Raw genomic sequence first — 57,122 nt, 5'->3', positions numbered from 1 at the left:
GCACGAGGCCAAGTCCGACGAGAACGTAGATCGCACCGCTGGCAATCCCGTCCATCCCAAGGATTAGGGCGATATCGCTTGTCATATTGCTCCCGAAGACGTGTCAGTCATTCCGGAATCCGGCATCGTGGCGCATGGCGTGAAGCCGTGACCACACTCAATGCACCGGCTTCAACCGCTCTTGGTTCGATAGAGAAACATCCTGAGAAATTTATTTCAAGCCTAAAATGTTTTTGCCTAAAATGTTTTCAACGTTCATTATGGCTTCTCAGGCAAAGCAAATCGCGGCGTCTGCGCCGGCATCCAGCAGGGAGGTTCCTCGTGGATAGGCTTGTGTATCCCTTGCGCGGGGAGTCATTGGAGCAATGATGGTTGTGCCCGCCAAAGTGGTCAACGTCGCGGTTGGTCTCCCCTTCATGACAGGTTCCATCTCTTCGACGGGCGCCTTTACTGCGAGGGTCATCATGGCGGAGCAAGCGTATGAGGCCGAGGTGATTGGCACCAAGACCTCTACTGTTCAGCTCTATTGTGACTCTGGTCCCCAGACGGCCACCGCAATGCTCGTAAGCTCATCAAGGAGGAGAAGGTTGATGTGAAAGCACTGGAAGGGCTGGCTGACCCTGGTTGTGCACCGATCGTGCCATCACCTCCGATATTCAGCTTGGAACATCGAAATCTTGCAAGGCGCGATCGTCTCAACTTTAGAGCAGGCGACCGGCCAGACAATCTGGTGCGGCTTGCAAAAGCCGAGTGGCGCAGTTGTCCTAAGCTCGCTCTGGCGACAGTTCGCTTGACCTCTCGCGTTCATCTCTGGCCCATATATCAATCGTCAACACATCTGAAAGGTAGCCCATGAAGCGAATTCTTGGCTTGGCTTTTGCAAGCGTCTTGTCATGTGCGGCCGCTGCCGCAGCGCGGGCGGAGATCGTCGTCGGCTTTGTCACCGGTCTCAGCGGGCCTGTGTCATCCATTGGCATTCCAAACGCGAAGGGAATTCAGGCCGGCTACGCCTATCAAAGCGACGTTGACGGGGAGAAGATCCGCCTCATTCAGCTCGATGACGCATCCGATCCCTCCGCGGCGACCCGCAATGCCCGTAAGCTGATCGAGGAAGAGAAGGTTGATATACTGCTCGGCACATCCGGCGCCCCGGGGACCCTTGCCATGGCCACGGTGGCCGTGGAGATGAAGGTTCCTATGATCGCCCTCTCGCCTATCGCGCCGGTTGCGGCCGGTGAAGGCGGTCCTTGGGTCGTTCAGGTGCCGCAGCCGGCACCGCTCCTTGTACAGGGCATCGTCGAACACATGAAGGCGAAAGGCGTGCGGACGGTTGGCTTCCTTGGCTTCAGCGATGCATTTGGAGACCTCATGTACGACTCGCTGGTGCAGAGCGCCACGGCGTCGGGAATCAAGGTGCTCACCAACGAGCGATATGCCCGCTCTGACAACTCAGTCACCGCGCAGGTGCTACGAGTGATTGCAGCACGCCCTGAAGCCGTCATGATTGGCGGCACCGGTACGCCGGGCGCGCTGCCCTTCCTCTCCCTCGCTGAGCGAGGTTTCAAAGGACAAGTTTATGGTAATCATGGCCTCATCAGTCCGGACTTTCTGCGAGTAGTCGGCAAGGCCGCCGAGGGGGTAATCTGCCCGACAGGTCCAGTCACCGTAGCCGAGCAGTTGCCGGAAACGAACCCGATCCGAAAGGTCGCGCTGGCGTTTCGAGAAGCCTACGTGAAGGCGAACGGTGAGCCTGTTAATGACGCATTCGCACCGTATTCTTTCGACGGCTGGCTCATATTTCTCGATGCTGCCAAGCGTGCGAAGGCCGCGGCAAAGCCAGGCACGCCGGAATTCCGCAATGCCCTGCGGGAGGCGATCTTTACCTCCAGGGAGGTGGTTGGAACTCACGGAGTGTACAGCTACACGCCGGCTGACAGGCACGGTGTTGATGAACGATCCCGCGTGATGGTGCAGCTGGTCAACGGCAAATGGCAGTTGCTTCCCTGATCGTGGCCACGGGCGGCCACACTCGGCCGCCCGCAGCAGATTACGTTACAGACCCTTGGGATGGGCCATGAACTCCTCGATGATTTCAGGCGGGGGTTTCACGAAATCCGACACACGGCTCACGCCAAGACCGGTCAAACGCTTCAGTTTGACCGCGAGCTCTGCCATCTTAACGACGATCGGGATGCCGTTAATCACCGGTGCGTGATCGACGACATGCCCTTGAATGGCAGAGAACAGCAGCATTGGAATTCCGCCACCCGGGACCAGGACGTCACAGCCTGCAGCTACGAGTGGTCGCGCCTGCTCGGCGAAGAGCTCCAGCACTTCCTCAGCGAGGGCCTCCGATTCATAGGCTTTCAGGATCTGCCCAGGCTCAAATGTCATGGCATGCACGCCGGTGACCCGCCGCTCAAGGGCATACTTTGTAATCTGGTGGTGAAACCAGGGGATGTAGCGGGTGTTGATGGTAATGATGCCGCTGCGCTGCCCCAGTTGACAGGCATGCAACATTGAGGTCTCGCCGAGCGCTAGGACCGGAATATCAACGACGGAACGCGCCTCATAGAGGCCCGCATCCTGAAAATGGCCGATAACAAAGGCATCATATCCCTCACGCTCAGCTCTCACCGCATTGCAAATCACCTCGCGAGCGCAGCGGAACTCGACAATAGGATGAGCATAACTGTCGTACGGCGTGATGCCCTTGATGTCGACTGTTGTCCCTGGGTCAACGACGGAATCGAGATGATTGCGCAACCGGTCCCAATAGATCTTGCCGTTCTCATAATCGACGTAACTTTGATACCAGATCCGGATAGGCTTCATCTCTCGTCCTCCTTGAGGCGAACCCAATGGCGGCCACTGACTGCTCGGCCAGATGGCGAGAGCCATTCCTCATCTGAATCGGCGAGAATGGCTTTCATCTGTACGATCCAAAATATGTTGCAAATCTAAAAATTTAAAGCCTAAAATATATTGGTGATCGAGCAATAACCTTTGCCGTACAGCCAGGAGGACCGACAATGAAAGCATTCATAGGTTGGCTTGGGGGAGCAGTGCTATCTGTCATGGCGGCCGGAGCAGCCCATGCAGAGATCAAGGTTGGCTTCGTGACTTCTCTTAGCGGCCCTGGAGCATCGATCGGGATCCCCTACAGTAAGGGGATGGCGGCTGCACTTGCCTATGCAAGCGAGGTGGCTGGCGAGAAGATCCGGCTGATCGAGCTTGATGATGCTTCCGATCCTTCGGCTGCCGCGCGCAACGCTCGCAAGCTCATTGACGAGGAGAAAGTGGATGTGCTGCTTGGCACATCAGGCGCCCCGAGTGCCTTGGCTATGGCCACGGTTGCTGTGGAGCAGAAGGTACCGATGATCGCCCTGTCGCCAATCGCGCCGGTTGCCCCGGGTGAAGGGGGCCCTTGGGTCATCTCGGTCCCTCAGCCCGCACAGTTAATGGTGGCCGCTGTCGTTGAGCGGATGAAGGCACAGGGCATCAAGTCAGTTGCTTATATCGGCTTCAGTGATGCCTGGGGCGACCTCGTTTATGACGGCCTAACTGCAGCAGCTGCGCCCGCAGGAATTAAGGTTCTGACCAATGAGCGTTATGCTCGAGCAGACACCTCGGTTACTGCTCAGATCCTGAAAATCATCGCGACGCGTCCGGATGCGGTCATGACCGGCGGTGCCGGAACGCCGGGTGCGCTGCCTTTTCTTGCGCTTGCCGAGCGCGGCTACAAGGGTCCAGTGTTCGGCAGCCACGCCCTCATCAACGCGGACTTTGTCCGAGTAGGTGGTCAGGCTGTAGAGGGCGTCATTGCCCCTACGGGCCCCGTCGTCGTGGCCGAGCAGCTTCCCGAGGCGAGCCCAACCAAGAAGGCCGCCCTGGACTTCCGGGCAGCGTATGAAAAGGCAAACAATTCCACTACCACGGACGCGTTCTCAGCCTATTCATTCGACGGCTGGATACTGTTTCTCGATGCAGCCAAGCGCAGCTTGCCCACCACGAAGCCTGGAACGCCAGAATTCCGCAATACTCTGCGCCAGGCATTGGTCAATGCGAAAGACGTCGTAGGCTCGCACGCGGTTTTCAACTTCACCCCTGCTAGCCAGTACGGCGTCGATGAGCGAGCGCGTGTGCTTGTGCAACTCGTCAAAGGCAAGTGGAAGCTTCTTCCTTGACCTATGCAGGGCTTGATCATGGTCGCTCCTGCGTCACCGGCGAGCTGTCATAGGTTCGGTTTGGTGCTAAGACGCTTCAGCTCTCGCTGTGGTGAATGACTGGAGCCTCACCGATGTCTCCGTTGGCGCAAAACCAGTGCGCCCATCTGAGGAGTTCCCACTGCGAGCGCTTGAGCTTGCCTATGATGTTGTCTTTGGTGGGTAGGGCACACGAGGGCTGCGCGTTCGGATGCTCCGCAATCTCCAAAGGGCCCGTCTTGAGGTTCCAGCAGGGGCATTCCACGTGCGGTCTCTGCCCTGACACCGGCGAGACGCACGGCTTCGTCCTGGAATCCTTGCGACACGGGTCGTCTGCGGCATACAGAGTCTCCCGCTCCAGATAGAAGCTCGACTTTTCCGATCCTGCTGGCGAATCCGCTTCAGGGCTGCTGAGGCGGCTGCCAAGCTTCTGGAGCTGACAGCCGGCGTTTTGCGCCCGAGCGCTGCAGGTTAGCCCTCCGCCTGCGAATGAAATGGCAATATCGCATTCGCCGGCAGTACCTTATCCGCGGCAAGTCCAATCAGATCCTATGTTGACCTGGAGATAGGCCGCCGCATCTCGCTGCACGCGCGATCCAAGTCCATTGGCTGCTTGCAACGCTGCAATGGCGCGCCTTGGTATCATCAGTTCATTCACGCCACAACGTTGCGCAGATCGCCTCCACTTGGCGAATGAAGGCGAGAACGGTTGGCCTGACGACGCTTTGGCGCCGGAAGACGGCGCAGGTCTTGCGGGTCCAGGTTGGAAACGACAGGCGCAGAGGCACGATAATCTGTTCGCAGGCCCTGGCATGCAGAGTCGTTTGCGCCTGCAGACTCGATCGCGTGACATAGCTGAGATGATTTGTGTCCATCAACACAGCGCTCAGAAACACAACGGACGTGGTCTCAATCGCTGTATGCGGCCTTGGTAGGTCGGCCCCGATGAATAATCCGTCAAGCTTAAGGCGATCTGGCTCGGGCCGCGGTGGCACTAGCCAAGAGAATGGAACGAGTTCAGCGAGTCCAACGCTCGTTCGGTCGGCGAGCGGATGATGAGGGCCGGCGATGAACTCAATCGGTTCCTCCAGCAAGATCCTGAAATCCAGGTCAGGGTCGCCAGAGCCTTCCGGGCGCGCCATGATGGCCACGTCGAGGCGACCGCTACGCAGGGCATCGATAAGGGTGTCGTTGAGACCCTCACTGACGATGATGTCCACATCTGGATAACGCTCTCTCAATCCCGCAACGGCTTGGGGAACGAGTGACCGCAACACGGCAGCGACGCAGCCGATCCGCAGGCTCCCACGCCGCGCCCCACGCAATGCGTCAAGCTCCTCAAGAGCTTCGTCCGACAGTGCGAGCACCATATCGGCATAGGCTTTGAGCCTCTCGCCGAAAAGGGTCATGCGTACTCCGGTGGGACCGCGATCAAGGAGCCGAACGCCAAGGCTCCGTTCCAGCATCCGGATGCTCTTGCTAAGCGCCGGCTGGGTCAGTCCGAGTGCCTCGGCAGCGGCACTCATGCTTGCCAATCGGACCACAGCCACAAAATGACGCAACTGGCGCAGTTCCATCGGTGAACCCTCCACTAGGCGTCATAACCGAAAGTTATGAGCACGGCAAAGCAAGTTGATTGCGCCGTGGAGACGCTGGTGAGAAACTATTTTATGCTTAAAGTAATCTGATGGCCGAACGTCGACCCGGCGCGGCCTATCTGAGAACGGAGCGAGGGACCATGGCCAATTCCGCCGCGCACTTACAATCCGCGGGCAGCTTTGCAGCATCGCTGCTCGCGCAATTCAAACCGCAGGATCGCAGTTTACCCGTACTCCTGCGTCGTCAAGCGGAACGTTATGGGTCACGCCGCCTCTTCGTGGCAGGTGACGTGATCTTGACTTATGAGGGCGCATGCGAACTCGCCGCTCGTACCGCGGCCGCCCTGTCCGCCGCGGGTATCCGACCTGGGGATCGAGTCGCGCTCATGTGTGGCAACCGAGCCGAGTTCATGGCGGCCTATCTCGGGAGCGCTTGGCTCGGTGCCATTACGGTTCCGATCAACACAGCGTCTCGCGGAGCCCAGCTCGAGCATATCCTGCGAAATTGTGGCGCACGACTGATTGTGGTTGAGGCCGAGCTGACTCCGGCTCTTGTACCACTCGCGGGGCTTGGTCTGCCCCTCACCGAGGCTTGGCTTATCGGCGGGGGAGCTCCTGTCGATCTACCCCACCTGGCGGTGCGGCCGATGCCGTCTGGCAACGAACAATGTGAGCCGCACGACACGCGGCCTGGCGACACTGTGGCCATCCTCTATACCTCGGGCACCACCGGTCCCTCAAAGGGCGTTTGTTGCCCGCAGGCGCAATATTTCTGGTGGGGGGTCCATACGGCCATGCTGCTTGGTGTCCGCGAGGGCGACGTGTTGATGACCTGCCTTCCACTGTTCCACACCAACGCTCTCAATAGTTTCTATCAAGCGCTGCTGACAGGATCGACGCTCGTCGTTGAGAAGCGCTTTTCGGCGTCCGGGTTTGTGGCAGCCCTCAAACGTCACCAAGCGACGGTCACCTATCTGCTCGGAGCGATGGTACCGATCCTGCTTTCCCGGGAACCAAGCCCGGACGACAGTGACCACCAAACGCGGATCGCACTCGCGCCGGGAGTCCCTGCCCAGTTTCACCGCCCTTTCACCGAGCGCTTCGGGTTCGGGTTAATTGATGGATACGGCTCGACAGAGACGAACTTCACGATCGGCACAACACTCGACCGGCAGCGTCCCGGGCACATGGGCTGGGTACGACCTGGATTCGCTGCCCGGGTCGTGGACGACGAGGACAATGAGGTGTTGGACGGTCAGCCCGGTGAGCTGATTCTGCGTGCCGATGAGCCGTTCGCCTTTGCCACTGGCTACTTCGAGATGCCGGATAAGACGGTCGAGGCATGGCGGAACTTGTGGTTCCACACAGGTGATCGTGTGGTGCGCGAGCCCGATGGCTCCTTCCGCTTCCTCGATCGCCTCAAGGACGCCATTCGCCGACGCGGCGAGAACATCTCTTCCTTTGAGGTCGAGCAGGTGGTGGTGAGCCACCCTGCCGTCGCCAATGCGGCGGTGTTCCCAGTGCGGTCCGAGCTCGCTGAGGATGAAGTGATGGTCGCTGTCGTGCTCCGAGAGGACGTAACACTTGGGCCAGAGGCGCTGCTGGATTACTGCGCGCCGCGCATGCCCTACTTCGCAGTGCCGCGTTTCGTGGAATTCGTACCCGAGCTCCCGGCGACGGAAAACGGCAAGATCCAGAAATTCAAGCTGCGCGAGCGCGGCATCACGGCGGCAACCTGGGACCGCGAGGCCGCCGGATACAAGGTCGCGCGCTGACGCGGCTCATCAGACCGGCCGGAACAATTCACGGACGAACTGTAGCCGGACCAACAAAGAAGGGAACGGAGAATACCATGACGATGAAGGTTATATCGCCGCCCTCAAGGCGGCCCACGGACACACAGCTGCACCGGATCGTAATCGCTTCGCTGGCCGGCAACGCCTTGGAATGGTACGATTTCTTCCTTTACGGAACGGCTGCAGCATTGATCTTCGGCCCGCTGTTCTTCCCGGTTGGAACGGATCCGCTGACCGGCACGCTGGCGGCTTTCGCCGGCTTCGCTGTCGGCTTCGCGGCGCGCCCGTTCGGCGGGATCGTGTTCGGTCACATCGGCGACCGTTTAGGACGTAAGACAGCGCTGGTCTTAACCCTGTCAATCATGGGCGCGGCGACATTCCTAATCGGTCTTCTGCCGACCTACACCCAGATCGGCATCTGGGCACCCATCCTGCTCGTTCTTTTGCGCATTGCTCAGGGAATCGCAGCCGGCGGAGAATGGGGCGGCGGGGTCCTGATGATCAGTGAGAACGCTCCGCCCGAGCGTCGCGGCTTCTACTCGGCCTGGAGCCAAGTCGGCGTGGCCGGCGGATTTGTGCTCTCAGCTGGAGGCTTTTATCTCGTCCAGCTTCTGCCGCAGGAGGCGTTCATGAGCTGGGGATGGCGCATTCCCTTCCTCGTGAGTGTGATCATCTTCGGCCTCGGCATCTACATCCGTGCGCACCTACCTGAAAGCGCCGAATTCGAGGAGGTTCGTAAGAAGGGTGAACGCAAGCACCTGCCTGTGGTCGAGGCGATCCGTCGGCACCCGCGGGAAATCCTTCTTGCCATGGGGCTGCGTGTTGCCGAGAACGGTGGATCTTACGTCTTCCTCGCCTTCGCACTCGCATACGGCAAGTTCGTCGGCGTGCCTCAAGGCTTGATGCTGCTCGGCGTCATGGTGTCGATGACGCTCGCGCTGGCTACGATGGTGATGTTCGGGGCTCTTTCTGATCGGATCGGCCGCCGGCCCGTTTACCTATTCGGTGCGGCTGGCCTGATGGCTGCCGCCTTTCCCTTCTTTTGGCTGATCGACACCAAACTGCCCGTTTTGGTCATCTTTGCCTTTATGATCGGCAACTCCATATGCCATGCCGCCATGATCGGTACGCAGCCGAGCTTCTTCAGCGAATTGTTTAGCCCTGATGTGCGCTATTCCGGCGTGGCGCTCGGTCACGAGATCGCCTCCGTCTTTGCCGGAGGTCTGTCGCCACTGATCGCGACAGCGCTCCTCGCGACATACCAAGCCGCGTGGCCGGTGGCGCTCTATCTCGCATTCCTAGGGGGGATCTCGGTGGTCGCGGTCCTGTTCGCGCGCGAGCCCGCGCCCAAGGCGAAAGCGGGGGCACTGGTCGAGATCGCCCCACTGCGGGACCGAGGCGCTGGATAGTCGGCGCAAGATCAACTTCAACTCGGGTCGCGTACGACGGCATCTTGGCCGCTGTGCCAGTCACGATGCCGTACAAGCGCCACCCAATCCGCCGAGCACGTTGGTGGATTGCTGACGCTCTTAGGAGGGAGCCTGAAGCTCTCGCTTGACGACAGGAGCGAGACTTCTAGCTCTTACGTGATCAGCGAAGGTTGGACCATCTCATGCCGAGCGAAGCACGCGGACTCTACCGCACCCAGGTACCTGAGCATGAGGCTCGCTACGCCTGGGTTTCCTATGGAGATAGCGGAGGGGAAGACGTACCGGAGGAGGAGTACCGAGCCCGAGGGATTGAGCCGAACTTTGATGCCCTGCCCACCAAGGATGAGTACTACTCTACTGGGGATCCTGCTCTTGACCATCCAGGGGCTAATCGCGCCTAAGGATTCCAAGCGCCGGGACCGGCCACTGCAGCCGGAGGCGGATCTCCTGGCAGCCATTAACGACCATCGGCAGCCTGCCAACCTACGGCTACCGACGCGGGCATGCTCTTTTGATGCGCCCGGTGCGCGAGCAAGGCCAGGCGCCGCCCAACCACGAACGAGTCGACCGCGTCATGAGGGCCCACGGCCACACGTTGCAGCGGCGTGCCGTCGGGGCCGAGGCGTGCCGACACGACGGGCGCATGGCCGTGAAGCACTCCAATCTGCGTTGATGCACGGACGGGTTAGAGCTCGGCTGTAAGAAGACTTGATGTCGCGAGCACCGGCCCTCGGACCCCGGAGGAACGCGCTGGCCTACAGGTAGCTGCGAGTGGGCGGTTCGGTAAACGAAAGAAGTTCCTAAAGATCGTTCGATGAAATGAGTTCACGTGACGCTGTCATGGCAGCTTCGAAAAGAGCCAGGCTTTCTCGGACGCTTGCAGTATCCGCAAGGGTGTGTGCAATCTCTGCTACTCTTTCGAATCCTTTTTCCTTTCCAAGCCAGTGGCAGCAGTCGCAAAACTTGATTTCCATCTCCGATGAAGAATGTGGGTTTTCCGGCGACCCTTTTACGCGGGAGACAACCACCTCGTGAACGTCGCTGTCCTTCAGGATGAGACGCGTCGTATCTGGAAAGTTGGCGCCCTCCCTCATCAAGGAACCGTTATATGAATTCAGCATAATCTTTGGGATCTATGTCTGGATCTCCGGGCTTTCGACTTTCGCGCGTGTCATGTGGTGCAGCGAAAGAGTTCCGGAAGCGAGAACTCGTGCAGTGCAGTATGTGCCGCTGAAGCGAGCCTCCATCTCATTTGTAGGATGATCAAATCTCAAGTTCCGTCGCGCCGTCCCGGGCAGGCGTGTCTCAGCGCGGTCGACTGCCGCAAGCGAAAACCCTTCCTGCTGCCGAAGAAGCTCGATTCCGTCCAACGTGCGGTGAACTGCGCCACAACACGCGAAGCGTTTGGCCAAGAGGCCGTCGTTGTCTATAGCGAGGACGTCGCCCAACCCCTCCAGAGCGCGGATGCATCAAGTGTTTTCATCGCCATTGGAGAAGAGATCGAAAAGACGTCAGCAAGGGAACGCCATGTCCCATGTCGGTGCTTCCGGATCGATCCCGCGGCAAGCCGTTGTTCTCTCGATCCTCGTCCAGTCAATGGCCTGCTGTGGCGCTCGCGCCCAGGAGATGGTCGTTCAGCAGGAACCGATCCCTGACAATGTATGGAGCGATATGCAGGGCAAGTCCTGGCACGAGGACATTGGATGCCCGGCACGGGCCGAACTCGTGCTGCTGACGGTGCCGTATCACGATTTCCAGGGAGAATCCCAACTCGGGCAGTTGATCGTGGCCGCGAAGGTGGCTGCGGACGTGGCCGCCGCCTTCCAGGAGATCTACGACAGCCATTCCTTCCGCATCGAGCGCATGGAACTCATCGACAGGTACGGGGGCGATGACGACCAGTCGATGGCCGCCAACAACACGAGTGCCTTCAACTGCCGCCCTGTGAGTGCCGGTTTGAAACCGATCGCTCACATGCAGGGGATCGCGGTCGACATCAACCCCGTGCAGAACCCATATTTCACTGGGCACCCGACGAGCCCGATGAGCGTGGTCAAACCGGAGGCGGGCAGACCGTATATCGCCGAGATCAACCGCTCGGCTGATGTCATCGGGCTCATCACACCAAGGAGTGTCGTGACCGAAGCATTCGGTAAGCGCCAATGGCGCTGGGCCACCAGCGGGTACATCACTGACTACAAGCACTTCTCGCAGAATGGCAAATGATCGGCACCGGGCGAAATGCTGAATCATACCTCGCGCCCGCGTAAGTCAGCATTGGGTCAACCCGGGAAATCTGCTGCCTGTCAGGAACGTCCGGTGTTCCCTGCCAGAACTGGCATTCGGGTTGCTTCCGGGAAGTGCTATAAGAAGCCTTTTTAAGCTCATCCCAGCCTTCCTGCCGAACCCTCGCCGCGATGTCGCCAAAGACGGTCCACAATCACAACCTCGTCAAGGTCAGCCCGCCGGGGCACGTGCGGGCCCTCAGCCTCCTTCCGTCCATGGCATGAGCATCCATCAGGCTAACCCACGCAAGGGCCAGTCACGGATGTTGGACGCGGGTTACTTACGCGTCGCTAGGGCTGCGGTGATCCCAAGGCCGATGAACGAGGTGCCGGCGAACCAGCGCTGAAAACGCAGGAAGCGCCCATTGCGGCGCAGGAAGTCACCGGCTGTTCCGGCCACAAGCGCAAACATCCCATCGCTCATGATGCCCAGTCCCATAAAGGTCAGGCCAAGTAGGAGAATTTGCCAATGCACCGCGCCACGTGACGGATCAACGAATTGCGGCAGGAAGGCCAGAAAGAAGATGGCTGTCTTCGGGTTGAAGAGGTTGACCACGAAGCCGTCGCGGAAGACGCGGCGCAGCGGCTTAGCTGGCACTTCAGGGCGCTCCGGATCGGGATCCTTCGCCATCAGGGTACGAAGGCCGATCCAGACAAGGTAGGCTGCACCGAGATACTTGACGATCGCGAAGGCCAGTGACGATGAGACAAGGAGAGCCGAGAGCCCGACCGCCGCCGCGGTAACGTGAACAATAGTGCCGAGATGGATGCCGAGCACTGAGACCAGCCCTGCTGCCCTGCCCTGCTCGACCGAGCGGGCGACAATAAAGAGTACCGCCGGTCCGGGCGTCAGCAGCAGCACGACGGACGCAACGATGAACAATCCCCACAAGGTCAGATCGGGCATGAGCTTTCGTCCTCACTTGGCGTCGCGACATGGCAGCCAGGGCGTTACAAGAACTAACGGCGCTCTGGAAGTCGGTGGCCCGGTAAGATCTACGGAGGTGCTACTTACGACAGGTAGTGCCCGGTAACAAGTTTGATCGAGCACGCTCGACCGTGATGAGTTCCGATCCGTTCCCAGATCGAGAGACAGTGAGCGCCATCGACTACATGACCTTACGGCCGACCGATCCCGATGGCGACGATCATTGAGGCTGCAAGTCTATTCTCATGGCTCGGCGGGCCTCTGGGACTTTCGACGCGATGAGGGTGCCCCGGTTGAACCGCGGATTTCCAGCTTCGTCTGGAGCCGAACGACCTGGGGCGTCGTATCACCGGCGATGGCGGCGAGCGCCAACTCGCAGGCAACCTTCCCCATATCCCGGAGCGGATGGGAAACTGTCGTAAGGGCGGGGCTAAGGAAGCGTCCGATAGTGGCATCGAATCCCACGATGGAAATGTCGTCCGGAACCCTCAAGCCTGCCTCGTACGCGACCTGAAGTGCGCCAGCCGCAAGGACATCGGATGTGATGAGAACCGCAGTCGGCTGCTCGCTGGCTTGCAGCAGGTGCCGCATGCCCATCTGTCCCCATGCGGTGATCGGATCCTCGCCCGCCGCGACGTAGCGGCCCAGGAAAACGATGTCATCCACGTAGCCAATTCCGGCGGCCTGGAGCCCCTGCCGATAGCCTGCAAGGCGCTCTTCCTCGACCGCGCTGGGCACACCCAGAGTGCGGTACAGGGCTGGGTCGCCCCCGATGAACCCAATCCTCCGATGCCCAATCTTTACCAGATGCTCGACTGCCTGGACGGATCCGGCGGCATTGTCGACGACGACAGCGGACGTCGGCCGATCCAGCACGCGCTCGACCTGCACAGTAGGAATGCCTGCCGCCGCCGCGATGTCGAGGCTCTCGACGTCGAGGGCGTACGTGAAGATCATCGCGTCCACCCGGCGCTCGATCAACCGCTCGACCCCCAGGCGCTCGCGCTCGCGGCTTGCCTCCATGTTGAGGAGGATGACGGTGTAATCGTTGCGAAGGGCCTCATCCTCGATCCCCCGGGCGATCTCGGCGAAGAACGGATTGTGGGTCGTTGACCGCAGGAAGTTGCCAATGGTCATGCTTCGGTTCGTCCGGAGGCCGCGTGCGACCCCGTTGAGACGATATCCCGTCTGCCGGAGTGCCTCCTCGACCCTCCTCCGGGTCTCCTCCTTCACGTAACCGTTCTTCTTGAGAACGCGCGCGACCGTCGCAGTCGAAACCCCGGCTTGCTCGGCCACGCCTATCAGGGTCGCGGACTTGGACATAGTTTCGATTCCCCTACCCTCCAGGATGCCTAGTCGAGATCACGGCCCGGTGCGACGGTCCAGGTTCGCGCCGGGGCGGGCAATCCACAGTCCTGAACCCCAGGCTCCAGTAGTTCCGCCACGACAACTAGCCATTACGTCCACTTGTCATATAAAACAGAATATGTCATCGATGACATAGACAATAAAGTCGGGCCATTCGCAAGGAATGAGACCACGGCTTCAACGAGGAAATGCCGGAGGATCTTGTTCCTTCGACAACTCTGAGCTTGCCCGGCGCCGAGAGGCGCAACGGGGGTGTGCGCCCTGGCCAAAGTTGGCCGGAGGCATCAGGAACAGGAGGAGTCGCGTCATGCGTCTGCCCACCGACCGTCACCATCGTCGGACTGACCGCTCTCGGATGTCTGTTCCCCTGATTGGTAGCCTGGCCCGATCCGGCAGAGCCATCAGGATTGAGCCTGCGGGCAACCCCATCCATCTGTTCGACACGGAAAGCGGAGAGCGCATCCCCTGAGGGAAGGCGGCCTAAGCGCGGAGGTTCGCGTCACGCCCATGTCCAGCCTGAAAGCCCAGGGATTACGGCATGTCGGCGCGGCGACGATGGTAGCTGGCACCACGACCAGACAAGGGAGGAAATCATGAAACGAATGGATAGACACTTGATGGGCAGGTTCCGTCTTTTGAAGATGGGATTGCTCGCCACCTCGCTCATGGCAGTCACAGGCGGGGCGCACGCCCAGGTCAAGATCGACTTCTGGGACCAGATCTGGGGCCCCGCGGAGTACATCGACTCCGCCAAGGCGCTCGTCGACAAGTTCAACAAGGAGAACCCGAAAATCCAGGTCCAGTACCGGTCCGTGCCATGGGCGAACTGGTACCAGACCTATGCGACGGCGATCTCCGCCGGGACCGCTCCCGACGTCAGCACGGGCGCCGGGTACCAGTCGATCCAGTTTCACGACATGGGCGCGATCAGGCCCATGAACGACGTGATCACCGACTTCGAGAAGTCCGGTGACCTCAAGGACTTCGTTCCCGGATCCGTCGAGAAGCTGAAGGCCGGGGACGAGTACTTTGCCCTGCCGTGGAATATCGACATCCGGATCTGGTTCTACAACAAGGAGATGTTCGACGCTGCCGGCGTCAAGCCGCCGACCAACTGGAGCGAGTTCCGGACCGCCGCCAAGTCACTGACGAAGAACGGCAAGTACGGTCTCGTCGCCTCGGGCGACACGGGTGGTTCCCACTACGTCTACAGCCTCATCCTGAACAACGGGGGCGGCCTCTTCAACGAGAAGAAGGAGCTCACCTTCAACACGGACCGCAACAAGGAGGCGCTGCAGTTCCTGTCCGACCTCGTGAAGGACGGCTCCGTGCATCCGGCAAGCGCCGGCTACGACAGCGACCAGCGCCGGCGTGCCTTCTTCCAGGGCGAGGCGGCGATGATCCTCGACGGTCCCGGCCTCCTGGATGCAATCCCGGCCGACCAGCGCCAAAAGTTCGCGGCGGTCTCGCCGATGACGGGTCCCCATGGAGACAAGGGTACGATCTTCTGGGTCAACAACATTATGATGTACGAGCAGACGAAGAACCCGGAGGAGGTGAAGACCTTCCTCGAGTGGTGGTCGCGGAACCAGTTGCCGCTCTGGACGCAGGGCAAGGTCCGCTCCCTCCCCGCCCGTGTGTCGTTCTCGAAGGATCCGTTCTTCGCGCAGGATCCCGCACGCCAGACGGCCATCGCGGAGTACGTGCCGATCGCCAAGACCACGGGAACCAAGTCCGAGGCGATCTTCGCCAAGCTGAACGCGGTCGAGGGTGACGGGGTCATGATGTCCCTGATGCAGGAGATTCTCCAGGGCAAGGACCTGGGCCCGGCGATGGAGCGCGCCGAGGGTAAGCTCAAGAGCATCATGAAGGAGTAGCGAGGGATGGCGATCACGACCACCATGAAACTCGGCCGGGAGGCAGCCGTACGCAGACGCCGGACCATCGACGTGCTGCCCGCGCTGCTGCTGCTTCCATCCGTGCTTCTCATAGGGTGCGTGATCGCCTGGCCCCTCCTGACCGGGATGGAGTACAGCCTGCACAAGGGTACCCTGCTCCGTCCCGGCGCCTTCGTGGGCCTCGACAACTACGTCGCGCTCGCCGACCTTGGCGAGTTCTGGCACGCCCTCCGTTTCAGCATCATGTTCGCGGTCGTGAACGTCGTGTGCTGCTACCTGCTGGGTCTCGGCATCGCGCTGCTGATGGACATGGACGTCCCCTTCCGCGCGTTTTTCCGCGTGGCGTTCCTGTTGCCCTGGATCATCCCGTCGATCGTGTCCGTCGTCAGTTGGCGCTGGCTGGTCGCGGACCAGAATGCGCCCGTGAACCAACTGCTCTCCCTTGTCGGGACCGACCCGATTTACTTCCTCAGCTCGGACACGTGGGCTCAAGTCGTTGTGTTCGCGGTCAAGATCTGGCGCAGCTTCCCCTTCATGATGGTGTCCCTCCTCGCCGCCCTTCAAGGCATCGACCGCTCGCTCTACGAGGCGGCCGCCATCGACGGGGCGACGCGGTGGCAGACCTTCATCTATGTCACGCTGCCCCAGCTCAAGGGCATCTCCATCATCCTGTGCATTCTGATGACGATCTGGACCATCAACGACTTCGAGACGCCGTGGCTGATCACGCAGGGTGGTCCTTCGAACGCGACCGAGAACCTGATCCTGTTGGCCCATCGCCTGACTTTCGCCCGGAACCAGGTTGGCCTTGGGTCCGCCGTCTCGTTCGTGACCTTCCTGATCCTCATGGCACTCGCGGTCATTCTTCTGCGCCAGCAAGGGAGGGACACATGAGAGGGCTTCTTCCGGCACGGAAGCGTGCATTCCTCCTGCTCGTCATCACGGCCATCGCGGTCGCCATCAACACGCCCATCATCCTGATGGTCCTCAACTCCTTCCAGACGACCGAGCAGATGCTGATGTCGAAGTCGGTGCTACCGTCCGAATACACGGTTGCGAACTACGGGTTTCTCATCGCGCGGACATCGTACCTGCGCTTCTTCTCGAACAGCGTCCTGATCGCTGCCGTCAGCACGATCCTGACCATCGTCGCCGCTGCCTTCGCCGGATACGCACTGTCCCGCTATCGCACGAAGCCGATTACCCTGTACTCGCGGATCCTCCTCATGGTGCAGATGTTCCCGATCATCATGGCGATCATTCCCCTGTTCGTGCTCTTCAGGAAGTTGGGGCTCATCGACAACCCGCTCTCGGTCATCATCATCTATGCGACCGTCCACCTGCCCTTCGCGACCTGGATGTTCAAGGCCTTCTTCGACACGATCCCGCGCGAGCTCGAGGAGGCCGCGCTCGTCGACGGCTGCTCCCGCCTCGAGGCATTCTTCCGGATCGTCCTGCCCCTGTCCGGCCCAGGGATCGCGGCCGTCGCGATCTTCTCGTCCCTGTTCTCGTACAACGAGTTCTTCGTCGCGAGCATCTTCCTGAGAACCGAGGCGCAGATGCCGATCCCGGTCGGCGTCCAGATGTTCATGCAGCAGTACGCCACGGACTGGGGCAGCCTGATGGCGGCCGCCACCCTGACGATGGTCCCAACCTTCATCTTCTTCATGTTCGCCCAGAAGTACATGGTCCACGGCGGTCTTGCCGGGGGCGTGAAGGGGTAAATCCGGTCACATAGGGAAACACCATGCCTGAAATTCTACGTGTCGGCGTCGTCGGCTGTGGCGAGGTCGCCCAGATCATCCACCTTCCCACCTTGCAGAACCTTAGGGACAAGTTCCGCGTCACGGCGATCTGCGACGTCAGCGCCAAGGTGCTCGAGGGCGTCGGGGAGCAGTTCGGGGTGAGGCATCGCTTCCAGGACTACCGGGAGCTGGTCAACTCCGCCGAGGTCGATACGGTCCTGATCGCCAACCCGCACGTCTTCCACGCCGAGGTCGCCATGGCCGCGATCAAGGCCGGCAAGTCCGTGCTGGTCGAGAAGCCCATGTGCATGTCCCTTGCGGAGGCGGATGCGCTGATCGCCCAGGAGAAGCAAGCCGGGGTCGTCGCCCAGGTCGGGTTCATGCGCCGCTACGCGCAGGCCTTCACGGAGGCAAAGCGGCTGGTGCAGGAGCTTCCCGACATCCGGCTCGCCCGCGTGCACGACGTCATCGGGCGGAATCCGCTCATCATCACCCAGATCAACAACGTGATCCGGCCGACGGACTTGCCGAAGGGCGCCGAGGAGGAGCTGCTGGCCAAGCAGAGGGAGATGGTGACCGCGGCGGTCGGACCGGTGCCAGAGCCCCTCGACAAGACGTACCTGCTCCTGCTGGGACTCGCCAGCCACGACATCTCGGCCATGCGCGAGCTGCTCGGATTGCCCAAGGGGATCCTGTACGCGGCATGCCGGGGTCCCGAGGGGCGCACGGTCTCAGCGGCGTTCGACTACGGCGACTTCGTCTGCCAGTTCGAGACGAGCGTCGATGCCATCCCGCGCTTTGATGCTCACATCGAGGTCTACAGCCCGTCCAGGATCGTCCGGGTCGACTACGACACCCCCTACGTCCGGAACTTGCCAGGTCGCCTGACCGTCCTGGAGCCGGGATCCGACGGCATGGCCAAGCGGCAGGTCGGATCCACTTGGAAGGACGCCTTCGAGATCGAGTGGCTGGCCTTTCACGAGAACGTCACGCAAGGACGCCGACCGAAGACCTCGCTTGCCGATGCCCGCGAGGACCTCGTGCTCTTCAAGGAGATGATGTCGATGATCCAAGAAGGTTGGTCCGCAGCCGATATGCGCGGGCGGGTAGCTGCTCACGCCTGATCCTGCGGTTCCCTCGGAGGTGCCCACTGTGAAGCGGCACCGAAGGTTAACCCCCCTCGCGCGAGCAGCGAAACGCCTTGGTTTAGCGATAAAATGGGAATTCGGCGGGGTCGCGATCGGCGCCGATGATGACCCCGCCGACACCATGAATTTGCAACAACGTCATGCACTTGATGGCAGTCGGCTGGGGGGCAGCATTCGACGCCAATTCACACCCGAGAACTACAAGGTCGGGCGAGTTGATGTGGTCGTGCGGCTCAAGCAGAAACCACAATGTCGATGAGGCTCTTCACAGCACTGGCGGTGGCCAGAACGCCCAAAGCGTTAACGTAATTGTAGCAATCCAAAGGACGATGATTGCCGCCGCCGCGATGCGGCTGGTCGGACGCTCCAATCGGCGCTGCGCCTCCTCCCGGAACTCCGCCATCAGAGGCTCGGGGATCATCATGATCAGCAAGGAGATTACGATGGGCAGAAGGATCACCTCGTCGAGATAGCCCAGCACTGGGATGAAGTCAGGTATCAAATCGATCGGGCTGAGGGCGTAAGCTGCAATCACCACGGCTGCGGCCTTCACATACCATGGCACCCGCGGGTCGCGGCCGGCGATGTAGAGCGCCACGACATCCTTCTTGATGGCGCGTGCCCAATCCTTCAATCGTGCCCCGATCCCCATCCCTTAGCCCTTTTCGGAGAGAGGTCTGTCTTGCCCGAACGCCTATAGGGGATCTCAGCCGCGCAAGCCAGCGAAGGAACGTTTGGGCCAAACCAAGAAGATCGGTGGTGACGTTGGAAGGTCCGCTACCTCCCGTACTCCGGAAATACGTCTAAGGTCGAGCCCATGCCAGGGCACGACCTTCCTGCAATGGCGCGGTTGGATGAAGTCCACTGACGGAATCCTTTCGATCTCCGCATCTGCACCTTTCAACCGGATTACCGGGTCTTCGACGTCCTAGTCGCTCACATGCAGTGCGTTGACCAACACAGCGGTCGAGTACTCATCATGAGGGCACCGGTATCCTCAGCGGGTTCCTTCGAAGCCGATTTTAGTGCGGTTCCGCCCCTCCTCCTTGGCTGCGTAAAGGGCCCTGTCGGCTCGACGGAGGATCGAGCTGCGGTCGTCATCCGGTAGAGCTTCGGCCACTCCGGCGCTGAAGGTGCAAGAGAGTTCGAGCCCACTGTGCTCCAGGACTGCTGGGGGAAAGCCGTCGCGGATGCGCTCGATCATGCGCACGGCGTGGTCGAGCCGAAGCTCAGGCAGCAGGAGCAGGAACTCCTCCCCGCCGGTCCGACCCAAGCGATCCTGTGCCCTCACCCTCACACGGCAGGAGCGCGCGAAATGCTCGAGGACGGCATCGCCCGCCTCATGCCCATGCGCATCGTTGATGGCCTTGAAATGGTCGAGGTCGATCACGGCAATGCACAAGCCGGATCCCGTATCTTCAATGGCGGCGAGCGCCTCATCGAGCAGTCCCAGGATGTGACGACGGTTCGGCAGCCCGGTGAGCTGATCGGTCCGGGAGGCCCTCAGCGCTGCCTCGTGGGCCTGACGCAGGGACTTCTCGTTGTTCTTCAAGGCCGTGATGTCAGCGCCGACGGACAGAACCCAGCCGTTCGGCAGGATGGTGTGGTCGATCCAGAACCAGCGACCATCCACCAGATCGGTCTCAAACGACTTGCGGGGCACGCTCCGGCGTCGTGGAAGGGTTCGGGCGATGAAGGCCTCGACGTCATTGTCATCGATCCGCACCCCCAGTCCATTTCTGTGCGCGTGGCGGAGGATGGCGGCGAAGGTGAAAGGACCGTCGTAGTCGCCGAGGAACATGCCCTGATAAGTCTTGTTGGCGTACCGGAGGTTGTCGTCGGCATCGAAGATGGACACAGCCTGCCCGCTTTCCGTGAGGGCCTCCACAAGGCAGCGGAGCGCTTCATCGTCGGGATTGGAAGGGGGTGAGGTCATCGAAACTCAAGTCAGAAAGGGACAAGCAGAATAATGAGCCATTGCCAGCCTGCAAACTCGCCGTCCACTGAGGGGTTCCCCTTATTTGGCCTCGTTTGGTAAATAGCCTCGTGGGCAATGCCCCTAAGGCCGCGACGGGTCAATCTGAGTCCTAAAGCAAGGTTCGGCGAGCGTCTCGATAGCTGTCCATCGTGGAAGTACGGCTAAGGTCGGCCCGTGCCGGAGCAGCCATTCGCGATCATCTGGGACAAGGCCAATCTGACAGCATTGCATATCGATTGCGCGGCCGAACTCTGGCTTCCGAGATCCTTATTGTCTGCCAGGAGGCCCTGCCCAGGCGAGCACTCAGCTTCAAGCCCTGGTATCAGAACTGCGCGATCAGCTTGAGCTTGGCCTGATGGTGGTCAAAGTTCTCGAGGTCGAGGTAACCAGACCCGTCATTCGCCTTCCCGGCCACTTGGACGTTCCATGCCGCGGACAGGGACAGCTGGTCGGAAACCTTCACGTACAGGGTTGGGCCGATGAACAGTGCGTGTCCCTCGAACGCCTTGAAGTCGAGACCCTGGTACTGGCGCAGGTAACGCGCCTCGGCGCCGACAAACAGGTTCGGCACCGCCTGGTAGGCCACGGCTGCGGAGATCCCGAGGGTCGACTCCCGCTCCGCGGGCGTCCGAGTGATGGCGACGGCCGCGGGGTCGGACGGATCCACTTCCTCCAGGTCACGATCAAGGCCGATGAACGTCCGAGGTCGCACACGCTCCGCCTCATAGGTGAGGTTGACCGCTCCGAAGAGCCGCTCGGGCACCAGGGCCGTGTCAAGGCTCAGCACCGCCTCAAGGCCCGTGCGGCGCGCGCGCTCGCCCGTGTCCCGATCGAAGAAGCCGAACTGAGGCTCCACGCTGAGCGTGACCCCGACGGGAGACGGGTCGCGCTTGATGAACTGGTAGCGCCACTGCGTGGAGAGCTGGCTCAAGCCGCCGGTATTCCGGTTCTCGAGATCCGGGACATTGCGGATCCAGTAGCGGTCGAAGGTGGCATCAAGCGAGAGGCTGAACCTCTCGGCCGGGGTGTATTCCAATTCGAGCGTGGGGCTGAACACGTCATAGCGCCCGCCCCTACGGCCGAAGCGCCCCATGCTGTCGATGGAGGCTTCCAACTCGCCCGGATCCCCCACGTCGCTGCCCTCGGTGAACCCGAACAGATCCTCGGTGTCGACTTCGGATAGGGACTGCTTGTCCTCCTGGGACTGCTTGTTATCTTGGGCCTGCTGCCTGCCCTGAGGCTGTGCCGGACGCGGCGACGACCGACGCGGGAGCCCTTCGGCACAAGCTGGATAGATCAAGGCCACGAGGGCCAAGGCGGGAGCGACACGAAGGACAGGGCTAAGCGACATGGCAGCTCCGGCAGACCTCATGACCCAGTGAAGGCTTGACTTCAGGCGAACCCTAGCCTTTCGCTCCCTAGGGCGGAAGGCCTGCAAAGGTCGTGCTTGCAGGGCAGGCAACTGCGAGGTCGATGCGCCGCAGTGACTTGGCTGAGCCGGCTCGACAGCGTTGCAGCAGAATGAGGAACACCCTCCCTTGTCGGCCTGACGCGAATGGGTCCGGGCCGCGGCTCAATCGTCGGCGGTCGCCTGAGACCTTCGAGACGAGCTATTTCCCCATCCCACTACGATCCGTTGGGCCCCTGCGTTACTGGGAAACGCTATCGGCCCTCCTGCGGCTGTAGCGTTCCGCCGGCAGGCGATGAGAGATGTTCGGCAGGAGCGCTGCCCGCGCGGTTTTGAAGGCAGTCCAGTCGGACACGTCCGGGAGTGCTGGAATCGTGACCCGTTCTCCCTGATCGAACCCAGCAAGCGCCGCATCGACCATATCACTGGTCTCCATGACAATGTCCTGTGGGAGAGCGTTGATGTCGAGCCCTCCCTTCTCCCACAGGTCCGTCCGCGTGACGCCGGGCAGCACGGCCTGCACACGGACGCCGTAAGGCGTAAGCTCGCTGTCGAGCCCTTCGCTAAAGGCGAGGAGATAGGCCTTACTGGCACCATAACCCACACTGATGGCTGGTTGATCGCCCCGAATGGCCACCACGGAGGCGATATTGATGATGTCGCCCCGATGTCGTTGTGCCAGGCCAGGCGCAACGGCTCGTGCCAGGCGTGTCGCCACCACCACGTTGAGATGGATCATGGCCTCGAGACGCTCGGGGTCCATCTCGATCGTTGGACCGGCCACCGCGGTACCGGCATTGTTGACGAGCATAGTGATGTCGTCCGAGCGGAGTCGTGTCTCCACCTTACGGAGGTCATCGGCGTCCGCAAGATCAGCTCGCAGGACCTCAGCTTTTACGCCGGTCTCGCTGATCAGCCGGGCTGCGAGGGCGTTCAGCTTTGCCTCATCGCGGGCGACGAGAACGAGATCGTATCCGCGGCGGGCGAGACGGTCTGCATACACTGCTCCGATGCCGGCCGACGCGCCGGTGACCAATGCCGTTCCTAATCCTTGGTTCATATCCATATTCCTTCGGTTCAAGAGGAGGGACGCAACAAGGCGAATGCACCTGCCGCTCAGGCCGCGCGCTCGACTGCGATAGCCGTGGCCTCGCCGCCGCCGATGCACAGGGATGCGATCCCGCGGGACAGTCCCCGTTGCTCCAGCGCATGCAGCAGGGTCACGATCAGGCGGGCGCCGGTGGCGCCGATCGGATGGCCGAGGGCGCAGGCACCGCCATTCACGTTGAGGATGTCGTGGGGAATACCGAGGTCCCGCTGCGCCGCCATGGCAACGACGGCGAAGGCCTCATTGATTTCGAACAAGTCGACATCCCCCACGCTCCAGCCCGCCTTGTCGAGGAGCTTGCGGATCGCCGGGATCGGGGCCGTGGTGAACCAAGCCGGATCCTGTGAGTGGGTGGCATGGCCCTTGATCTCGGCCAGGATCGGCGTGCCCTCGCGCTCCGCCACCGAACGGCGCGTGAGGACGAGAGCCGCGGCTCCATCGGCATTGGCGGACGAACTCGCCGCTGTAATCGTGCCATCGGGTCGGAAGGCGGCTTTCAGAGAAGGGATCTTCTCGGGCGAGACCTTGAGCGGGTTTTCGTCAGTCTCAACGATGGTGTCACCGGTTCTCCCTGCGATCGCCACAGGTGCGATTTCGCTGGAAAACGCGCCGTCTTCAACCGCCTTGCGGGCCCGGGTTAGGGTCTCGACCGCATAAGCATCCTGATCGGCCCTGCTGAACTGATAAGCCTCCGCCGTCGCCTCACCGAAGTCGCCCATCGGCCGACCTCCCTCATAGGCGTCCTCCAGACCATCCATCATCATGTGATCGAGGAGTCGGTCGTGCCCGACCCGGTAACCGCTCCGGGCCTTCGCCAGAAGGTATGGGGCATTGGACATCGATTCCATTCCGCCGGACACCACGATCTCCGCTGAACCGGCCAGAATGAGATCATGGGCTAACATGGTTGCCTTCATGCCGGAGCCGCAGACCTTGTTGATGGTCGTGGCACCGGTTGCGTCTGGCAGGCCTGCCCCGCGGGCCGCCTGGCGGGCGGGGGCCTGGCCCTGTCCGGCCGGCAACACGCAGCCCATGAGGACCTCGTCGACCCTCTCGGGCGCTAGGCCGGCGCGGTCGAGCGTGGCGCGAATGACATGGCTGCCGAGATTCGGAGCACTCAGTCCCGAGAGACTGCCTTGAAAGCGTCCGAGCGGGCTGCGGACGGCGGAAACGATCACGACCGGATCATGCGACGACATCTGCGTCTCCTTTATATGATGGTTGACATATAACATGATGAACGTAATGTAAAGTCCACTGCAATTGGAGTGCCGCATTGCGCTACGAAAAGGGTCACAAGGAACAGACACGCAAACGCGTCATCGATATCGCGGGGGCGCAGTTTCGCGCCAAGGGCATCGATGGGACCGGCGTCGCCGGCCTGATGGCGGATGCCGGGCTGACCCATGGCGGCTTCTACGCCCATTTCAAATCGAAGGACGACCTCGTTCGGGAGGCCCTCTCAACCGCCCATGCGAGCAGCCGCGAGGCATGGGCTGCAGAGGCGAAGGCTGCACGCGAGCGCGGCGAGGACGGACTCGAGGCCATCGTGCGGCGGTATCTGCGCACGGTACATCGCGACCGGCCGGAGGCAGGCTGCTCCGTTGCCGCGCTGGCGTCCGAGGTCGCCCGCAACGATCCCAGGACCCGCACCATCATGGCCGATGCTGTGGGCGAGATCGTCGCGATCATCGCGGCCGAACTGCCCTCGTCCTTCTCCTCGGAGAAGGCGACGGAAACCGCCTATGCCATCTTCGGACTGATGATCGGCACCCTGCAGCTTGCCCGCGTGACCACGGATCCAGCTCTCTCCGAGACGATCCTGCGCTCCGGTCAGGAGGCCGCACTGCGTCTCGCCCGCGAGGCGGTGTGACGAATTCGGGCCACCCCTTAACCATTGAGGCTGTTTGGAAGCGATGAAGGGAGGGTGCTGGCATGGAGAGCCACAAACGAGAACATCTGTTTCTGGACGACCTGCACGTCGGCCAGACCTTCACGAGTGCGTCACACAGGCTGGATGCCGAGCAGATCAAACGCTTCGCAGAAGAGTTCGACCCGCAGCCGTTTCACCTTGATGAGGATGCCGCTGCCAGGTCGCTCTTTGCCGGCCTTGCAGCCAGCGGCTGGCACACGGCTGCTGTCACGATGCGATTGCTCGTGAACGGTGGCGCGCCCATCGCCGGCGGGCTTGTCGGCGCCGGCGGCGAGATCGCGTGGCCGAAGCCGACCCGTCCTGGCGACGAACTCCATGTCGTCAGTGAGGTCCTGGAGATCATCCCATCCCGCTCCAAGCCGGACCGCGGCATCGTGGTGTTGCGGAGCGAGACTCGCAACCAGCGCGGCGAAGTCGTTCAGGTGCTGACGTCGAAGCTTGTGGTTCCTCGCACCCCGTCTACCGAGTCGCGCTAAGAGCGCCTAACAAAACCGGCATGAGTGCGTTGGTTTGGCATGGCCAAACCTCTTGTTTCCAAAGCTCTAATTGCCACCTGATTAGATGGCGGGGCTTGCGGCTGTGACGCGATCGGGACGGCAGCCGTTCAGGAACAGGCTCGCGCACATCTTGGCACGTGCCGCGATCTCCTCTTCATCAGGAGCGCGGCGTTGGCCCAGCATCACGGCACGCTGCGGCTCCATGGCTATCATGCCGCGCAGCATGTCAGCCGCGACACCAGGATCCTCGAGCGCGATCAGGCCCCGGTCGCATTGCCGCCGCAGCCAGCCCTCTATGGCCTCCCGGGTGCGCCGGAAGGCGCCCTCGTAAAAGGCCGATCCGAGTTCGGGAAAGCGGTCGCTCTCACTGCTGACGAGCCGGGTAATGGCGATGACCTCCTGATCAAGGGTCAACTTGCCGTACGCACCCAGAATGCGCTCGAGCGCCGCCTCAAGCTCAAGGGTTCCGATGACGGCTTCATCGATGGCCAGCATGAAACGGCCAATCCGCTCGGAGCACATGCTTTTGAACAGCTCCGCCTTAGTCGGGATGAGACGGTAGATGGTCTTGGTGGAAACGCCGGCCCGTTGGCCCACGGCCACCATAGTGGTTGAGGCGTAGCCGTTCGTTCGAAATTCCTGCGAAGCGGCCTCGAGGATCAGATGCCGGGTCTCCTCGTCGGAGCGGATGGGCGGGCGTCCACGGGAGCGCCGGGTCTTCTGTGCAATTTCGCCCATGATGGTTTTCCAAATTCTGATTGACATCACCGTTATAGGGTCTATTTTGGAAAACATCAAGTTTCCTAAGTTGGTGCGGACCGGGCTGTCCGGGTCCTCCAAATGGGAAAGGGGTATTTCGATGTCCCAGCAGTCAGCTCCCTTCACGGCTGAAAAGCCCGCGTTGACAGTCCTCAGTCCTCACCCGACCAATCGCGCTCCCGAGCCTGATCCAAGCGCCGCGCCTGTTCAGACGGATCCCATTGGCCGCCCGACAGACGCAAGGCGCCGGCTGCGCGCGCTCCTATTGGCGGGTGCCGGTCTCCTCGCCCTGGCGGGAGCGGCCGACTACGGCTGGCGCTACTGGTCCGTCGGACGCTTCACGGTGTCGACGGACGACGCCTATGTCCGGGCTGACAACACGACGATCGCACCAAAGGTGCCGGGCTATATCGCGGAGGTGCTGGTCAGCGACAACGAGCGCGTTAAGGCCGGCGCGATCCTGGCCCGGATCGACGATCGCGACTATGCCGTGGCGCTGGTGCAGGCCAAAGCCGATCTCGCCGCGGCCCAAGCGACAGTCGACAACAAAGTGGCCGCGCTGGCCGCTCAGCAGTCGCTGATTGACGCGGCACGCGCGACGATCGCCGTCGATCAGGCCAATGCCGCCTTCGCCGAGCAGGACGACCAGCGCTACGCGACTCTCGCGGCTAAGGGTTTCGGGAGCATTCAGAATGCTCAGCAGGCCTCGTCCCGCATCGCGGCCGCCCGTGCAGCAGTTGTGCGCGATGAGGCCGCCCACGCGAATGCGACCCGGCAGACCGATATCCTGAAGGCCGAACTGGCTCAGGCTCAGGCGGCGCTGGCGCGGGACGGAGCGGTGCTCAAGCAGGCCGAGCTGAACCTGTCCTACACCACCATCACCGCGCCGGTCGATGGGGTTGTCGGGAACCGGACGCTGCGGGTCGGCCAGTACGTCCAGGCGGGAACGCAGCTGATGGCCGTGGTGCCGGTCGATGCAACCTATGTCGTCGCCAATTACAAGGAGACGCAGCTGACCGATGTCCGGCCCGGGCAGCCGGTCGCAATCGAAGTCGATACCTTCCCGGGCGCCACGTTCCGCGGGCGTGTGGACAGCATCGCGCCGGCCAGCGGGCAGGAGTTCGCCCTGCTGCCGCCCGACAATGCCACCGGCAACTTCACGAAGGTGGTGCAGCGCATCCCGGTGAAAATCGTTCTCGACACCGGCAGTCCGGTTGCCGGCCAGCTCAGGCCCGGCATGTCGGTCGTGCCCAGCATCGACACCAGGACGCCGGAGCACCGGATGGCATCAGAGCCTGTCATCAGAGGATAGCTTCAAACGCAGGGCGACACACTCGCCGGAGGCAGTTCTATGTCCGACATGACGCTCAACCCCCCGCGCTCCTCATCATCCACCGCGCGCCCAGCAGACAGAGCCAGCCTGACCTCGTGGGTTGCCGTGCTGGCCGGCATGATCGGCGCCTTCATGGCGATCCTGAACATCCAGATCACCAATGCCTCGCTGCTCGACATCGAGGGCGGCATCGGCACCGGCGTGGACAACGGCGCCTGGATCTCGACTTCCTACCTGATCGGCGAGATCGTGGTGATCCCGCTGACGGATTACCTGAGTCGTGTCTTCTCCTTCCGGCGCTATATCATCGCCAATACGATCCTGTTCCCGCTGTTCTCGATCGCCTGCGCCTTCACCCATGACCTCGGCTCGATGATCGTCATGCGAGGGCTTCAGGGCTTCGCCGGCGGCATCCTGATCCCGATGGCCTTCACGATGGTTCTGACCAAGCTGCCGAAGTCGCAGCAGCCGATAGGGCTTGCTCTCTTCGCGCTCTCGGTCACCTTCGCACCGGCAATCGGCCCGACCATCGGCGGCTATCTGACCGAGAACTACGGCTGGCGGACGATCTTCTTCATCAACCTGCCGCCCAGCATCGTCATGGCCGTGGCGCTTGCCCTCACCCTTGAGCGACAGCCGATGCGGCTGTCGCTCCTGAGGGAAGGCGACTGGGCCGGCATCATCACCATGGCCATCGGGCTATCAGCGCTACAGACGGTCCTCGAGGAAGGCAACAAGGATGACTGGTTCGCCTCACCCTTCATCTTCCGGCTCGCTATTGTGGCAGCGGCCTTCCTGTCCGCCTTCGTGGCGATCGAGCTCACGGTCAAGAACCCGCTCGTCAATCTGCGGCTCCTCGCCCGCCGCAACTTTGGCGTCGGCGTTCTCGCACAGGTGCTCATTGGCTTTGCGCTGTTCGGCACCGTGTATATCCTGCCGCAGTATCTCGGCCAGGTGCAGCGCTACAATGCCGAGCAGATCGGCAACGTGCTCGCCTGGACGGGACTGCCGCAGCTCCTGCTGATTCCGCTCCTGCCGCTTCTCATGAAGCGCTACGAGCCTCGCTCCATCGCGTTCGTCGGGCTTAGCTTGTTCGCCGTGAGCTGCTTCATGAACACGACGCTGTCACCCGACACGGCCGGTGACCAGCTATGGGTGCCGAACATCGTGCGGGCGATCGGCCAGGCTCTGGTGCTGACACCGATCAGCGCGATTACCACGGCCGGCATTGCTCCGAGTGAAGCCGGTGCGGCCTCGGGCCTGTCGAACATGCTGCGCAACCTCGGCGGCGCGGTCGGAACCGCTACCCTTGGCACGATCCTGACCAAGCGCGAGCAGTTCCACTCGAACATCATCGGCCAGTCGGTGACGCTCTATCGTGAGGAGGTGCGTCAGAGGATCGCCGATCTGACGCATTACTTCGCGTCGCATGGTATCTCCGATTCCGCTGCGGCGCAGCACAAGGCGCTTGCAGCCCTCGGCTCCACCGTGCGGCGGCAGGCCCTGATCCTGGGCTTCAGCGACACCTACGCCGTTCTCGGCGTTCTGCTGGCGATAGCCGCCCTGACCTTGCTGTTCACTCGCAAGGTGAAGGGCACCAGCGATGCGGGCGTCGCTCATTGAGGACGATCACGATGAATACGTTTCTTGCAGAAATCATTGAGGCTCACGGCGGTCTCGACCGCTGGAGGTCCCTCACCCAAGGGGAGGCGACGATCGTGACGGGCGGGGGGCTCTGGGGCCTCAAGGGCCTGATCCAGGATCCGAACCCGCGCCGCATGACCGTGTCTCTTGATCAGGAACGTGCCTCGCTCAAGCCCTTCGGCGACCCTGACTGGCATACGGAATTCACGCTCGAACGGATCGCCATTGTTCGGAGCGATGGCTCGATTGTGAGGGAACGCATGCACCCGAGAGCGTCATTTGCCGGCCATGGCCTCGACGCGCCGTGGGACCCGCTGCACCGGGCCTACTTCAACGGATATGCCATGTGGACCTATCTCACGACCCCGTTCCTGTTCATGATGGAGGGTGTCCGGGTCCAGGAGGTTGAGCCCTGGGCTGAGGGAAGCAGGATCTGGCGCGTTCTGCGGGTGGAGTTTCCGGACTCTATAGCCACGCACAGCCACGTTCAGGACTTCTATTTTGGAGAGGACCTGTCCCTGCGCCGGCATGACTACACGGTCGATGTCGCCGGCGGGTTTGCCGCGGCGCAGATCGTCCACGACTACATCGAGGCCGATGGAATTCGCCTGCCCAGCAAGCGGCGGGCCTATCTGCGCGGGCCCGACCGCAGACCGAACCTGGACGTCCTGCTGGTCTCGATTGATATGAGCGACGTGCGGTTCACCTAGCGCACCGTGCAGAAAAATGGTTCTCCGCGCTCAACGATACGCCATGAACGACGATGAGCACCGGATCGATTCCAAAAGTGGAGGTCACTTTTGAGCCCGAGCCTCGAAGCTGTCATCACACCCCATCAGACACGCTGACAAGGAACAACAATCGGAAACCGATTGCACTGGAGCCGTTCACGCTGGATGGTCGTAACGCCTCATCGCAGTCGCGGCGTTGGTGGGCTCGCGCTGGAATGGGGCACTATCGCGTCCATATTGCCGCAGCACCAGGTTCGCGAGCAGTCCAGTCCAGCCGGTCTGGTGGGCCGCTCCAAGGCCTTGCCCTGTGTCAGCATGGAAATACTCATGGAAGAGCAACAAGTCGCGCCAGTGTGGATCAGTCGAGAATATCCCCTGCGTCCGAAAGATCGGCCGCCGGCCGTCTGGATCCGGCTGAAAGAGATCGATCAGCCGTCGGGTGAGGTGGAGTTCCATATCTTTCAGGGTCTGTACGGTCCCGTCGAAGGCACTCATTGTCAAGCCGTCGCCGAGATAGCGGTGGAACTTGCCAAGTGCTTCGACAAGCAGGTAATTGATCGGGATCCAGATCGGGCCCCGCCAGTTGGAATTGCCGCCGAACAAGCCCAATGTTGACTCGCCGGGCGCATATTCGATCATCGCCTCTCCAATCCCGGGCAGCACGCCCAAGTCACGGTGCTTGGCGTGGACCCGGCTGACGCTCCCGACACCATAGGGTGACAGGAACTCGCTCTCATCGAATATGTGTTGCAAAATCTGTGGCAGCATGGACTCGTCGATCAGAGCCAGGAGATGTTCACCCTTGTCATTCTCGTGCTCGGGGCAGGCGCAGATGAGATTGCCGCGAAACAGCCCGCCTGCGTGCGCGCTCAGCATGGTCCGGAATCGCGGGACGTTCTCAAGCAGCCGCGGTTCGATGACTTCGGTGGCAAAGAGTGGGATCAGCCCCACCAACGAGTACACATCGATGCGATGAGCCGTGCCGTCAGGCGCTACGATCAGATCCTTGAAGAAGCCGGCGCTGGGATCCCACAGTGACGTCCCATGGCTGGCGTGGCCCCGAATGGCATTTGCGATCGCCAGGAACTGATAGTAGCACTGGATCGCAATGTTCTCGTAGTCGGGATCGTCGACCGCAATCTCGAGCGCCATCACAGTCATGTTGAGAGCAAACATCGCCATCCAGCCGGTGGCGTCCGACTGCTTGAGTCGGAATCCACCAGGCAGGGGGCGCGAGCGATCAATGACGCTGATGTTATCGAGGCCGAGAAACCCGCCTTCGAAGACGTTGTGGCCCTCGCTATCCTTGCGATTGATCCACCAGGTGTAGTTCAGCAATAGCTTGTGAAAAACACGGCGAAGAAAGTGCAAGTCGGCCGTGCCGCGCTGGGCGCGCTCGGCGCGAAACACCTCGAGAGCTCCGAGGGCATGCATCGGTGGGTTGACGTCACCGAAAGCCCATTCGTAGGCTGGGATCTGGCCATTCGGGTGCAGATACCGTTCGGATAACAGCAGCTCGATCTGATCCTTAGCGAAACCGATGTCGATGAGGGCGAACGCCATGCAATGGAAGGCGAGATCCCATGCGGCGAACCACGGATACTCCCAGCTGTCCGGCATCGAGATCACATCGCACGCCCTAATGTGCTTCCATGCTGCGTTCCGGCCCCACTTCCGGCTTGCCGGCGGTGGAAATCCGTCACCGTCCAACCAACGCTCCACCTCGTAGTGGTAGAACTGCTTGCACCACACCATGCCAGCCAGCGCCTGCCGCAGGATGAGCATCTCGTCGCGGCGTCGAGCCGGAAGCAGACCATGGTAAAATGCATCGGCCTCCTCGCGCCGGGTTTGGAACACGGCCTCGGAGCTGCAGAATGGCTTGATTAACGGCCTTGCTGACAGCACCAGGTCGATATGTCCGGCTCTGCCGGCAGCGACCTCGATCACCGACCAGGCTGCGAACTTGGTACCGCTTTGATTGGGGTTAACAGCAGCCGCCTCGCCAGCTATGACGCGCCGGTGAAAGGCGTCCTTGACATAGCGTAAGGGAGAGGGCCGCCCCCACAGGCGCTCGGCATTGCTGTCGTTCTCAGTAAACAGCGGCTCCGCAGACCGCCGGCCATACAGCCAGTAGCTGCCGAGCGAAGCGTGCTGCGCCTGCACAGCCCAGGCCGTCCCCCGCGTTGCTGGAGCGGCCTGCAGCACCGGCCGCTCCGCACCGTCGCCCCAGGTCCAGGTGTTGCGGAACCAGAGGGTCGGCAGCAGGTGCAGCACCGCTCGTGCCGGGCCGCAATTGCGCGCCTCGATGCGGATGTGGATCTCGGTCGGGCTTGCCTTGGCGTAGGTTACCTCAACATCCCAGTAGCCGGCCTCGAACACGCCGGAATCGAGGAGCCCGAAGGATGGATCGAGGCGGCTGCGGTGGCGGCTCTCTTCGACGAGGCGGGCATAGGGATACGCCTCCTGCGGATATTTGTAGAGGTAGCGAAGCCAGCTGTGGCTCGGCGTTGCATCGAGATAAAAATAGAATTCCTTGACGTCCTCGCCGCGATTGCCCTGGTTCCCGGTGAGACCGAAGGCGCGCTCCTTCAGGATCGGATCGCGACCGTTCCACAAGGCCAGCGCAAAACAGAGCCGCTGCTGCTGGTCGCAGAGCCCGCCCAGGCCGTCTTCGCTCCAGCGGTAGGCGCGGGAGCGTGCCTGATCATGATCAAAATCCTCCCAGGCGGTGCCGTAGGGACTGTAGTCCTCCCGCACGGTGCCCCAGGCCCGCTCGGACAGATAGGGACCCCAAAGGCGCCAGTTCTCACGTCCGGCGCGTTGCGCGGCCAGGCGCTGCCGCTCTGCCTGTGCCAGGCCGGTTGTCCTGTTCATTGTGGCCCTCCCCGCTCTTCTTTCATGGCGGTGCCGCGCGCCGGGCGCGTTCGAGCCGCCACCACGCCTCCAGCACGCACGCGACCGACCAGGCCTGGGCTGGTGCGCCGCGCGGCCTATGGGGCGAATCCCCGTCGAAAATCTCGCTGATCGTGCCGAGCCCGGCGTCGAGCAGGTGATCTGCCACGACCGACAGCCGCTCCTGCGCCCGCGCGGCATCGCCATGCACCCGGTACTCAGCAAGCGCGAAATGGCCGAGCAGCCATGCCCAGGCCGGCCCTTGATGATACGAGCCATCGCGCTCCCGAACACCGCCTTCGTAGGTCCCGATGTAGTCCGGATGGTCGGGAGCGAGCGAACGCAGCCCGTAGGAGGTCAGCAGATCGCGGGCACAGCGCGCCACCACGCTCGCTTGCGCCTCCGCGGGTAAGGGACTGTGTGGCAGGCTCACGGCCAGGATCTGGTTCGGGCGCACCGTGAGATTGTCTCCGTCGGGACCATCAATGACATCGGCCAGGCTCCCATCCTCGCCGGAGCGGACGAACCGCTGGAAGCCTCGACTGGCGCGCTCGGCCATCGCCGCATAGTCTTCGCCCGGCTTTCCCAACATTCGGGCAAAGCCGTCCATGATGCAGAGCGCGTTGTACCACAGGGCATTGATCTCGACCGGCTTGCCAATCCGCGGCGTCACGACCCAGTCGCCGATCTTGGCGTCCATCCAGGTCAGTTGGACGCCGCGCTCCCCCGCCCGCAACAGGCTGTCGGCCGGATCCATGGCGATGCCGTAGCGCGTGCCGCGACGGTACCATTCGATGATCCCGGTGAGACCATGGAACGTGCGCTCCAGGCTGGCCTGATCGCCGGTCGTCTCGACATAGGCGCGCCATGCCTCGATGTACCAGAGAGCCGCATCGACGCTGTTGTAGCTCGGCTGTGCGCTGGTGTCCGGGACCACATTGGGCAACATGCCTTGGTCAAGGAATCGGCCGAAGCTCTCGAGGATGCGCTTGGCGTCGTCAAACCGTCCGGTGGCCAGCGTCAGGCCGGTGAGACTGATCATGGTGTCACGGCCCCACTCGTCGAACCAGGGATAACCGGCGACCACTGAGAAGCCATCCGGCCCACCCGGTAGCAGTCGTGCAATGACGAAAGCGTCAGCCGCGAGAATGAGCTGCGCGACCCACTCAGGCGGGCCATCGAACACCGGGTCGTGCTTGGCTGCCTGCTCCAAAAGCGCACCGTCCCGCGCCCGACGCCGCGCCAGGGCGGCTTCGATGTCTTCGGAAGCGTCAGCGCTCAGACTGGCAACCAGTCCCACCCACCGGACCGGCACGAGGGCGAGCTCCGCTTCCGCGACACACAGGTGGTGGTCACGGTCGTTCAGGCCGCGTTCGCGCTCGATCGGCAGGTCGAAGTTTTCCACCCAATGCCGCTGTGGATGCACGGTGCCGCCCGGCACCTGGAGATGGAGAGTGAAGCTGTCGGCGCGCACCTGCAGCCTGCTCGGGGCCGCCGTGACCTGTGGGTCGAAGCGCCCAAGCTGCGTATCACTATGGTGGTTGCGGTCATTGACGAGCAACCGAACCCGCAAGGCCAGCGGCCCCTGCCCTGCCGAATGTTCAGGTATCAGCCGGTAGGCGAGATAAGTTGTCGGGGCACCGTGCTCCATCCAGATCAGCGCCTCAAGGCAGTGCGCTCCCAACCGATAACGCCAGACGGGGATGCTGCCGGCCAGGGTAAAGGATTCGATGAAGACGTGCCCAGCCGGGGAAATTGTGCCACCGGCCCAGCGGTTGGTGAACAGCGGCCAAGTCTGCGAGCTGTCATGGAGCGTCGCGTCAGCCTTGGCCAGCACCAGCGTACGGCCGAATGGTGGTGCGAGGGGGGTAACGAGCAAGGCATGATAGCGGCGGGTCAGGCTGCCAGCGATCGTTCCAGCCGCGTAGGCGCCGAGACCATTGGCCAGCCACCATTCTCGCCGCTCAGCCTGCGCTAGGTCGCCGGTCATCGCCCGGCCGAACCGAATGAAGTGGGGCAGGCGTCGCGCCGGACAGAGGTCTCTCCCAGCGGAATCCGGACAATCTGCGCCTCGGTTCATGCCGAGCCACCGTGCAATAGGTGGGGAGACTCGTCGGGACCATCCTGGATTGGTGCCGTCATGGCGGCCTCTCTTTCTCAGGTGCGGAAACCTGGCGTGCACACGAGTATACAGCCTCTTACCATCCGGGAGTGAGAGCACCGGTCGGATGAGCCGCACGCCCCGCTCGGAGAACATGCGCTTAAGATCGCAATAGTTGATTGCGAACTGAAGATACCAGCGTACGGCCCACAGGATAATCTCTGCCGTGAATTATTGATCCTTCAATGGGTTCTTCTTGCCTGCGTTCACCACGAGCTCCTCTCACCGCCCTCACCCTCTTAGCCAGGGCAGGAAAATCGTCAAAGCTGAAACAGAACCACCCCAGGCACCGAGGTGCCGGGTGTCCCGTCGCTGCCCTGCGCTGTGACCGTAAAGCGATCGGCGCCAAGGGAGCGGGTCCAAGGATCCGCGCGTCACTACCCGATGCGTCAGCATCCTGAGCAGATGCCCTTCATGACCTCGCGATCGATTGTCCTGGTCCGTTCATCCATCTGCCGGATTGCGGTCACATCGTTGCGCGAGAAACCCCTGGACGGGTTCGGCACCGTAGTCTAGTCAAGCGTCCGGTCGAGCTCAGCGCCAGATGGGATCTGGATCTCCCTGGAGGGCGGGCGCGGCCGCTCCCGGTCCCGCGCCGGGGCCGGACCCGCGGTGATGAGCGATCCAAGGATCACAAGCCACAAATACCGCTGCATTGTCGTCACTCACAAATCACACGATCGCATTCGTGGCCTAGGTCTGGCCCCTGGGCTCTGTGGCCACGTATCCTTCGGGCGGCGCCAAACAAACCTCAGGCTCTCGCCCTGACGCGTCCGCGGGGCATCCCATTCGGCTTTCTGGTTCGACCTGTCACTCCGCCGTCCAGCCCCCGTCCATGGAAAGGTTCGTGCCGGTGATCTGGCTGGCCGCATCCGAGCACAGGAAGGCTGCGAGCGCTCCCACCTGTTCCACCGTCACGAACTGCTTCGTGGGCTGAGCCTCCAACAGGACATCATTGATGACCTGCTCCTTGGTCAGCCCGCGCGCCTTCATGGTGTCCGAGATCTGCTTCTCGACGAGCGGGGTCCAGACATAACCGGGGCTGATGCAGTTGACCGTGATGCCGTCTGTGGCCACTTCGAGCGCCACCGTCTTGGTGAGGCCGGCAATGCCGTGCTTGGCCGCCACATAGGCCGACTTGAACGGCGAGGCTACAAGCGAATGAGCGGACGCCATATTGATGATGCGGCCCCACTTGCGTGCCTTCATGCCCGGCACCGCGGCGCGGATGGCGTGAAAGGCCGAGGACAGGTTGATCGCGATGATCTGGTTCCATTTTTCGATCGGGAACTCCTCCACCGGCGAGACGAACTGGATGCCCGCATTGTTGACGAGGATATCGATAGCTCCGAAGGCTTCCTCAGCCCCTCGGATCATGTCGGCGATCTGATCCGGCTTCGTCATGTCGGCGGGCGAGTAGAGCGCCTTCACACCGAATTCGGCCTCGAGGCCGGCGCGTTCCTTCTCGACGTCCTGTGGCTCGCCGAAGCCGTTGATCAGCACGTTGGTGCCTTCCTTTGCAAAGGCCCGGGCGATGGCGAGCCCGATTCCACTGGTCGAGCCGGTCACAACGGCGGATTTGGAACGAAGCATCATCGAAGCCTCCTTGTTGCTGGGTCTAATCGTTCAATTCAAAGCGCTCGTCTTGAGCGCCAAGCTCTGTCAAAGCAATCCTGAACTTGTCGGTACGTCTCAACCATCCTCTGGTACCCGCAAGGACAAGCCATTGGGAGTGACCAAGACCAGGCAGTAGAACTCAATCAGGCACGTCAGCCCAGCGATACTCCCCTGGACGAAGGGCGCTACCGGGTGAGACCTCATTCTACAATTTCGTAGTGTCTCTCTTTCCAGTGAGACGGCTCGGATGGTGCCAGATAGTCATGCGCGACCTTGCCGAGCCCGAGTGTCAGGTCGGCCACGAGGTGGATCGCTGAGACCACCTCCAATACCGGCAGCTCCGCGACCGGTGCCAACGCATGCGACCAAAGGTTCAGGGATGCCGGACCTGTCCAAGCCCCTTTCAGGTCGATACCCTCAAGGTAATATTCGACTAGCTCGCAGATGCGTGGCGTTCCGTCGACATGCGGGATGATCTTGAGCAGGAAGTTGGGTTCGCGAAGCGAGGCCATGACGCTTCCGAAATCGGCAGTCCGATGCTTGTAGCCCATTGTGGCGGTCGCAATGCGAACCGGTCCATAATCAAGCGTGCCGACCAAGGCATCAACCTCGGTGCGTAGGGTGGGGTTCGCAAGCTTCTTGGGAAAGCCCCACAATTCACGCCCGCCCGCAATGGGCGGATGGTCATTGAGGAACATGCAGTGGTTGTAGCTGCCCTTGCGGCCGCGGAACGAGACGGGGATGACCTGTCCGCTTTCAGTGTAGTCGCCAAAGCCGGTCGAGTCCGGCATGCGGATGAACTCGAACTTTACCAGCGGCTCGTCGACCTGGAGCGGCTCGGGGACAAGTTCCCGCAGCTTCTGCGGGTCGGTCCGGTAGGTGATGATGAGATATTCCCGGTTGCGAAAGCGATAGGGTCCGATCGGAAAGGCCGGGCCGGAGCTCGGCGACGGCCTCGCGATCCGTATGGGCGCCCTGAAGGAAGCGGCAGTTGCGTCCGAGCACCTCCTCTTCCGTGTAGCCGGTGAGATCCTGGAAGGCACGGTTGGCGAAGACGATGGGGTTGTCCGGTAGGTTGGGATCCGTGAGGATCATCGGCATCCGGGTCATCTCGATGGCCGCGAAGAACACGCTGCCGCGTTCGCCAAGACCGGGCTTGGAGATCGTCGCCTGCTGCCAGTGGTGGATGCCTGGACCGCCCGTGGGATTGTAGGAGACGTTCTCGTGCTCGCCCGCAGCGGGAAGTCCGATGCTCTGCCCGTCGCCCTGCACATCGACGGATAGCGGATCGCCGTCCGGCTGTCGGGACTCGTCACTCTGGTTCATGGATGGCATATCGCCTTGAGACAAACATAAGGAAGCGCGAACTGGCCCAGACTCGGGCGCTCCCGTCCACGAACCGCGATAGCTATGGCGGACCGGATTGGTTTCAACCGCAGTTGATCGCAGCTACCCGGTCGCTGCCGCCTGGCGCAGGCGGCTGGCCCGCAGGCGCTCCTCAAAGGCGGCATGGCGCAGGTGCCGGGCAGCGGCCCGCAAGCGTGCTGCCTGTTCTGCCGCGCCCTGTTCGGCCAGCCACGCGGCCTTGCGTTCGAGAGTCGCAATGGCGCGTTCCCGCGCCATGACCCAGTGGTCGAGGCTTTCGGCATGGGCGAGGAACTCCGACTGGCGGCAGACCCGGATCATCGGCGCACCGGGCATGATTCACGCGAGCAGCCTACCCTGCCTGAAAATTACGTCATTAGGGAGGTCGTGCCCTGCCCGCGCCGCATGTCGATTGCGGCACTGGTGCCTCAAGCAGAACGTGATCCGCAGGCTGGACGAGCGCCACTAGGAGCGGTGCGCGCCCCACGTCCGGCAGTTCGAGGCCGTGGAGAAGCGCATCCGGGCGCTCGCCGCCTGAGCGGCCGGAACCGATCCGCGCCCGCGCGACGGCCTACGGGCCATTAAGGTAGGCTGCCTGCTGCGGCAGGGATGGATGGATCTAGTCACGCTGGCAGGGGAACCGCCAATCGACTTTCACGCGATTCAAACCCAAGGAGGTGCGGAACCGACATGCGGCGGCTTTTGCCACCAGATGGTCAGCAAATGGCTGACTGACCGGAGATCACGCCTGAGAGCGCCGCGCCGAAGTTCCGATCGCCTTCCGGAGTTCGCCGATAAGGCGGGCGGGCAGCACAGGCTTGGAGAGCGCGATCAGGTCGGGATGTCGGTGGCGGATGTCCTCCGGAAGGATGCCGCCAGTGTAGACCACGGTCGGAATGCCCCGTGCGCTTAGGGCCTCCAGGACGGGCGTTACCGGGCCGTCGGCGAGGTTCACATCCAGCACGGCAGCGTCCAGCATGGCGACGTCCCTGATGAGCTGGCGCGCCTCGCGCACGCTGGAGGCCGGTCCGACGGGCACCCCCTCTGCATCAGTGAGCATTGCGCTGATGCCCATCGCGATGAGTGCCTCATCCTCGACCACGAGCACACGGAATCCTGCCAGCATCAAGCTTTATCCTTTTGGTGCTCTCCAACGAGAGCCCGCAAGTGGATGTTCCTCGTCACAGGGTCCTAACGTATGATTTCATGGCTGCCGCCCCTTGCACCCCTGTGCCAGCAGTCAAAAGCTAGGTGAACCAAGCCAGAAACCGCCTGGCCTCATTGATGGAGCCTGTCTAGCGGCTCCTACCGCTGGGCTGACGCTGCATAGGCCTGACATCGGCGTACGGGCCAACCGATAACGGCCAGGCCACGTTGGTTCCGATGCTCAGACGCCGGGCCGGGAGCGACAAGACACCCGTTGCAGTGTGCGGCCCGCTGCCCTAGATCGCAACCTGTTGCCGAGGCCGCCCGGCCATGGCCGGTCCAGCCTTGCCCAGGCTCCATCCGGAACCCGATGCACGACAGAAACCCACGTCCAGCCGTTATTGATCGCGACTTCCTCTCGGGCGGCGGGGAGATGGGCGCCCGCATGCGCTCGCACGACTGGTCGGGATCACCTCTGGGAGAGCCGGAGACGTGGCCACGGCCGCTTCGCACCCTCGTGCGCCTGATGCTGAACGCCAAGCAGGCGATGTTCATCGTCTGGGGGCCGGACCTCGCCTTCCTCTACAATGACGATTACATCCCGATCTTCGGCGCTAAGCATCCCGACGCGCTCGGGCGCCCCTTCGCCGTGGTCTGGTCTGACATCTGGGAGCAGATCAGACCGCTGGTCGACCAGACTCTGGCCGGCCAAGCAAGCTGGCACGAGGACCTGCTGATCCCAATGGAACGCCACGGCTACCGCGAGGATGCCTGGTTCAGCTTCTCCTACACTCCCGTTTGGGACGACCGTGGCGCCGTTGCAGGCATGTTCTGTGCTGCGACCGAGACGACCGGCAAGATTCTCGGCCAGCGCGCGCTGCGCGAGAGCGAGGAGCGCGCCCGAGGCGTGCTCGACGGCATGGACGAGGCCTTCATCCTGCTTGACCAGGAGTTCCGCATCCTCAGGATCAACCCCGCCGGGTTGAGACTCGATATGCGGCCCGAGGCCGAGATCATTGGGCGCACGCATTGGGAAGTCTGGCCGAACACCGAGAACTCGCCGCTGGGTGAGTTCTACAAACGGGCCATGGCCGAGCGCGTGCCGGCCACGTTCGAGAACAGGTACACGTGGCCTGATGGGCGGGAGGCCTGGACCGAAATCAGAACCCATCCGGCTCCCGATGGCTTGGCGGTTTTCTACCGCGACATCACCGAGCGCAAGCGCGCGGAGGCTCAGCTTCGAGAGGCAGAGGACCACTATCGCCATACGGTTGAGCTGAACCCACAGGTCACCTGGACGGCCCGCCCTGACGGCCAGCTCGATCGCGTTGCCCAGCGCTGGCAGGACTGGACCGGAACCAGCGGCTTGGGCGGGACATGGGCGGAAGCCATCCACCCAGACGATCTCGGTCCCTCGCTGGAAGCGTGGACCCGTTCGTTCACGACCGGTCATCACTACGATATCGAGCACCGCGCACGCATGCGCGACGGTTCCTATCGCTGGATGCACTCACGAGCCTTCCCCCGGTGCAGTCCGGACGGGGAGATCGTCGAGTGGTATGGCACCACCGAGGACATCTCGGAGCGGCGTTCCAGCCAAGATGCCCTGCGGGAGGAAACCCGCGCCCTCGAAATCCTCAATACGGCCCTTGCCGCTGCCGCGTCCGAACACGATCTCGAGCGGCTGGTCCAGCGTGTGACCGATGCAGGCGTAGAGCTCACAGGAGCGCAGTTCGGCGCGTTCTTCTACAACGTGGAGAATGAGGTCGGCGAGAGCTACATGCTCTACTCGATTTCCGGCGTCCCTCGCGAGGCGTTCTCGAAGTTCCCGATGCCGCGCAACACAAAGGTGTTCGCCCCGACATTCAGTGGTGAGTGTATCGTCCGCTCTGACGACATTACCAAAGACCCCCGTTATGGCCATTCCGAGCCCTACCGGGGCATGCCCGAGGGCCACCTGCCGGTCCGCAGCTATCTGGCCGTGCCGGTGACGTCACGCTCCGGCGAGGTGATCGGCGGCCTGTTCTTCGGACACGCGCAGCCGGGGGTGTTCCATGAGCGCTCCGAGCGGGTCGTATCCGGACTCGCCGCTGGAGCCGCCGTGGCCATCGACAACGCCCGCCTTTTCCAGAGGGCCCAGAGTGAGATCGAGGAGCGCCGACGCGCCGAGGAAGCGCTGCGGCGCCTGAACGAAAACCTTGAGGCTCAGGTCGAGGAGCGCACCCGCGAGCGGGACCAGATCTGGCAGCTCAGCACCGACCTGATGGACGTCTGCCGCTCGGATGGAACCCTGGTCGCCGTCAACCCGGCCTGGACGACGATGCTCGGCTGGTCCGAAGAGGAGTTGCTCGCCAGCAACTTCCTCGGCCTCATCCATCCCGACGACGTCGAGAGCACGCTTGCCGAACTTGGGAACCTTGACCAGGGGGCCCAGACCTTCCGGTTCGAGAACCGCTTCCGCACCAGGGACGGCGGCTACCGCCTGATCTCCTGGACGGCAGTGCCGAAGGAGGGACTGTTTTACGCTATCGGCCGCGATATCACGGCAGAGCGGGCGGCGGCGGAAGCGCTGCGTCAGACCGAGGAGGCCCTGCGGCAGTCGCAGAAGATGGAGGCGGTGGGCCAGCTCACGGGCGGCATCGCCCACGACTTCAACAACCTGTTGACTGGCATCGTGGGTTCCCTCGACATGCTGCGCACCCGCGTCTCGCAAGGACGCCTCGATACTGTTGACCGGTATGTGACCGCCGCGACAACATCCGCTAACCGGGCCGCCGCCCTGACACACCGCCTGCTCGCCTTTGCCCGCCGCCAGCCGCTCGACCCCAGGCCCGTGCAGGCGAACGCACTGGTCGCCTCCCTCGAGGACCTGTTCCGGCGCACCGTCGGTGAGACGGTGACCTTGGAGGTTGTGCTGGCGGGAGGCCTCTGGCCGACACTCTGCGACCCCAACCAGTTGGAGAGCGCCCTTCTCAACCTTGTCATTAACGCCCGCGATGCAATGCCGGACGGCGGCAAGCTGACGATCGAGACCTGCAACGCCCACCTGGACGAGGCCTACATAGCGGCGCAACGGGACGTAAATCCTGGCCAGTATGTCTGCATCTGCGTGACGGACACGGGAACGGGCATGCCGCAGGACGTGATCGGGCGCGCCTTCGATCCATTCTTCACGACGAAGCCCATCGGTCAGGGCACCGGACTAGGGCTATCGATGGTCTACGGGTTCGCCCGCCAGTCAGAGGGCCACGCCAAGATCTACAGTGAGGTGGGTCAGGGCACGACGATCAAGATCTACCTGCCGCGCTACCGTGGCGAAACGGACGCGGAGATCGAAGCCGCCACGCTGGCCGAGGCGCCCCGCGCCGAGTCCGGCGAGACCGTGCTGGTGGTCGAGGACGAGCCGGTGGTGCGCAGCCTGATCGTCGAGGTGCTGGAGGACCTCGGCTACCGAACTCTCGAGGCGGCGGACGGACCGGAGGGGCTGAAGATTCTCCAATCCCAGCGGCACATCGACCTCCTGATCACAGACGTAGGCCTGCCAGGCCTGAACGGGCGCCAACTCGCCGATGCTGCCCGGGAACGCCGCCGCGATCTCAAGGTGCTGTTCATCACGGGCTACGCTGAGAATGCCACCCTGGCAGCGGGCTTCCTGGAACCCGGCATGCAGATGATCACGAAGCCGTTTGCCGTCGATGCGCTTGCGCAAAGGATCCGTGCGATCATACAGGATGAATGATCCTGGGGAGGAACCCGGCGCAGCTCAGGCCGCGTCGGCCGCGGGCGTGCACATCGCGCCCGTAGCCGCCAACTCGAGCATCACGTCGCCATCGAGATCATCGACCGTGTCTGCTGCCTTGGAACCTTGCTTTCCGGAATGGATTGGCCTCGGCAACGAGCGGAGGTTCCGATGGCGCAGAACACCACTGTCGTGTGGACACAACTCCCGTCGCACGAGGCTGCCGAGGCGATCAAGACCCGTCTGACGGACAATGGCTTTGCCCGCAACAGCATCGAGATCTATCGCAATACCGACGGTTCCTGTGACCTGGCCGTCCATACGAGCGAGAGGAACCTGGAGCACGTGGAGAGCTTGCTGCACGCATCGGCCCCGGCATACGCCTTCCGGCAGTTGAGATCGGGCGCCCTCAGGACGGCCGCCACGCACCCTCTCGTCATCGGCGGCAGCATCGCGCTCGCGGGTTTCATCCTCTACAGCCTTCTTCCACGCAACCGCCAGGCGACCGTTTCCTCGTTGCGGGAGCTTCCGCGCACCCTACGGCGCATGCCCGACGCTGCCGCGGAGGCCGCCAGAGGGCTATCGGATGCCGTGATGAACGCCATGGGCGATCGCGACTCCGGTGCGGGCGCGGATGATCGCTCCTGATCCACGACCGGCCGCACCTCGGACGTGGGTGGCACCGCCGACGAACCCGGCCATGGCATGCACCGGGAGGTGATTGCGGAGCCCACGGTACGCGTTCGATCACATCCCCGGGTTCATCGGGATCACGACAGCGCAGCCGCCTGGTTGAGCCCGAGCCAATGGCCGTGGATCTGCTCGACCATCCGGAGCAGGTCCTCCGAGCGGGCCGGCTTCACCAGGTAGGAGTTCGCCCCGAGATCGTAGGCCCGCCGCAGGTCGACGTCCTCACGTGAGGACGTCAGGATAATCACCGGCACCCGCCGCAGAACAGGATACCCCTTGACCCACTCCAGCACCTCGAATCCGGAGCGGCGGGGCAGCCTCAATGACTTACGGCAAAAATCTTGCGGAAGGCCGTTTATGGAATGGGCCAAGCTAACCTATGAGAGTGGCCAAGATATAACCAGTTGAATGACGGTCTGGGGCAGATGGCCTACAAGCGCCTCCTTGTTTCTCCAGGGTGTCCGGCCATTTTGCGTTGACCTTTCGCCCCAACTAGGGCGAAGGCCATGCTCCTTGACATCTCGTTCCAGCCCATTCGCGTGCGCATTGACGGCTACGACACTGACGGCAGGCTTGTCCTCGCAGACAACCAGCTTGCCGCTGTGTTCGTCCGCCTCGACGGGGCGCACCATCACCCTGAACACAAGGATTGGTGGCACCTGGAAGCCGGGTTCGGCAAGTGCAACATCCAGAACGCACCCCTATTCAAGACGCTCGAGGAGGCTGGAGCCTGGGTGGAACAAATCCTGATGGGCAAAGCCGCGTAATTCGCAGAACGCCATTCAGGGAGCAGGGGGCGACTCCTCCGGCGTTGACGGGCACTGTTCGCAAGCGTCGGAGTTCCCATGCCTTGCTCTTTAACCTGCTTTAAGGCGCGCTTCTGCTCCCCGGGCTAAGCCCGCCTCCTGATGAGGCTTCCGCCACAGGATGCGCTATGCCCGCTCGCCGACTCCACAAGGCCAAGGAATACCGACGGCAGGCTCAACAGGCCCGAGACGTTGCCCAATGGATGTCGCTGCTGGACGCCAAGCAGCAACTCCTTGAGACAGCTCGGCACCTTGAGATGCTGGCGGAGATCGAGGAGCAGGAGGCGCGAAGAATTGTCCCCACCGAGACGACGAAACCGTAATTTCCGATAAGGCTCTTTTTGAAAGGTCCTTACTGTCGGGTGAGAATGTCGAGGATGCGTTCCCGCTGCGCGTAAAAGTAGTCGAGGACCTGCTCCAGCCCGTGAAGAACGGCCTTGGCCGTTTCGGGATCGGCTCCCTGTTCGGTCATCCGCTCGATCCGGGCGATCTGCCGGGAGACGAGCCGTTGGGTGTCGGCGATATTCTTCTCAAGCTGAGCGAGTTCTGGGTGCAGCTCGAACATAGTTTCTGGGCGCAGCTCAAATCTCGTCGGCTACAAATCATCAGATCGGGTGCGGGTTCCCAACCGACCCCGAATTCCCAATCGATATGGAAAGTAGGGCCCCACGGTGGGCTCATCAGGGAAGGTCCGGAGTGGGTCAAAATTTCACGTTCCGGCCTCTTAATGAACGTCCGCACTTGAGTGGCGAAGCGGACCAAACGCTTACGTCTCAGGAGTGCCATAAGGAGGCATTTAGGCTTGACGAGAACGAGTGCACTGAACGCAATGATTGCGTGATATCCGTTGTGGTCGATCAGCCGGACGACGCACCGAGCGTGATCGCGAACTGGACCAAGGCAACCATGGAATCGCACCCGCTTGGGCGCCGTCGCGAACGTTGAATGACCGCGCAGGGTCAGAGTACACTACCGCGCCATCAGCTTAGAGCCAACGGACGAACGTTTGCCACTGCGGCAAGAACGTTCGCCCCCGGAAGCAGGATCAGCGCATGATCAGTCCGCCGTCCACCGAGATGGACTGCCCGGTCACATAGCTGGAAGCCGAACTGCACAGCCACAGCACGACGTCGGCAATCTCCTCGGCGCGTCCGTGCCGTCGCATGGGAATGCCCTCGACCATGGCATCCAGTGCCTCCTTCTGGCCAGAGGCAACCATCTGTTCCACCATCGGGGTCCAGATCAGGCCGGGGCACACGGCGTTGACGCGAATATTCCGGGTGGCGTATTCCAGCGCCGCGCTCTTGGTCAGGCCGAGAACCCCATGCTTGGCCGCGTGATAGGTGCCGCGCTCGGCTCCGCCCACCAGCCCGCCGAGTGACGAGCAGTTGACGATGGCGCCGCTGCCCTGCTGCCGCATGTGCTGCAACTCGTACTTCATGCAGGCCCAGATGCCACGCAGGTTGACCGAGGTCACGCGATCGAAGTCCTCGGGCGTGGCGTCGGCGGTCTCCGCAAGGGCGTTCTGAATGCCGGCGTTGTTGAAGGCCACATCCAGGCGGCCGAACGTGGAGACGGTCTCCTTGACCATGGCCTCGACCTCGCCCAGATCGGCCACGTCGCAGCGGATGCCGATGGCCTTGTGCCCGGACGCTACGAGCTCATCGGCGGCGGCACGTGCACCGTCGCCGTTCACATCCGCCAGCGCAACGGCCGCGCCCGCCTGCGCGAATGCCTTGGCGGTTGCCAGGCCCATGCCCGACGCGGCGCCAGTCACCAGCGCAACTTGGTTCTCGTAAGAGATCTTCATGATGTCATTTCCTGTGTTGAATCAGTTTTCCGGATGACGATGGCCCGGCTCCTGGACGTCATCTCTTCCCGGGAGCCAATCCCGTTGGCCTCCAAGGCAGGTCGCTTCATTGCCTTGGTGACAGTCGCAGCAATCGGTCCTTCGAGCGACCTTCCCCCCTCGGCGACCGGTTCGTCGTGATCACGTAGAGGTCGCGCGCTACCGGCAGCACGTCCCGGATGCGGTCACCGGAACTGAACACGCGCTTGAGCGCTCTGGCTCCTTCGTCCATGACCAGCAATTCGCGTGAACCGAGCGCCGCGATCACCAGTTCATCGCCGGCGAACGCGGCGAACGCGGCGCCCGCGGGCGCCCACGTGCTGCGGCCGGATTCGATCCAGGCCGGCTCCATGCCATCGCGCCGCTCGGCGCCCTGGACCAGCGGCCAGCCGTAATTCACGCCTGGCCTGATCCGGTTGATCTCGTCGTGGCCGGCCTCGCCATGCTCGACCACGAACAGCTCACCGGCCGGATTCCAGGCCATCCCTTGCGGATTGCGATGGCCGTAAGAGTAGATCAGGGAGCCCGGGAATGGGTTGTCCTGCGGCGCCTGGCCGCTCAGCGTCATGCGCAGCACCTTGCCGGCCAGGCTGGCCCGATCCTGCGGACGCTCGCGGTTGCCGGTCCAGCCGGTGGTCACGTAGAGGTGCCCGTCCGGCCCGATGCCAATGGCGCCGCCGTTGTAGAGCCTGTGCCCGGGAATCCCTTCCAGCAGCACGCGGGTTTCTCGCCAGGCATCGCCGTCGAACCGCGCCTCGATGACTTTGTTGGCGAGGTCCGCATCGGAGCGGTAGGAGTGATAGAAGTAGGCGACGCCGCTTTGCGCGAAGTCGCGGGACAGCGCCATGCCGAGCAGGCCGGCGCCGCCTTCGTCCACGATGGAGTCGGAGGTCTGAAGCGCGTAGCGCCGCTGCCGGCCATTCTCGATCACGACGATGTTGCCGGCCTTCTCGGTCAGCAGAAACCGATCGCCGGCATTCGCGACGTCCCAGGGATAGTCGAGGCGATCGCTTATCACCTGCATCGACCAGTCGCCGGGCACGGTGGCCTGGATGCGCACGTTGCCGGGCGCATCCTGTGCCATGGCCGCCGGGACGGCGCAGACCGTCGCTAGCGCGTGGATGGAAAGGGCGATGAGCGATGGCTTCATTTCAGTGCCTCCCCACGGTCACTGCCTCACAGATGCTTGCCGAAGAACTCGGCCATCTTGTCCACGGCAGGCGTCACGTACTGCGGCTTGTCGTACAGGTCGAAGTGCGAGGCGCCCGGGATGACCAGCAGTTCCTTGGGCTGCTGCGCCTTGGCGTACGCCGCTTCGCTGAACTTGCGCGTCTCGGCACGCTCGCCAGCGATCAGCAGCACAGGCCTGGGCGAGACCCGCTCCATGTGTTCCAGAGGGTAGTACGCCATGTGCAGGCCGGGGCTGGTCACGGTGAAGCGGTTGCGGGCGTTTGGATGAGCGCCGCGCGGAGTCAGGTAGTAGTCCACCGCCTCACGGATGAAGTTGTCGCTATCGGCGGTGACCTGGTCACGTGATGGAAGCAGTTGCTGCACCAACACGGGTGCGCCGGCCGCTTCCTTGTTCAATTGTTCGGCGACGCCCTGGAGCAGCTTCTGCTGGTCCTCGGCCGTGACCGGCGCGCCCTGGATGCCGGTGCGGGTCGCATCCCCGATGTCGTAGGCAACCACGCCGGCCACAGCCTTCACTCGCAGATCGGTTTGGGCCTCGTGCAGCGTGTAGCCGCCGCCGGCACAGACGCCGACCGCGCCGATGCGGTTCGCATCCACCTGCGGCAGACTGGCCAGGTAGCCTACGGCGCTCTGGATGTCCTGTACGCGGTCGGCCGGATCTTCCAAGTCGCGCGGCTCGCCGCCGCTCTCGCCGTAGTGGGAGGCGTCGTAGGCCAGCGTGATGAAGCCCTTGCGTGCCAGGTCCCGGGCGTACAGACCGGAGGTCTGTTCCTTCACGCCGCCCCAGGGATGGGCCACAACGATCGCCGGGTACTTCTTGCTACTGTCGTAGTTGGCGGGCAGGTAGAGGTTGCCAGCCATGCGTACGCCGCCGTTGTCGAACGTGACCTTCTGCGAACCGACGACATTGGCGCCCTGCGCCACGGCGACCGGGTTCGTGGATTGCGCGAACGCTGGGACGGCGAACAGGATCGCGGCGGACATCAAAGAGTTTCTCAGGACGGACATTTCAATTCCTCGGTTACATCGTCACGCGCCTCTGCGGCGCCTTGATGTTGACTTGCGGGGCTTAGCCTTCCTTGGCTGCCACGAAATTTAGACGGCGCATCCGACATGGAGTAGACGGCATAATTCGCATAGTCCCATAAATGCTGTTCATGAATGGCAGCATTCGATAGGATCGGTTCCCGAGCAGATTCCGGACGAGGGCTATGGAATGGATAAAGATCCCATGAGGGGGTTCATCGATGTCGCGTGACAGCTTCGGCGACCTTCTATCCTTCATCGCCGTGGCACGCGCGCGCAGCTTCACCCGCGCAGCGGCCCAGCTTCGGGTGACGCAACCAGCCTTGAGCACCACCATCCGAGCGTTGGAAGACAAGCTGGGCGCTCGTCTTCTCGTGCGCAGCCCGCGCGGCGTGGCGCCTACCGAGGCAGGTCAGCGGCTGCTGGATCGTCTCGCTCCCGAATTCGATGGGATCCAGGCCGAGATCGCGTCGCTCGGCGAGCTTCGGGACGAGCCCATGGGAACGATCCGGATCACTGCCATCGACTACGCCATCAGGAGCACGCTTTGGCCCAAACTGGCGACGTTCCTCCCGAGATACCCCAAGATCAAGGTTGAGTTGAACAACGAGTATGAGAGCGTCGATATCGTCGCGCGCGGCTACGACGCCGGCGTGCGGTTCGGCCAGGAACTGGCACAGGACATGATCTCGGTGCGGATCGGCCCGGACGTTCGCAACATGGTCGTGGGCTCGAAGTCCTACTTCGCAGGGCGACCGCCGCCGAAGACGCCACGCGACCTTCCCGAGCACATTTGCATCAATCTGCGCGCGTCCACCTATGGCGGCCTCTACGAATGGGAGTTCGCCAAAGGCAAGCGCACCGTGAATGCCCGCGTGGATGGAACAGTCACCTTCAACAACGCCTACGACATCTTCGAGGCGGCCAAGGCTGGCTTCGGGCTGGCGTACCTGCCCGAGGATATGGTTCGCCCCTACGTCTCAGAGGGACAGCTCATCTCGGTGCTGGAGGACTGGTGCCCAGTGTGGCCCGGATTCCATCTCTACTATCCGAACCGGCGCCAGCCGTCGCGCGCGATGACCTTGCTGGTCGAAGCCCTTCGCCACAGGGCATAGCAGCGGAGGACCTTGCATGTCCGGTGAGAACTTTCGCGATATCCAAGCCTTTCTCACGGTTGCCCGGGAGCGTAGCTTCACCCGCGCGGCAGCGCAGTTGGGGGTTTCTCAGTCCGCGCTCAGCCACACCATTCGAGCCTTGGAGGCGCGGCTGGGGCTGCGTTTGCTGACACGCACGACCCGTAGCGTATCGCCGACGGAGGCCGGTGAGCGCCTGATCCAGAGAGTAGCCCCTCGCTTCGAGGCGATCACTGCTGAATTGGCCGCCTTTGAGGAGCTTCGTGACAAGCCTGTTGGAGCCGTGCGCATCACGGCCTCCGACTTTGCGGCCAACACGATCCTCTGGCCCAAGCTCTCCAAGCTTCAGCCGGCGTATCCCCACCTCAAGATCGAGGTGGCGATCGAACCCGGGCTGATCGACATCATCGCGGAGCACTTCGATGCGGGTGTTCGGTTCGGCGACCAGATTTCCAAGGACATGACGGCGGTTCGGATTTCGCGGGACATCCGCATGGTGATCGTCGGTGCGCCCTCCTACCTGGAAGGGCGTCCGCTGCCGAAGTCTCCGTCGGACTTGACCGGGCACGAATGCATCAACATGCGCTTCTCGATGCGTGGCGGCGTGTACGCATGGGAACTCACGAAGGGCAAACGGAACCTGCAGGTGCGGGTTGAAGGTTCGTGGACCTTCAACTCCATCTACCCGGTTGTGGAGGCCGCACTCGCTGGGTTTGGCTTGGCCTACATGCCGGAGGAACTGGCGCGCCCCCATATCGAGAGCGGCCGGCTTCAAGCCGTGCTCAAGGACTGGTGCCCGACCTTTCCTGGACTCCACATCTTCTTCGCCAGTCGCAGCCAATCGTCGCCGGCCCTGTCGCTGATCATCGAGGCGCTGCGCTACCGACGCTAGGCCGGGCCCGGGCGGCTCATGAGCGGCATCTATAGCTGCCCACAGGAAGGGCCGCTTCGGGTCACACACTGACGATCCCTGCTCTCCGGGAACGTCCGCTGCTCCTCGCGAGAGCAGACCCTTCGGTCTACTTCCGGGACGTGCCAGGGAGCGACATTTCGAGTCCGCTCCATATCTCGCATGCCCCGGAGGCTCCTAAAGTGGATCACCGGTTAAAACAGGTCTGCGGGGGCCGTGTATTGCGGGCGTCTACTCGGCGGCTCCGCGCCGTGGCAGCTTCCAGCCGGGGCGGATAAAGTGGCAGGTGTAACCATTCGGAAGCCGCTCAAGATAGTCCTGATGCTCCGGCTCCGCCTCCCAGAATTCGCCCGCGGGTGCGAGCTCCGTAACCACCTTGCCTGGCCATAGGCCCGAGGCATCCACATCGGCGATGGTGTCCTCGGCAACCTGGCGCTGCTCCTCCGAGGTATAGAAGATCGCCGAGCGGTAGCTCAGGCCGATGTCATTGCCCTGCCGGTTCTTCGTGCTCGGGTCGTGGATCTGGAAGAAGGACTCCAGCAGATCCCGGAAGCTCGTCTTCTCCGGGTCGAAGATGATCTCGATTGCCTCTGCATGCGTGCCGTGGTTGCGGTAGGTGGCGTTCGGCACGTCCCCGCCGGAGTACCCGACGCGGGTGGAGACGACGCCGGGGCGGCGTCGGATGAGATCCTGCATGCCCCAGAAGCAGCCCCCGGCCAGGATGGCCCGCTCAGTCACACCAGTCATGTTCATTCTCCTTTCTCTGCAAGCAGCTTGCTGAATTCGCCGTAGCCTTCGCTCTCCAGCTCATCCAGGTGGACGAACCGCAGCGAGGCCGAGTTGATGCAGTAGCGCAATCCGCCGTCCTCTTGTGGCCCATCCGGGAACACGTGTCCCAGGTGGCTGTCACCGTGGGCTGACCGCACCTCGGTCCGCACCATGCCATGGCTCGTATCGCGGTTCTCGATGATGTTATCGGCCTCGACTGGCTTGACGAAGCTGGGCCAGCCGCTGCCGCTGTCGTACTTGTCAAACGAGGCAAACAGGGGCTCGCCTGAGACAACGTCAACATAGAGTCCAGGTTCGTCGTTGTCCCAGTATTCATTGGCGAAGGGGCGCTCGGTCCCGTCCGTCTGCGTCACCCGATACTGCTCCGGGGTCAGGCAGGACAGGGCGTCGGGGTTCTGGTGGTAGGTCTTCATCGGCTGTTCTCTTTTCATCGTGAATTGTCGTGATCCTCTAGTTGAGGAGATTATAGCGTCAGATTGAATGGGCCGGCGGCTCCGCCTCAGGCGGACATTGCGATCGTCTCGCCAGCACCCACGACACTTGGGAGCTCACCTGCTTCCAGCATCTCGGCCGCCTTTGCGTATCCTCCACCCATTCCGTCCAGGAAATGGAAATGCGAATCCGGCCTACTGGACGGCACCAAACAGGTCATGAGGGCGTGAGACTGCCGGTGCATCCCGAAGTTGATCTCGCCTCGAGCCTTTGCCGCAATAAGAATAGCCTCCGCCGCATTGATTTGTTCGCGTGTGCTGTCCAGCGTCAGACGCAGGACATCGTCGTACTTGCGGAAGTCCGAGTTGGAGGCGACCTCCGACCAGCTTCTCAGACTGCGATATGTCTCGCTCCCTTCAGGGATGGCGACATCCTCCGGAACGGGATGAGACTGACGTGGTCCCGCGTCGAATATGGCAAGCACACGCTTGGCAAGCCTGGAGAAGACTTCGGGGCTGGTATGATCATACGGCTCGATCAACAGCGATAGGATCTCGCCCTGTCGGCTCGGAAGGGGAGTCCAGTCACAGGTCAGCCCAGTCAGGTCCGGCTGCGTCGTCTGCTTGCCCGGCTTGACCAGATACCGCCCGTTCTTGATCTGCTGCTCCGCCCATTTCAGCCCTCCTCCGGCAAACATCGCATAGGTCGCATTCCCCGAAGCCGCATATCGGGCAATGCGTACGTCGCGTCCGCCAGCTCGGATTTCGTGCACGGGCAGCAGCCCGACTCGAAGAGTGAGTCCAAGACCGGATTCCGCAAACGTCGCAACCTGTCGCAACACCGAGGTCGCGATCGTGAGGCCCTGTGGCGGCAAAGCAAATGCAGCGCCGTCGCCCCGAAACACAAACGGGAAGTCGAATGCCCCCCAGGCATTCCCAAGAGCGGCAATCACCGAGGCGCCGGCGTAGTTGACGTCTTTGTAACGCCCCGCCTCGATCGCAGAGGTCGAGTCGACAACGTCGGTGATCCCGATCAGCCAGTCGTCAGGCAGTGGCTCGTAGATGGACGGGTCGAGCACGAGCGAAAACTCGCTATACGCCTGGGGCGAGTGTGCTGGGCTATTGACCATTGCGTGTCCTCCAGATCCGCGTGCATCAGCAAACCGGGCGCCGCGCCTTGCCAATCGGGTGCAGGTGTCCGGCGCGCCCGTCCGAGGGAGCCGGGCCTGCCTTGTCAGCTGGCCCGGCCGATCCGGTTCAAAGCAGGGTGGTCTCGACGTTGATGTTGCCGTGCGTCGCCTTGGAGTACGGGCAGATCCCGTGCGCCGCATCGACCAGCGTCTGTGCGACCTCGCGGTCGATCCCCGGCAGACTGACGTTAAGGCGAGCCTGGAGGAAATAGGAGCCGCTATCGAGGACCAGGTCGATCTCGGCATCAACCGTGGGCAAGGTCGCGAGGGTGACTTTCCTTTGGGCGGCGGCGAGCTCAAGCGCACCGATGTAGCAGGCCGACCAGGCAGCGCCGAACAGGTTTTCGGCGGCCGGGTGGGGCTGCGACAGCTTGAGGTCGAGGAAGCCGTCGCTGCTGCGAGTGCCGCCATCGCGGCCGCCAGAGTTGTGGGTCTTTCCGGTGAAGAGAACCTTGGCAGTCATGACATCATCCCTCTTTGAGTTAGTTAGATCGTATCCGATCACTTCGGATGCGATGCAAATACGCCTCTCGATTATCGGTGTCAAGCACTTCCGATTTAATCGGATGCGATTTATATTAAGCCAAGCAGCAAAGATTGGATCAGCTCATGCGCAAGACACTAACAGCCAAGACCCCAGACCTGACCGGGTCCGCTTCCCCGCAGCCTAGCGGTGAAGGCAAGAAGCTTGCGAACTATCTCTGCTTTGCCATCTACTCGGCCAACCTCGCCTTCGGTCGTGCCTACAAGCCGCTACTGGATAAGCTTGGCCTGACATACACCCAGTACATCGCCCTGGTGGCCCTCTCTGAGGAGGACGGCCAGACGGTCCGGGCGCTCGGCGAAAAGCTGTTCCTGGAATCCAATACGCTGACGCCGATCCTCAAGAAGCTCGAGTCGATCGGCTACCTCAAACGGCAGCGTGACACCGCCGACGAACGGCAGGTGCGGGTGAGCCTGACGCCCGCCGGACGCCAACTGGTTGAGACGGACCCTGGCGCGGCGCTGGTTGAAGCCACGGGGCTCGGAGCGGACTTTCCCGCAGCCCAGAAGACCATAGCGACGATACGCGACAACCTCCTGCGTGCCACGCACCCAGGATCGGGTACAGACGACTAAGCTATCGGCTGGCCCCGCTCTGCGGAACGCACGCGAAGTCCGCTACTCCTGGGGGCCGTTGCTTGCCGATGATCTATAGTCGGCACGAACATTCGCATCCTTGTGATGGCTATCATCGGCCATGCCTCGGCGAGGCCACTTGCTCGCCGGATCACAGAGGCGTATCCTCTGCGCCCAATCAAACGTCCCTGTGTTGGACTTAGGCTCTCCGACGAGCCGTTTTTGATCGGCAGCTTTGCCGACGTCGCTCCTGAACCGAGTGGTTGTGTAATCTGTGGGACGAGGACTGGACCGCAAGATCCACAGTCTCCGTTGACCTTTGAGCGTGGTCTAAGGACAACCGCGCTACAGTAGCTTTGCCCACAACGACAGCAATCTTGCAGTTGTCCATTCTCCTATCCCGCCGACCGTGGCGATGCGAACGAATGGAGAGATCAATGTCAGAGCAAACATCGCTCCCGAACCAGTCTGCCCCCGTGGCAGCTTCTGCAGCCGCACTAGCGTCTAATGTCCTCGCCAGAGGCGAATCCGAAGCCGCCGAGAACACTGCGATCCGCCCCTTCCGTATCAACATTCCGGAAGCTGAAATCACCGAGCTGAAGCGTCGCATCAAGGCCACCAGATGGCCGGAACAAGAGACGGTCGCGGACGAATCGCAAGGGGTCCGGCTGAAAACGATTCAAGAGCTCGCGCGTTACTGGGCGGACGAGTACGACTGGCGCAAGGTCGAATCCAGATTGAACTCGTATCCCAATTTCATCACCGAGATCGACGGTTTGGATTTTCACTTCATTCACGTACGCTCGAAACATGCCAATGCGATGCCGCTGCTGATCGCGCACGGCTGGCCGGGATCGATCGTTGAGCAAGTGAAGCTGATCGAGCCCCTGACTGACCCGACCGCGCACGGCGGTAGTGAAGCGGATGCGTTCCACGTCGTCATTCCGTCGATGCCGGGCTACGGCTTCTCCGGCAAGCCAACTACGACCGGCTGGAACCCCCAGCGCATCGCGCGCGCCTATGCTGAGCTGATGTCGCGCCTTGGTTATGAAAAGTATGCGGCGCAGGGCGGTGACTGGGGCTCGATCGTCGTCAACTACATGGGAACTCAGGAACCCAAAGGACTGCTCGGCATCCACACCAACATGCCCGAGGTAATCCCGCCTGACATCGATGCGCTGATCTGGTCCGGCAACCCTCTGCCCGATCATCTATCAGCCGAAGAGAGGAAGGCCTGCGAGCAAGTCCGCGAGAACAAGTTCGGCTACGCGATCGTCATGGGCACGCGCCCGCAAACGCTGACCGGGTTGGTGGATTCACCTGTCGGCTTGGCCGCATTCATGATCGACCACGACTGGAAGAGCCATGCCATGATCGCGAGATCGTTTGCCGGGGTCAAAGAAGGCCTCTCGCCCGACGATGTCCTCGATAACGTCACGCTCTTTTGGTTTACGGGCACGGCGATCTCAGCGGCACGTCTCTACTGGGAGAATGCCGTTGCCGGCAACTCATTCTTCGCTGTCAAAGGCGTTAAACTCCCCGTCGCCTGCAGTGTGTTCCCTGACGAGATGTATGTCGCGCCAAAGAGCTGGACAGAGAAAGCGTATCCCAATCTCATTCACTTCAACAAGCTACCAAAGGGCGGACACTTCGCAGCCTGGGAGCAGCCGGAGTTCATGATCTCCGAGATCCGCACAGGGCTCAGGTCACTCCGCAAATCGCTCTGAAGACCTCGGCGCGCACGTAGTACGCGCCGGCTCCTGAGCGAGCACGGCAATATTGATGGAGATCTAAAACAACATACCACGCGTCATGCCCGAACGTCCGAGTTGGGTCAGGAACCGAGATTGCCTGCGTTTTTGGAACGTCCGCTTTCACGAGGATTGCTGCTTTCGAGCTTAGGTCTTAGGAGTGCCAATAGCTGCCCTTCCCGCCGATGAGTCGATTGGCCGTAGTCGCTGCCGCGCAGCATCAGGCCTGCGACGGTGAACCACCTCGCATAGTATCAGCACAGAATTCAGCTCTTAGCTTTGCCCAGCCCGCCGCTTCCAGCCGGGGCATGGGTAGCGGACAGAAACTTGTCGAAACGAGAGCGGATCTTGCGATAGCACTCGCAGGCCACCTGTTCGAGGCCAGCACGGTCGATGACGTCGATGCCGCCTCGGCGTTGCTCGATCAGGCCCGACATCTGGAGGCCGCGTAAGATGGGGCTGACGGTGGAACGCTGCACACCAAGCATCTCAGCGAGGAATTGGTGTGTCAGGGGCAGAGCATCTTTCGAGGGCAAGGTCTCCTGGTTCAGGCGATCATGGGTGCTCAGAATCCAGCGACTGCACCGAGCCTCGACCGCGTGCACGGCATTGCAGGCCACGGTATGATACGCTTGCGCGAGCAGCGCCTCGTTGTAGGCCAGCACCAGTCGCTGAACAGCGGGGCGCGTCCGGATCGCCTCATGGAGGCGGTCCAGGGGAATGCGGGAGGCAGTGCCGGGAATCTGCACGACGTAGCGCCCGAAAGCTTCTCGGCTCGCAAACGCGGTCAGGAGGCCGAACAATCCCTCGCACCCAAAGATGGCCACTTCTGCCAGACGGCCATCCTCCATGACATCAACAAGGGAGATGATCGCATCGTGCGGGAAGTAGGTGTAGCGGATGGGATCACCGGGCTCGTACAGCACAGTCCCACGGGGCAGGATGACAGCCTCTAGAGCATCGGACCAAAATACGGATCCACGACATCCCACCCCTCTTCCCTGGGCAGAGGTAGAAACCGAGCGGGTCCGACAAACCGTCCGATGCTCTAGATGGGGTTCAAGCAGGGTGAAGTCGTCGGGCTCTAAGGCAGCCAGGAACCGGTTGGCACGATGGTCTTTCGGTAGCTTCCTTACCAAGGCAGTCTACAACGCTCCTATGGGCTGATGAGAATACCTGACAACATGCCGCAGGCGGATCACGAAGACGTGATAACGAATCATACGTTCGGCGTAGCCGCAGGCCTCAAAGGTCGCCTCTGGGTCAAAGGACTAAACCGCTACCGCGGTAGGCTCTGCCGGCTCTGTCGGCGTCTGGAACGATCATAGAGGTCACGCCGGGACGTGTCCGGCCTGAGAATGGAGAGGTTTCCTCCCCCCCTCAGGACAGGAGCCTCCGATGACCCACGCGTCCGTCAGCCCTCTCCGTCAGCGCCTGATCGACGACATGACGATCCGCCATTTCGCCCCACGCACCCAGGATGCTTACATCCGCGCCATCCGCCGCTTCAGCGCCTTCCTTGGCG

General features: G+C 62.2%; 52 protein-coding genes and 1 pseudogene (1 of these 53 running past the window's edge). 23 read left to right on the top strand and 30 right to left on the bottom strand.

All coding sequences use genetic code 11. The features are described 5' to 3' along the window. Positions 1-85, bottom strand: partial view of a branched-chain amino acid ABC transporter permease gene (locus tag NF876_RS16925; protein ID WP_262269952.1) — the 5' portion only. Its footprint begins 968 nt before the window's first position; the window shows 85 of its 1,053 coding nt (coding positions 1-85); it begins with the start codon at positions 83-85; its stop codon lies beyond the left edge, outside the window. Between the two features lie 767 nt (positions 86-852). Here NF876_RS16925 and NF876_RS16920 point away from each other — a divergent pair. Next, positions 853-2,007: an ABC transporter substrate-binding protein gene (locus NF876_RS16920; protein WP_262269951.1), complete on the top strand. Its 1,155-nt coding sequence runs from the start codon at positions 853-855 to the stop codon at positions 2,005-2,007. Between the two features lie 45 nt (positions 2,008-2,052). Here NF876_RS16920 and NF876_RS16915 read toward each other — a convergent pair whose 3' ends face one another. Beyond that, a complete protein-coding gene (locus NF876_RS16915) occupies positions 2,053-2,835 on the bottom strand; it encodes an aspartate/glutamate racemase family protein (RefSeq protein WP_262269950.1) in 783 nt (260 codons plus the stop codon). Between the two features lie 197 nt (positions 2,836-3,032). Here NF876_RS16915 and NF876_RS16910 point away from each other — a divergent pair, with 197 nt between their 5' ends. Further along, complete coding sequence (locus NF876_RS16910) at positions 3,033-4,187, top strand: ABC transporter substrate-binding protein (protein ID WP_262269949.1); 1,155 nt, start codon at positions 3,033-3,035, stop codon at positions 4,185-4,187. 668 nt (positions 4,188-4,855) lie between these two features. Here NF876_RS16910 and NF876_RS16905 read toward each other — a convergent pair. Next, positions 4,856-5,782, bottom strand: a complete 927-nt coding sequence (locus NF876_RS16905; protein WP_262269948.1) for a LysR family transcriptional regulator — start codon at positions 5,780-5,782, stop codon at positions 4,856-4,858. 161 nt (positions 5,783-5,943) lie between these two features. On the opposite strand from NF876_RS16905, the gene NF876_RS16900 reads away from it, so the two are divergent. Together NF876_RS16900 and NF876_RS16895 are read left to right on the top strand one after the other, a co-directional pair. Beyond that, on the top strand, positions 5,944-7,578 hold the full coding sequence (locus NF876_RS16900; RefSeq protein WP_262269947.1) for an ATP-dependent acyl-CoA ligase: 1,635 nt from the start codon (positions 5,944-5,946) through the stop codon (positions 7,576-7,578). 77 nt (positions 7,579-7,655) lie between these two features. Beyond that, on the top strand, positions 7,656-9,008 hold the full coding sequence (locus NF876_RS16895; RefSeq protein WP_262269946.1) for an MFS transporter: 1,353 nt from the start codon (positions 7,656-7,658) through the stop codon (positions 9,006-9,008). An 821-nt stretch (positions 9,009-9,829) separates the two neighbouring features. Here NF876_RS16895 and NF876_RS16890 read toward each other — a convergent pair. Beyond that, a complete protein-coding gene (locus NF876_RS16890; protein WP_262269945.1) occupies positions 9,830-10,150 on the bottom strand; it encodes a hypothetical protein in 321 nt (106 codons plus the stop codon). A gap of 12 nt (positions 10,151-10,162) precedes the next feature. Next, positions 10,163-10,441 (bottom strand): hypothetical protein, encoded by a 279-nt coding sequence (locus NF876_RS43455; RefSeq protein WP_373696675.1) that lies wholly within the window; start codon positions 10,439-10,441, stop codon positions 10,163-10,165. 115 nt (positions 10,442-10,556) lie between these two features. On the opposite strand from NF876_RS43455, the gene NF876_RS16885 reads away from it, so the two are divergent. After that, the gene (locus NF876_RS16885) at positions 10,557-11,255 is read left to right on the top strand and encodes a M15 family metallopeptidase (RefSeq protein ID WP_262269944.1); all 699 of its coding nucleotides are present in this window, start codon (positions 10,557-10,559) and stop codon (positions 11,253-11,255) included. Positions 11,256-11,591: 336 nt separating this feature from the next. Here NF876_RS16885 and NF876_RS16880 read toward each other — a convergent pair whose 3' ends face one another. Further along, positions 11,592-12,221, bottom strand: a complete 630-nt coding sequence (locus NF876_RS16880) for a LysE family translocator (RefSeq protein ID WP_262269943.1) — start codon at positions 12,219-12,221, stop codon at positions 11,592-11,594. A gap of 264 nt (positions 12,222-12,485) precedes the next feature. Continuing rightward, positions 12,486-13,565 carry a LacI family DNA-binding transcriptional regulator gene (locus NF876_RS16875; protein ID WP_262269942.1) on the bottom strand — a complete coding sequence of 360 codons (1,080 nt, stop codon included), beginning with the start codon at positions 13,563-13,565 and terminating at the stop codon, positions 12,486-12,488. A 662-nt stretch (positions 13,566-14,227) separates the two neighbouring features. Here NF876_RS16875 and NF876_RS16870 point away from each other — a divergent pair. Genes NF876_RS16870 through NF876_RS16855 form a run of 4 tightly spaced genes read left to right on the top strand, consistent with a single transcriptional unit; the run spans position 14,228 to position 18,377 of the window. Continuing rightward, positions 14,228-15,487 carry an ABC transporter substrate-binding protein gene (locus NF876_RS16870; protein ID WP_262269941.1) on the top strand — a complete coding sequence of 420 codons (1,260 nt, stop codon included), beginning with the start codon at positions 14,228-14,230 and terminating at the stop codon, positions 15,485-15,487. 6 nt (positions 15,488-15,493) lie between these two features. Continuing rightward, positions 15,494-16,402 carry a carbohydrate ABC transporter permease gene (locus NF876_RS16865; RefSeq protein ID WP_262269940.1) on the top strand — a complete coding sequence of 303 codons (909 nt, stop codon included), beginning with the start codon at positions 15,494-15,496 and terminating at the stop codon, positions 16,400-16,402. Next, entirely contained in the window at positions 16,399-17,232 is an 834-nt protein-coding gene (locus tag NF876_RS16860; RefSeq protein ID WP_262269939.1) for a carbohydrate ABC transporter permease, read from the top strand. Before NF876_RS16865 ends, NF876_RS16860 begins: the two co-directional genes overlap by 4 nt. Before the next feature lie 23 nt (positions 17,233-17,255). Next, the gene (locus tag NF876_RS16855) at positions 17,256-18,377 is read left to right on the top strand and encodes a Gfo/Idh/MocA family protein (RefSeq protein WP_262269938.1); all 1,122 of its coding nucleotides are present in this window, start codon (positions 17,256-17,258) and stop codon (positions 18,375-18,377) included. Positions 18,378-18,666: 289 nt separating this feature from the next. On the opposite strand, the gene NF876_RS16850 is transcribed toward NF876_RS16855, so the two are convergent. The 5 genes from NF876_RS16850 to NF876_RS16830 all read right to left on the bottom strand — a co-directional run bounded on the left by NF876_RS16850 (position 18,667) and on the right by NF876_RS16830 (position 24,094). Continuing rightward, positions 18,667-18,999, bottom strand: a complete 333-nt coding sequence (locus NF876_RS16850; protein WP_315975048.1) for a YkvA family protein — start codon at positions 18,997-18,999, stop codon at positions 18,667-18,669. Positions 19,000-19,398: 399 nt separating this feature from the next. Beyond that, entirely contained in the window at positions 19,399-20,337 is a 939-nt protein-coding gene (locus NF876_RS16845; protein WP_262269936.1) for a GGDEF domain-containing protein, read from the bottom strand. Between the two features lie 364 nt (positions 20,338-20,701). Then, on the bottom strand, positions 20,702-21,730 hold the full coding sequence (locus NF876_RS16840; RefSeq protein ID WP_262269935.1) for a DUF6662 family protein: 1,029 nt from the start codon (positions 21,728-21,730) through the stop codon (positions 20,702-20,704). Between the two features lie 298 nt (positions 21,731-22,028). Continuing rightward, entirely contained in the window at positions 22,029-22,847 is an 819-nt protein-coding gene (locus NF876_RS16835; protein ID WP_262269934.1) for an SDR family NAD(P)-dependent oxidoreductase, read from the bottom strand. A 56-nt stretch (positions 22,848-22,903) separates the two neighbouring features. Next, entirely contained in the window at positions 22,904-24,094 is a 1,191-nt protein-coding gene (locus NF876_RS16830; RefSeq protein WP_262269933.1) for an acetyl-CoA C-acyltransferase, read from the bottom strand. A 77-nt stretch (positions 24,095-24,171) separates the two neighbouring features. Between NF876_RS16830 and NF876_RS16825 the strand changes: the two genes are divergently transcribed. Then, positions 24,172-24,768, top strand: a complete 597-nt coding sequence (locus tag NF876_RS16825) for a TetR/AcrR family transcriptional regulator (protein ID WP_262269932.1) — start codon at positions 24,172-24,174, stop codon at positions 24,766-24,768. Positions 24,769-24,830: 62 nt separating this feature from the next. Beyond that, complete coding sequence (locus tag NF876_RS16820; RefSeq protein ID WP_262269931.1) at positions 24,831-25,304, top strand: MaoC family dehydratase; 474 nt, start codon at positions 24,831-24,833, stop codon at positions 25,302-25,304. 81 nt (positions 25,305-25,385) lie between these two features. Here NF876_RS16820 and NF876_RS16815 read toward each other — a convergent pair whose 3' ends face one another. Then, positions 25,386-26,063, bottom strand: coding sequence for a TetR/AcrR family transcriptional regulator (locus tag NF876_RS16815; RefSeq protein WP_262269930.1), 678 nt, complete (start codon positions 26,061-26,063; stop codon positions 25,386-25,388). Between the two features lie 121 nt (positions 26,064-26,184). Here NF876_RS16815 and NF876_RS16810 point away from each other — a divergent pair, with 121 nt between their 5' ends. Genes NF876_RS16810 through NF876_RS16800 form a run of 3 tightly spaced genes read left to right on the top strand, consistent with a single transcriptional unit; the run spans position 26,185 to position 29,771 of the window. Further along, a complete protein-coding gene (locus NF876_RS16810; RefSeq protein WP_262269929.1) occupies positions 26,185-27,396 on the top strand; it encodes an HlyD family secretion protein in 1,212 nt (403 codons plus the stop codon). A gap of 39 nt (positions 27,397-27,435) precedes the next feature. Further along, positions 27,436-29,040 (top strand): DHA2 family efflux MFS transporter permease subunit, encoded by a 1,605-nt coding sequence (locus tag NF876_RS16805; RefSeq protein ID WP_262269928.1) that lies wholly within the window; start codon positions 27,436-27,438, stop codon positions 29,038-29,040. 11 nt (positions 29,041-29,051) lie between these two features. Continuing rightward, positions 29,052-29,771 (top strand): PH domain-containing protein, encoded by a 720-nt coding sequence (locus tag NF876_RS16800; protein ID WP_262269927.1) that lies wholly within the window; start codon positions 29,052-29,054, stop codon positions 29,769-29,771. Between the two features lie 177 nt (positions 29,772-29,948). Here the strand turns inward: NF876_RS16800 and NF876_RS16795 are convergent, their stop codons facing one another. The 7 genes and pseudogenes from NF876_RS16795 to NF876_RS16765 form a co-directional block, all read right to left on the bottom strand. Beyond that, positions 29,949-32,666 carry an MGH1-like glycoside hydrolase domain-containing protein gene (locus NF876_RS16795; RefSeq protein ID WP_262269926.1) on the bottom strand — a complete coding sequence of 906 codons (2,718 nt, stop codon included), beginning with the start codon at positions 32,664-32,666 and terminating at the stop codon, positions 29,949-29,951. A 22-nt stretch (positions 32,667-32,688) separates the two neighbouring features. Next, positions 32,689-34,674, bottom strand: coding sequence for an amylo-alpha-1,6-glucosidase (locus tag NF876_RS16790; protein WP_262269925.1), 1,986 nt, complete (start codon positions 34,672-34,674; stop codon positions 32,689-32,691). A 981-nt stretch (positions 34,675-35,655) separates the two neighbouring features. Then, positions 35,656-36,441 carry a 3-hydroxybutyrate dehydrogenase gene (locus NF876_RS16785; protein ID WP_262269924.1) on the bottom strand — a complete coding sequence of 262 codons (786 nt, stop codon included), beginning with the start codon at positions 36,439-36,441 and terminating at the stop codon, positions 35,656-35,658. 221 nt (positions 36,442-36,662) lie between these two features. Then, entirely contained in the window at positions 36,663-37,430 is a 768-nt protein-coding gene (locus NF876_RS16780; protein WP_262269966.1) for an acetoacetate decarboxylase, read from the bottom strand. Further along, positions 37,429-37,788: pseudogene (locus tag NF876_RS16775) on the bottom strand (PAS domain-containing protein); the annotation flags it as partial. The gene NF876_RS16780 and the pseudogene NF876_RS16775, both read right to left, overlap by 2 nt. Before the next feature lie 123 nt (positions 37,789-37,911). Further along, positions 37,912-38,163 (bottom strand): hypothetical protein, encoded by a 252-nt coding sequence (locus NF876_RS16770; protein ID WP_262269923.1) that lies wholly within the window; start codon positions 38,161-38,163, stop codon positions 37,912-37,914. A gap of 406 nt (positions 38,164-38,569) precedes the next feature. Next, positions 38,570-38,953 carry a response regulator gene (locus NF876_RS16765; RefSeq protein ID WP_262269922.1) on the bottom strand — a complete coding sequence of 128 codons (384 nt, stop codon included), beginning with the start codon at positions 38,951-38,953 and terminating at the stop codon, positions 38,570-38,572. Positions 38,954-39,343: 390 nt separating this feature from the next. Here NF876_RS16765 and NF876_RS16760 point away from each other — a divergent pair, with 390 nt between their 5' ends. Beyond that, on the top strand, positions 39,344-42,712 hold the full coding sequence (locus NF876_RS16760; protein WP_262269921.1) for a PAS domain S-box protein: 3,369 nt from the start codon (positions 39,344-39,346) through the stop codon (positions 42,710-42,712). 171 nt (positions 42,713-42,883) lie between these two features. Then, positions 42,884-43,360, top strand: coding sequence for a hypothetical protein (locus NF876_RS16755; protein ID WP_262269920.1), 477 nt, complete (start codon positions 42,884-42,886; stop codon positions 43,358-43,360). A gap of 122 nt (positions 43,361-43,482) precedes the next feature. On the opposite strand, the gene NF876_RS16750 is transcribed toward NF876_RS16755, so the two are convergent. Further along, entirely contained in the window at positions 43,483-43,725 is a 243-nt protein-coding gene (locus NF876_RS16750) for a response regulator (protein ID WP_262269919.1), read from the bottom strand. Between the two features lie 183 nt (positions 43,726-43,908). Here NF876_RS16750 and NF876_RS16745 point away from each other — a divergent pair, with 183 nt between their 5' ends. Beyond that, complete coding sequence (locus NF876_RS16745) at positions 43,909-44,169, top strand: hypothetical protein (RefSeq protein WP_262269918.1); 261 nt, start codon at positions 43,909-43,911, stop codon at positions 44,167-44,169. Positions 44,170-44,336: 167 nt separating this feature from the next. Beyond that, on the top strand, positions 44,337-44,531 hold the full coding sequence (locus tag NF876_RS16740; protein ID WP_262269917.1) for a hypothetical protein: 195 nt from the start codon (positions 44,337-44,339) through the stop codon (positions 44,529-44,531). A 29-nt stretch (positions 44,532-44,560) separates the two neighbouring features. Here the strand turns inward: NF876_RS16740 and NF876_RS16735 are convergent, their stop codons facing one another. The 4 genes from NF876_RS16735 to NF876_RS16720 all read right to left on the bottom strand — a co-directional run bounded on the left by NF876_RS16735 (position 44,561) and on the right by NF876_RS16720 (position 48,232). Further along, a complete protein-coding gene (locus tag NF876_RS16735; protein ID WP_262269916.1) occupies positions 44,561-44,773 on the bottom strand; it encodes a hypothetical protein in 213 nt (70 codons plus the stop codon). A 480-nt stretch (positions 44,774-45,253) separates the two neighbouring features. Further along, entirely contained in the window at positions 45,254-46,018 is a 765-nt protein-coding gene (locus tag NF876_RS16730; RefSeq protein ID WP_262269915.1) for an SDR family NAD(P)-dependent oxidoreductase, read from the bottom strand. 106 nt (positions 46,019-46,124) lie between these two features. Then, complete coding sequence (locus tag NF876_RS16725) at positions 46,125-47,207, bottom strand: PQQ-dependent sugar dehydrogenase (protein WP_373696674.1); 1,083 nt, start codon at positions 47,205-47,207, stop codon at positions 46,125-46,127. 26 nt (positions 47,208-47,233) lie between these two features. Beyond that, positions 47,234-48,232 carry an alpha/beta hydrolase gene (locus NF876_RS16720; RefSeq protein WP_262269914.1) on the bottom strand — a complete coding sequence of 333 codons (999 nt, stop codon included), beginning with the start codon at positions 48,230-48,232 and terminating at the stop codon, positions 47,234-47,236. Positions 48,233-48,495: 263 nt separating this feature from the next. Here NF876_RS16720 and NF876_RS16715 point away from each other — a divergent pair, with 263 nt between their 5' ends. Together NF876_RS16715 and NF876_RS16710 are read left to right on the top strand one after the other, a co-directional pair. After that, positions 48,496-49,389 (top strand): LysR family transcriptional regulator, encoded by an 894-nt coding sequence (locus NF876_RS16715; protein ID WP_262269913.1) that lies wholly within the window; start codon positions 48,496-48,498, stop codon positions 49,387-49,389. 16 nt (positions 49,390-49,405) lie between these two features. Beyond that, entirely contained in the window at positions 49,406-50,299 is an 894-nt protein-coding gene (locus NF876_RS16710; protein WP_262269912.1) for a LysR family transcriptional regulator, read from the top strand. 249 nt (positions 50,300-50,548) lie between these two features. Here NF876_RS16710 and msrA read toward each other — a convergent pair whose 3' ends face one another. From msrA to NF876_RS16690, 4 genes are all read right to left on the bottom strand, one after another. After that, the gene (gene msrA / locus NF876_RS16705) at positions 50,549-51,064 is read right to left on the bottom strand and encodes a peptide-methionine (S)-S-oxide reductase MsrA (RefSeq protein WP_262269911.1); all 516 of its coding nucleotides are present in this window, start codon (positions 51,062-51,064) and stop codon (positions 50,549-50,551) included. Between the two features lie 2 nt (positions 51,065-51,066). Then, positions 51,067-51,519: a peptide-methionine (R)-S-oxide reductase MsrB gene (gene msrB, locus NF876_RS16700; RefSeq protein WP_262269910.1), complete on the bottom strand. Its 453-nt coding sequence runs from the start codon at positions 51,517-51,519 to the stop codon at positions 51,067-51,069. Between the two features lie 86 nt (positions 51,520-51,605). Next, positions 51,606-52,667 (bottom strand): DUF3095 family protein, encoded by a 1,062-nt coding sequence (locus tag NF876_RS16695; protein ID WP_262269909.1) that lies wholly within the window; start codon positions 52,665-52,667, stop codon positions 51,606-51,608. Between the two features lie 127 nt (positions 52,668-52,794). Continuing rightward, positions 52,795-53,190, bottom strand: coding sequence for an Ohr family peroxiredoxin (locus NF876_RS16690; protein ID WP_262269908.1), 396 nt, complete (start codon positions 53,188-53,190; stop codon positions 52,795-52,797). A gap of 146 nt (positions 53,191-53,336) precedes the next feature. On the opposite strand from NF876_RS16690, the gene NF876_RS16685 reads away from it, so the two are divergent. Together NF876_RS16685 and NF876_RS16680 are read left to right on the top strand one after the other, a co-directional pair. Then, positions 53,337-53,846 (top strand): MarR family winged helix-turn-helix transcriptional regulator, encoded by a 510-nt coding sequence (locus tag NF876_RS16685; RefSeq protein WP_262269907.1) that lies wholly within the window; start codon positions 53,337-53,339, stop codon positions 53,844-53,846. A 437-nt stretch (positions 53,847-54,283) separates the two neighbouring features. Continuing rightward, on the top strand, positions 54,284-55,573 hold the full coding sequence (locus NF876_RS16680; RefSeq protein ID WP_262269906.1) for an epoxide hydrolase family protein: 1,290 nt from the start codon (positions 54,284-54,286) through the stop codon (positions 55,571-55,573). Positions 55,574-55,863: 290 nt separating this feature from the next. Here NF876_RS16680 and NF876_RS16675 read toward each other — a convergent pair whose 3' ends face one another. Then, a complete protein-coding gene (locus NF876_RS16675; protein ID WP_373696673.1) occupies positions 55,864-56,589 on the bottom strand; it encodes a Crp/Fnr family transcriptional regulator in 726 nt (241 codons plus the stop codon). Positions 56,590-56,995: 406 nt separating this feature from the next. Between NF876_RS16675 and NF876_RS16670 the strand changes: the two genes are divergently transcribed. Next, positions 56,996-57,122: phage integrase N-terminal SAM-like domain-containing protein (locus NF876_RS16670; RefSeq protein WP_262269165.1), on the top strand; the 127-nt coding region annotated here is incomplete at its 3' end.

The sequence above is a fragment of the Microvirga yunnanensis genome (genome assembly GCF_025460875.1).
The sequence above is the reverse complement of the archived record's forward strand: the minus strand, read 5'-3'. Positions and strand labels throughout refer to the sequence as shown.

What these genes read in the sequence shown, in the direction of transcription:
- NF876_RS16900 (WP_262269947.1), top strand. Translation starts at nt 5,944, where the DNA reads ATGGCCAATTCCGCCGCGCACTTACAATCCGCGGGCAGCTTTGCAGCA.
- NF876_RS16725 (WP_373696674.1), bottom strand. Translation starts at nt 47,207, where the DNA reads ATGAAGCCATCGCTCATCGCCCTTTCCATCCACGCGCTAGCGACGGTC.
- NF876_RS16690 (WP_262269908.1), bottom strand. Translation starts at nt 53,190, where the DNA reads ATGACTGCCAAGGTTCTCTTCACCGGAAAGACCCACAACTCTGGCGGC.
- NF876_RS16890 (WP_262269945.1), bottom strand. Translation starts at nt 10,150, where the DNA reads ATGCTGAATTCATATAACGGTTCCTTGATGAGGGAGGGCGCCAACTTT.
- NF876_RS16920 (WP_262269951.1), top strand. Translation starts at nt 853, where the DNA reads ATGAAGCGAATTCTTGGCTTGGCTTTTGCAAGCGTCTTGTCATGTGCG.
- NF876_RS16855 (WP_262269938.1), top strand. Translation starts at nt 17,256, where the DNA reads ATGCCTGAAATTCTACGTGTCGGCGTCGTCGGCTGTGGCGAGGTCGCC.
- NF876_RS16895 (WP_262269946.1), top strand. Translation starts at nt 7,656, where the DNA reads ATGACGATGAAGGTTATATCGCCGCCCTCAAGGCGGCCCACGGACACA.
- NF876_RS16885 (WP_262269944.1), top strand. Translation starts at nt 10,557, where the DNA reads ATGTCCCATGTCGGTGCTTCCGGATCGATCCCGCGGCAAGCCGTTGTT.
- NF876_RS16820 (WP_262269931.1), top strand. Translation starts at nt 24,831, where the DNA reads ATGGAGAGCCACAAACGAGAACATCTGTTTCTGGACGACCTGCACGTC.
- NF876_RS16880 (WP_262269943.1), bottom strand. Translation starts at nt 12,221, where the DNA reads ATGCCCGATCTGACCTTGTGGGGATTGTTCATCGTTGCGTCCGTCGTG.
- NF876_RS16910 (WP_262269949.1), top strand. Translation starts at nt 3,033, where the DNA reads ATGAAAGCATTCATAGGTTGGCTTGGGGGAGCAGTGCTATCTGTCATG.
- NF876_RS16730 (WP_262269915.1), bottom strand. Translation starts at nt 46,018, where the DNA reads ATGAAGATCTCTTACGAGAACCAAGTTGCGCTGGTGACTGGCGCCGCG.
- NF876_RS16800 (WP_262269927.1), top strand. Translation starts at nt 29,052, where the DNA reads ATGAATACGTTTCTTGCAGAAATCATTGAGGCTCACGGCGGTCTCGAC.
- NF876_RS16760 (WP_262269921.1), top strand. Translation starts at nt 39,344, where the DNA reads ATGCACGACAGAAACCCACGTCCAGCCGTTATTGATCGCGACTTCCTC.
- NF876_RS16810 (WP_262269929.1), top strand. Translation starts at nt 26,185, where the DNA reads ATGTCCCAGCAGTCAGCTCCCTTCACGGCTGAAAAGCCCGCGTTGACA.
- NF876_RS16805 (WP_262269928.1), top strand. Translation starts at nt 27,436, where the DNA reads ATGTCCGACATGACGCTCAACCCCCCGCGCTCCTCATCATCCACCGCG.
- NF876_RS16785 (WP_262269924.1), bottom strand. Translation starts at nt 36,441, where the DNA reads ATGATGCTTCGTTCCAAATCCGCCGTTGTGACCGGCTCGACCAGTGGA.
- NF876_RS16865 (WP_262269940.1), top strand. Translation starts at nt 15,494, where the DNA reads ATGGCGATCACGACCACCATGAAACTCGGCCGGGAGGCAGCCGTACGC.
- NF876_RS16795 (WP_262269926.1), bottom strand. Translation starts at nt 32,666, where the DNA reads ATGAACAGGACAACCGGCCTGGCACAGGCAGAGCGGCAGCGCCTGGCC.
- NF876_RS16685 (WP_262269907.1), top strand. Translation starts at nt 53,337, where the DNA reads ATGCGCAAGACACTAACAGCCAAGACCCCAGACCTGACCGGGTCCGCT.
- NF876_RS16870 (WP_262269941.1), top strand. Translation starts at nt 14,228, where the DNA reads ATGGGCAGGTTCCGTCTTTTGAAGATGGGATTGCTCGCCACCTCGCTC.
- NF876_RS16790 (WP_262269925.1), bottom strand. Translation starts at nt 34,674, where the DNA reads ATGACCGGCGACCTAGCGCAGGCTGAGCGGCGAGAATGGTGGCTGGCC.
- NF876_RS16905 (WP_262269948.1), bottom strand. Translation starts at nt 5,782, where the DNA reads ATGGAACTGCGCCAGTTGCGTCATTTTGTGGCTGTGGTCCGATTGGCA.
- NF876_RS16915 (WP_262269950.1), bottom strand. Translation starts at nt 2,835, where the DNA reads ATGAAGCCTATCCGGATCTGGTATCAAAGTTACGTCGATTATGAGAAC.
- NF876_RS16765 (WP_262269922.1), bottom strand. Translation starts at nt 38,953, where the DNA reads ATGCTGGCAGGATTCCGTGTGCTCGTGGTCGAGGATGAGGCACTCATC.
- NF876_RS16815 (WP_262269930.1), bottom strand. Translation starts at nt 26,063, where the DNA reads ATGGGCGAAATTGCACAGAAGACCCGGCGCTCCCGTGGACGCCCGCCC.
- NF876_RS16735 (WP_262269916.1), bottom strand. Translation starts at nt 44,773, where the DNA reads ATGTTCGAGCTGCACCCAGAACTCGCTCAGCTTGAGAAGAATATCGCC.
- NF876_RS16710 (WP_262269912.1), top strand. Translation starts at nt 49,406, where the DNA reads ATGTCCGGTGAGAACTTTCGCGATATCCAAGCCTTTCTCACGGTTGCC.
- NF876_RS16695 (WP_262269909.1), bottom strand. Translation starts at nt 52,667, where the DNA reads ATGGTCAATAGCCCAGCACACTCGCCCCAGGCGTATAGCGAGTTTTCG.
- NF876_RS16840 (WP_262269935.1), bottom strand. Translation starts at nt 21,730, where the DNA reads ATGTCGCTTAGCCCTGTCCTTCGTGTCGCTCCCGCCTTGGCCCTCGTG.
- NF876_RS16720 (WP_262269914.1), bottom strand. Translation starts at nt 48,232, where the DNA reads ATGTCCGCCGCGATCCTGTTCGCCGTCCCAGCGTTCGCGCAATCCACG.
- NF876_RS16745 (WP_262269918.1), top strand. Translation starts at nt 43,909, where the DNA reads ATGCTCCTTGACATCTCGTTCCAGCCCATTCGCGTGCGCATTGACGGC.
- NF876_RS16875 (WP_262269942.1), bottom strand. Translation starts at nt 13,565, where the DNA reads ATGTCCAAGTCCGCGACCCTGATAGGCGTGGCCGAGCAAGCCGGGGTT.
- NF876_RS16770 (WP_262269923.1), bottom strand. Translation starts at nt 38,163, where the DNA reads ATGCCCGGTGCGCCGATGATCCGGGTCTGCCGCCAGTCGGAGTTCCTC.
- NF876_RS16740 (WP_262269917.1), top strand. Translation starts at nt 44,337, where the DNA reads ATGCCCGCTCGCCGACTCCACAAGGCCAAGGAATACCGACGGCAGGCT.
- NF876_RS16845 (WP_262269936.1), bottom strand. Translation starts at nt 20,337, where the DNA reads ATGACCTCACCCCCTTCCAATCCCGACGATGAAGCGCTCCGCTGCCTT.
- NF876_RS16755 (WP_262269920.1), top strand. Translation starts at nt 42,884, where the DNA reads ATGGCGCAGAACACCACTGTCGTGTGGACACAACTCCCGTCGCACGAG.
- msrA (WP_262269911.1), bottom strand. Translation starts at nt 51,064, where the DNA reads ATGACTGGTGTGACTGAGCGGGCCATCCTGGCCGGGGGCTGCTTCTGG.
- msrB (WP_262269910.1), bottom strand. Translation starts at nt 51,519, where the DNA reads ATGAAGACCTACCACCAGAACCCCGACGCCCTGTCCTGCCTGACCCCG.
- NF876_RS16715 (WP_262269913.1), top strand. Translation starts at nt 48,496, where the DNA reads ATGTCGCGTGACAGCTTCGGCGACCTTCTATCCTTCATCGCCGTGGCA.
- NF876_RS16860 (WP_262269939.1), top strand. Translation starts at nt 16,399, where the DNA reads ATGAGAGGGCTTCTTCCGGCACGGAAGCGTGCATTCCTCCTGCTCGTC.
- NF876_RS16680 (WP_262269906.1), top strand. Translation starts at nt 54,284, where the DNA reads ATGTCAGAGCAAACATCGCTCCCGAACCAGTCTGCCCCCGTGGCAGCT.
- NF876_RS16835 (WP_262269934.1), bottom strand. Translation starts at nt 22,847, where the DNA reads ATGAACCAAGGATTAGGAACGGCATTGGTCACCGGCGCGTCGGCCGGC.
- NF876_RS16830 (WP_262269933.1), bottom strand. Translation starts at nt 24,094, where the DNA reads ATGTCGTCGCATGATCCGGTCGTGATCGTTTCCGCCGTCCGCAGCCCG.